General features: G+C 34.5%; 36 protein-coding genes (2 of these 36 running past the window's edge). 10 read left to right on the forward strand and 26 right to left on the reverse strand.

Annotated elements, in window-relative coordinates; all coding sequences use genetic code 11:
• From OLM54_RS07205 to OLM54_RS07255, 11 genes are all read right to left on the reverse strand, one after another.
• Positions 1-841: the 5' portion of a GntR family transcriptional regulator gene (locus OLM54_RS07205; protein WP_264537914.1), read on the reverse strand. The gene continues 170 nt to the left of window position 1, outside the view; 841 of the gene's 1,011 nt are visible here — the first part of the coding sequence; it begins with the start codon at positions 839-841; its stop codon lies beyond the left edge, outside the window.
• Between the two features lie 274 nt (positions 842-1,115).
• Positions 1,116-1,823, reverse strand: coding sequence for an NUDIX hydrolase (locus tag OLM54_RS07210; RefSeq protein WP_264537915.1), 708 nt, complete (start codon positions 1,821-1,823; stop codon positions 1,116-1,118).
• Between the two features lie 45 nt (positions 1,824-1,868).
• Positions 1,869-2,903: a glycoside hydrolase family 43 protein gene (locus tag OLM54_RS07215; RefSeq protein WP_264537916.1), complete on the reverse strand. Its 1,035-nt coding sequence runs from the start codon at positions 2,901-2,903 to the stop codon at positions 1,869-1,871.
• A 28-nt stretch (positions 2,904-2,931) separates the two neighbouring features.
• A complete protein-coding gene (locus OLM54_RS07220) occupies positions 2,932-4,365 on the reverse strand; it encodes an MFS transporter (RefSeq protein ID WP_264537917.1) in 1,434 nt (477 codons plus the stop codon).
• Positions 4,366-4,636: 271 nt separating this feature from the next.
• Complete coding sequence (locus OLM54_RS07225) at positions 4,637-5,746, reverse strand: endo-1,4-beta-xylanase (RefSeq protein WP_264537918.1); 1,110 nt, start codon at positions 5,744-5,746, stop codon at positions 4,637-4,639.
• A 169-nt stretch (positions 5,747-5,915) separates the two neighbouring features.
• Positions 5,916-8,525: a glycosyl hydrolase 115 family protein gene (locus OLM54_RS07230; protein WP_264537919.1), complete on the reverse strand. Its 2,610-nt coding sequence runs from the start codon at positions 8,523-8,525 to the stop codon at positions 5,916-5,918.
• Between the two features lie 45 nt (positions 8,526-8,570).
• A complete protein-coding gene (gene uxuA / locus OLM54_RS07235) occupies positions 8,571-9,734 on the reverse strand; it encodes a mannonate dehydratase (RefSeq protein ID WP_264538548.1) in 1,164 nt (387 codons plus the stop codon).
• 222 nt (positions 9,735-9,956) lie between these two features.
• Entirely contained in the window at positions 9,957-10,694 is a 738-nt protein-coding gene (locus tag OLM54_RS07240) for an SDR family NAD(P)-dependent oxidoreductase (RefSeq protein WP_264537920.1), read from the reverse strand.
• Between the two features lie 18 nt (positions 10,695-10,712).
• Positions 10,713-12,860 carry an alpha-glucuronidase family glycosyl hydrolase gene (locus OLM54_RS07245; RefSeq protein ID WP_264537921.1) on the reverse strand — a complete coding sequence of 716 codons (2,148 nt, stop codon included), beginning with the start codon at positions 12,858-12,860 and terminating at the stop codon, positions 10,713-10,715.
• Between the two features lie 280 nt (positions 12,861-13,140).
• On the reverse strand, positions 13,141-14,181 hold the full coding sequence (locus tag OLM54_RS07250) for a LacI family DNA-binding transcriptional regulator (RefSeq protein WP_264537922.1): 1,041 nt from the start codon (positions 14,179-14,181) through the stop codon (positions 13,141-13,143).
• Between the two features lie 136 nt (positions 14,182-14,317).
• Positions 14,318-16,771: a TonB-dependent receptor gene (locus OLM54_RS07255; protein WP_264537923.1), complete on the reverse strand. Its 2,454-nt coding sequence runs from the start codon at positions 16,769-16,771 to the stop codon at positions 14,318-14,320.
• 201 nt (positions 16,772-16,972) lie between these two features.
• Between OLM54_RS07255 and OLM54_RS07260 the strand changes: the two genes are divergently transcribed.
• The 6 genes from OLM54_RS07260 to OLM54_RS07285 all read left to right on the forward strand — a co-directional run bounded on the left by OLM54_RS07260 (position 16,973) and on the right by OLM54_RS07285 (position 20,556).
• Positions 16,973-17,614 carry a hypothetical protein gene (locus OLM54_RS07260; protein WP_264537924.1) on the forward strand — a complete coding sequence of 214 codons (642 nt, stop codon included), beginning with the start codon at positions 16,973-16,975 and terminating at the stop codon, positions 17,612-17,614.
• Between the two features lie 112 nt (positions 17,615-17,726).
• A complete protein-coding gene (locus OLM54_RS07265) occupies positions 17,727-18,053 on the forward strand; it encodes an ArsR/SmtB family transcription factor (RefSeq protein WP_264537925.1) in 327 nt (108 codons plus the stop codon).
• Between the two features lie 57 nt (positions 18,054-18,110).
• On the forward strand, positions 18,111-18,581 hold the full coding sequence (locus tag OLM54_RS07270; RefSeq protein WP_264537926.1) for a DUF6428 family protein: 471 nt from the start codon (positions 18,111-18,113) through the stop codon (positions 18,579-18,581).
• Between the two features lie 131 nt (positions 18,582-18,712).
• The gene (locus OLM54_RS07275) at positions 18,713-19,120 is read left to right on the forward strand and encodes an arsenate reductase ArsC (RefSeq protein ID WP_264537927.1); all 408 of its coding nucleotides are present in this window, start codon (positions 18,713-18,715) and stop codon (positions 19,118-19,120) included.
• Positions 19,121-19,418: 298 nt separating this feature from the next.
• Entirely contained in the window at positions 19,419-20,036 is a 618-nt protein-coding gene (locus tag OLM54_RS07280) for an OmpA family protein (RefSeq protein ID WP_264537928.1), read from the forward strand.
• Between the two features lie 49 nt (positions 20,037-20,085).
• Entirely contained in the window at positions 20,086-20,556 is a 471-nt protein-coding gene (locus OLM54_RS07285; protein ID WP_264537929.1) for a hypothetical protein, read from the forward strand.
• 102 nt (positions 20,557-20,658) lie between these two features.
• On the opposite strand, the gene OLM54_RS07290 is transcribed toward OLM54_RS07285, so the two are convergent.
• From OLM54_RS07290 to OLM54_RS07355, 14 genes are all read right to left on the reverse strand, one after another.
• On the reverse strand, positions 20,659-24,714 hold the full coding sequence (locus OLM54_RS07290) for a carbohydrate-binding protein (protein WP_264537930.1): 4,056 nt from the start codon (positions 24,712-24,714) through the stop codon (positions 20,659-20,661).
• A gap of 262 nt (positions 24,715-24,976) precedes the next feature.
• Positions 24,977-29,017 (reverse strand): carbohydrate-binding protein, encoded by a 4,041-nt coding sequence (locus OLM54_RS07295; RefSeq protein ID WP_264537931.1) that lies wholly within the window; start codon positions 29,015-29,017, stop codon positions 24,977-24,979.
• Positions 29,018-29,280: 263 nt separating this feature from the next.
• Complete coding sequence (locus tag OLM54_RS07300; protein WP_264537932.1) at positions 29,281-32,151, reverse strand: RICIN domain-containing protein; 2,871 nt, start codon at positions 32,149-32,151, stop codon at positions 29,281-29,283.
• Positions 32,152-32,513: 362 nt separating this feature from the next.
• A complete protein-coding gene (locus OLM54_RS07305; protein ID WP_264537933.1) occupies positions 32,514-34,151 on the reverse strand; it encodes a glycosyl hydrolase family 18 protein in 1,638 nt (545 codons plus the stop codon).
• Positions 34,152-34,280: 129 nt separating this feature from the next.
• Positions 34,281-36,944, reverse strand: a complete 2,664-nt coding sequence (locus tag OLM54_RS07310; protein WP_264537934.1) for a beta-1,3-glucanase family protein — start codon at positions 36,942-36,944, stop codon at positions 34,281-34,283.
• A gap of 171 nt (positions 36,945-37,115) precedes the next feature.
• Positions 37,116-41,075 (reverse strand): family 16 glycosylhydrolase, encoded by a 3,960-nt coding sequence (locus OLM54_RS07315; protein WP_264537935.1) that lies wholly within the window; start codon positions 41,073-41,075, stop codon positions 37,116-37,118.
• Between the two features lie 544 nt (positions 41,076-41,619).
• Positions 41,620-44,502: a triple tyrosine motif-containing protein gene (locus OLM54_RS07320; protein ID WP_264537936.1), complete on the reverse strand. Its 2,883-nt coding sequence runs from the start codon at positions 44,500-44,502 to the stop codon at positions 41,620-41,622.
• Between the two features lie 737 nt (positions 44,503-45,239).
• Positions 45,240-45,872: an HAD family hydrolase gene (locus tag OLM54_RS07325; protein WP_264537937.1), complete on the reverse strand. Its 633-nt coding sequence runs from the start codon at positions 45,870-45,872 to the stop codon at positions 45,240-45,242.
• Between the two features lie 75 nt (positions 45,873-45,947).
• A complete protein-coding gene (locus OLM54_RS07330; protein ID WP_264537938.1) occupies positions 45,948-46,412 on the reverse strand; it encodes an NUDIX domain-containing protein in 465 nt (154 codons plus the stop codon).
• Between the two features lie 46 nt (positions 46,413-46,458).
• On the reverse strand, positions 46,459-47,358 hold the full coding sequence (locus OLM54_RS07335; protein WP_264537939.1) for a DEAD/DEAH box helicase: 900 nt from the start codon (positions 47,356-47,358) through the stop codon (positions 46,459-46,461).
• Between the two features lie 5 nt (positions 47,359-47,363).
• Positions 47,364-49,457 carry an AAA domain-containing protein gene (locus OLM54_RS07340; RefSeq protein WP_264537940.1) on the reverse strand — a complete coding sequence of 698 codons (2,094 nt, stop codon included), beginning with the start codon at positions 49,455-49,457 and terminating at the stop codon, positions 47,364-47,366.
• Positions 49,458-49,511: 54 nt separating this feature from the next.
• On the reverse strand, positions 49,512-50,588 hold the full coding sequence (locus OLM54_RS07345) for a hypothetical protein (RefSeq protein ID WP_264537941.1): 1,077 nt from the start codon (positions 50,586-50,588) through the stop codon (positions 49,512-49,514).
• Positions 50,589-50,591: 3 nt separating this feature from the next.
• On the reverse strand, positions 50,592-51,527 hold the full coding sequence (locus OLM54_RS07350) for a tetratricopeptide repeat protein (RefSeq protein WP_264537942.1): 936 nt from the start codon (positions 51,525-51,527) through the stop codon (positions 50,592-50,594).
• A gap of 115 nt (positions 51,528-51,642) precedes the next feature.
• The gene (locus tag OLM54_RS07355) at positions 51,643-52,572 is read right to left on the reverse strand and encodes a nuclear transport factor 2 family protein (protein ID WP_264537943.1); all 930 of its coding nucleotides are present in this window, start codon (positions 52,570-52,572) and stop codon (positions 51,643-51,645) included.
• A 203-nt stretch (positions 52,573-52,775) separates the two neighbouring features.
• On the opposite strand from OLM54_RS07355, the gene OLM54_RS07360 reads away from it, so the two are divergent.
• Entirely contained in the window at positions 52,776-53,945 is a 1,170-nt protein-coding gene (locus OLM54_RS07360) for a DUF4861 domain-containing protein (RefSeq protein ID WP_264537944.1), read from the forward strand.
• A gap of 198 nt (positions 53,946-54,143) precedes the next feature.
• Here the strand turns inward: OLM54_RS07360 and OLM54_RS07365 are convergent, their stop codons facing one another.
• Positions 54,144-55,220, reverse strand: coding sequence for a substrate-binding domain-containing protein (locus OLM54_RS07365; protein ID WP_319802321.1), 1,077 nt, complete (start codon positions 55,218-55,220; stop codon positions 54,144-54,146).
• A 160-nt stretch (positions 55,221-55,380) separates the two neighbouring features.
• Between OLM54_RS07365 and OLM54_RS07370 the strand changes: the two genes are divergently transcribed.
• From OLM54_RS07370 to uxuA (OLM54_RS07380), 3 genes are all read left to right on the forward strand, one after another.
• Positions 55,381-55,830: a YhcH/YjgK/YiaL family protein gene (locus OLM54_RS07370; RefSeq protein ID WP_264537945.1), complete on the forward strand. Its 450-nt coding sequence runs from the start codon at positions 55,381-55,383 to the stop codon at positions 55,828-55,830.
• A gap of 175 nt (positions 55,831-56,005) precedes the next feature.
• Complete coding sequence (locus OLM54_RS07375) at positions 56,006-56,818, forward strand: SDR family oxidoreductase (protein WP_264537946.1); 813 nt, start codon at positions 56,006-56,008, stop codon at positions 56,816-56,818.
• Between the two features lie 135 nt (positions 56,819-56,953).
• A protein-coding gene (gene uxuA, locus OLM54_RS07380) for a mannonate dehydratase (protein ID WP_264537947.1) crosses the window boundary here: on the forward strand, positions 56,954-57,671 show its 5' portion. The gene runs 467 nt beyond the window's last position; 718 of the gene's 1,185 nt are visible here — the first part of the coding sequence; its start codon is at positions 56,954-56,956; its stop codon lies beyond the right edge, outside the window.

The raw sequence follows: 57,671 nt of genomic DNA on the forward strand, positions 1-57,671 counted from the left end.
CAACGTCTTTTCCAGGCTCCAAATCCCTCTCTTTGCATTGCTCCAAAAAATGACCTAAAATCCTGTCACTAATGCTGATATAAGCAATTCCTTTTTCAATATTAAACTTTTTTGCATCCGTAATAATTTCCTTTTTAAAATTAAAATCAGCACAAAACTTTTTAAAATAGTCCAGCGTTTCCTTGGGATGATTCGTATAATCTGGATAAACAAATTGTATGCTTTTATACTTTTTAAACAAATCAACCGCATCTTTCAATGAACTGTAAAACGCTTTTCCAAAATCCTGAAAAACATAATTATTCTCTTTTTTCGAATGAATATTCCAATCGATCAAAAGCAGTTTATCATTCGAAATCGCTGCTAATGTTGGCGATACCTCCTTATGATCGAAATTCATAACCACATATTTATAATATTTGCCAACACTATTATTAATGATTGTTTTAAAAACATCAATATTATAATGATGAAACTGCACATCCGTAATCATATTATCCGGCAAATTATTCACAAACGAATGATACAAAACCTCCTTATACGCCTTAAAAGTATCCAAAACCAAAAGCACTTTTCTCGTTTCTCCAGATACATAATATCCTTTATTTGGCACAGAATCAATTGTTTGCTGATCCTTTAAAATCGAATACGCCTTAAAAACCGTATCTCTCGATAGCTGATTCGTTTTGCAAATACTATTTACAGACGGAAGCAAATCTCCCTTTTGCAAAATATTCTCGGCAATGGCATTATTTATCCCGTTTACCAACTGCTGGTATTTCGGGATATCACTATCGTGATTTATAACAAATACAAATTTTTCCTGTTCTTCGTTTAGCATACTGTTCCGTTCTGTTCTGGTATGCTAAAATAGCTATTTGACTTTTATAAAAAAATCATTTCTAAACAAATTATGTGCAATTTATAACGCAATTAAACACATAGAAACATAGATTTTATGAATACAAAAAGAGCATAAAAATAAACACGTTTCTTACACATAGCAAGCTATGTTTGTTCAAAATAAGTGAAACGCCTTTTTTAAAGCACCTAAAAACTATGTTTCTATGTGTTAAAAAATGATCTCAGACAAAACATTGTTTTTCATAACTTCTTTAAAAATTAAAGTTGATTTCCCTGTGCGATAACATTTCATGACTTTGCAAATTCAAACTGTAAAACCTTGCCGCTCTGTGCGAAACATCTTCTTCTTTTTCGTTAGAATCATGTACAATTCCCGTTTGCAATAACTTTCTTCTAAAATTCGATTTGTTGATTTCAATTCCCAAAATCTCCTCATAAAGATTTATAACCTGCAACAAAGTAAATTTCTCCGGCAATAAATTAAAACCAATGGCGCTTTTGCAAATATTGCTGCGTAATTCTTTCAGGCTAAAGTCTAATATTACCTTATGCTTGTCGTTTAAATCTGCAATTTCATGAATAGAAATCCACTTTACATCCGCATTAAATAAATCATTTTTATTGTGATCCCGTTTTACCAAAGCATAATAAGCAATCGAAATATCCTCCTGCAGCGACGATGAAGACTGATAACTAAACGCTTTTAACTGCTCGAGGAAAAAGTTATCGCCGCCCGTATAATTTTTCAGAATATTATGCGCTGTGCTCCAAATCGTTTCGCCTTTTTTAATATAATCATTGGCTAATCCCCAAGTTATAACTCCTTCATTATCTTGCTGTTTTACCAACAAAACTTTAAGGCTATTGTTTTCAAAATTGAATATTACACAATCAATTTCTATTTTATTTGTAATATATTGTCTGGCAACATTCCTAACTTTTTCATCTCCCTTTTCCATAGAAAAATAAATTTAAACATATTACTTATTCCTTCCATAACAAACTTAATCTGCCAATCTTCTGATGCCGTAAGGATCTATTGTAATGATAGAACCATCTTCCAGATAATCAATTTTGGTCACTTTCATGCTTCGCAAATGCGTTACCCCTTTTGACAAACTCGAATCGTGATAAAACAAATACCATTCATCATCAACTTTGCAAATAGAATGATGCGATGTCCAGCCCACAACAGGATTCAAAATTCGCCCCTGATATGTAAATGGTCCATACGGATTATCGCCAATTGCGTAGCAAATAAAATGTGTATCGCCCGTAGAATACGAGAAATAATATTTTCCGTTGTATTTATGAACCCATGAAGCTTCAAAAAAACGACGGTCATTATCTCCGGCAAGCAAAACCGCTCCGTTTTCATCCAGAATTTTGATCTCTTTCGGATCTTCTGCAAACTCTAGCATATCATCGCGAAGCAAAGCTACGATGGGTCCTAAAGCAGGTTCGCTGCCAAATGGTTCTTCATGATCTTCATCAAATTTATTATTTCTGTATTTTTGAAGCTGTCCGCCCCAAATTCCGCCAAAATAAATATAATGCTTTCCATCTGTGTCTTCAAAAACGGCAGGATCAATACTATAACTTCCTTTAATCGCTTCGGGTTGTGGTAAAAAAGGACCAATTGGAGAATCACTTACAGCAACCCCAATCTGGAAAATTCCGTTGGCACGTTTCGCCGGAAAATACAAATAAAACTTTCCGTTTTTGCACGCTGCATCCGGCGCCCACATTTGCTTTTCTGCCCAAGCTACATCGTCAACATGCAAGGCAACACCATTGTCAACTGTTTCAGCGTTAATATTTTCCATCGAAAACACATGATAATCTTCCATACCAAAATGATCTCCATTGTCGTTAAACGGAATCCCGGCATCAATGTCATGTGAGGGATAAATATAAATTTTACCATTAAAAACATGCGCCGACGGATCTGCCGTATAAATATGTGAAACCAACGGTTGTGAAATGGCTTTTTTATTAATTTGCTCGAAATTAATTTCTTCAATACTATCTTCAGGCATAGTGGTATTTTTGTTTTATAATAAATAATTAAACTCGTCTTTCTTTTAAATCAGCCTCGATTTGCACTTCCATTTTTTTATTGATTTTGTAGAAAAACAATAAAGCAACTCCAATTAAAAAAGGTATCGCAGGAAAAATGCTTACCAATAACTTGATTCCGTTTATAGCAACATCGGTTTGATGTCCCGCATTTGGCACATAATGAAAATAACCTAAAAATGAAGTGGTTAAAGCGCCGCCAATACTTAAACCGGCTTTTAAACCAACCATCATGGCAGAAAAAATAATGGCGGTTGCACGGCGATTATTCAACCATTCCGAATAATCTGCAACATCTGCAATCATCGCCCACAAAAGCGGAATCGTTATTCCGTAGAAAAATCCATGCAGAATTTGCGAAAAGAATATAAAACTGATTGCGTTTGCCGGAAAGAAATAAAAGGCGATAATAAACAACGTGGAAATGAATAAAAACAAGGCGAATATATTTCGTTTTCCGTATTTATCAGCCAGACTTTTAGACAACGTAATTCCAACAATCATAAAGATAATTCCGCCCGCATTAAACAATCCGAAACCTGCAGAAACAGGATCATTTCCAAAATAATTCAATTTTAAAGCAGACAATACTTCTAGAATAGGCTGTATAAAAATGGTCAATTGTTCTTTGTCTACATAATTTTCAAAATAATACACATAAGAGCCACCTTTCATTGCCAACGTAATGAATACCAGCGTAGTAAGACTCAGCATAATTACCCAGGGTTTGTTTTTCATCAAATCGGTTAAATCTTCTTTAATGCTCGATTTTTGTTCCGGTTTTGGAATAATACGCTCTTTTGTCGTCAAAAATGTGATTAATAGCATGATGGTTCCAATGATTGCCAAAACAGTCATAACCTTTTCGATACCAATAGCTTTATCGCCATTTCCGGCACTTTTAATGATGCCAAGCATAAATACCTGAACAAAAAACTGCGCAAACATAACAGCCACAAAACGATAAGCCGACATACTGTTTCGCTCGCGCATATCGCCCGTAATCACTCCGCTTAAAGCAGAATATGGCAAATTATTACTGGCATAAAAAAGCAACAATAAAGTATAGGTTACTACGGCATAAATTACTTTTCCGTGATAAGAGAAATTTGGCGTTGTAAAGGCTAATAAAGCAATCGCGCCCAATGGTATTGCAGTAATTAATATCCACGGTCTGAATTTTCCCCATTTTGTAATCGTTCTGTCTGCCAAAACACCAATAATTGGATTAAAAACAAAAGCAGCAATTAAGCCCACAACAAGCATAATGATAGATGAATCCGTGGGAGACAATCCATAAATATCAGTGTAAAAATAAGCCAGATACGTCATTAATGTCTGGAAAACCAAATTTGCCGCCAAATCGCCAAGACTGTAGCCTATTTTTTCCTTAATGGATAATTTTTGTGAAATGTAATTCATTCTTTGTGTGGTTATTTTTTGGTTAGTTAGTTTTCCTGCAAGGTTTTCAAAACCTTGTAGGTTTTAATTCGCGTATTATATATTCTAATTTCTAACGTATTTTTAATTTTAAAAGTCATACCTACAAGGTTATAAAAACCTTGCAGGAAAGCAAAACAATCGGTTGTGTAAAATTAAATAAAAAAAGATATTATGCAAATTTACTTTGCTTTATTTCAATAATAAATTTAAAAACAACCGATTGCAAGTATTTACTGAATATCAAAATAAATTACTCTTTTGATTCTTTTAAATTAAGCACGGCATCATATGCTTTTTTATGCGCTAATTTAGCATCAAACAATAACGGATAATTAGTTCTGCCTTTTATTGGCCAGTCATTTAGCCAAGATTGTCCATCATAAACGCCCCAAAAAGTGACGCGGCTTATTTTGTCTTTATGTTTCAATAATAATTTAAAAATGTCTGCATAACGCTGCGCCAGTTTATCCTGAATAGAATCCGGAAGTTTCTCAGGATACGGATTCATTTTAGGATTTCCCTCAAACTTTTGGTTTACATCTGCACCTTTCAAATCCCATGGATTTGGTAAAACGGTAATATCCAATTCGGTAAAAGCAACCTTAACGCCAAGCGCAGAAAAATCCAGAATTGTTTTTTCTATTTCTTCTAAACTTGGACTATTCAATTTCCAATGTGCCTGACTTCCAATACCGTCCACTTTTCCTCCGGCTGCTTTAATTTTTTTAACCAAATTAATAGCGCCTTCTCTTTTTGCAGGATCTTCGAGATTATAATCGTTATAATATAAATCTACTTTTGGGTCTGCCGCTGCCGCTAATTTAAATGCATCAACCAGAAAATTCTCGCCAAGTGTATTTGAAAAAACGGATTTCCTTAACGTTCCGTCATCGTTTAAAGCCTCATTTACAACATCCCACGAATTAATTCTGCCTTTGTATTTTGAAACAATTGTCGTGATATGATCTTTCATAAAAGCTTTCATTTCAGTACTGTCTTTAATTTGCTCCATCCAAGGCGCTAATTGGCTGTGCCAGATCAAAGTATGACCGTGAATAAGCATTTTATTTTTTTCGCCATAAGCCACATATTTATCACTTAGCGTAAAATCATATTTGTCTTTTTGAGGATGAATAAACATCGACTTCATGATGTTTTCAGATGTAATTGCATTAAATTCTTTTCGTATCAACGAATCAACTTTTGCATCTTTTTCTTCAATTTGATCCGCGCTTAAAGCCGTTCCTATATAAAAATCGTTTTTATAAGAATCCTTCAGCGAAGAAACTTCTTTTTTTGAAGTGCAGCTCATAACAAACATTGTTGTTATGGCAAGCAAATAAGGGTTAATTAATTTCATTTTTTTTAGTTTTTTGGTTAATAGTCAATAGTTTTTATTATCTAATCACACCGTTTGTCATTTCGACCGAAGGGAGAAATCACACCAGAAACTCCGCATGCAAAATCGCCAATCTTTGTCGAATCCCAAATGTGATTCCTCGTCCCTCGGAATGACAAAACAATACGAATTATTCTTTTCTAAAACTCTCCGGCGGACCTAAATAAGTTTTTAATATTTTACCGTCTTGCGCTTCAATTACAATTTTTTGAAGCACCAAAGCAGCATCAATTCCGTAAATTTTAAGAACATGATTTCCTGTATTTTCGATAATGTGCGAAGAAGTTATAATTTTGATATTATTAGCAACTGAATCTTCCCAGTTTTTCTCTGAATTATCCTGATTGAAATTGATTATTTGAGACTTTTCGTTATCAAAACCAATACCGTATTTTAAGCCGTCACGAACAGTGAAATTAATCGTTGGCGAAAAATAAGCATGAACTTTTACATTTCCCTTACTAAAAAAATGAACGTTATATTCTAATCTTGGTGAATTTTTAGTAATGTTAATGGGCTGAATGTTTGATGGTTTTAATGTTACTCCCGATCCTGTTCGTCCTAAATTCGAAATCGTTGTCCATTTTACTGAATCAGAGTTTCTTGCTTTGGAATAATTTTGAGCTTCGATAGAAATATAACCGTTATTTTCAACAAATCCCTGAATTTTACTCTCATCAACATTATCTATTTTTAATGCCACTTTATACTCTTCAGAGCCTTCAATAGCAATTCTGGCTTCTGATTTATTGGGTAATTCGATCGTTTTCGTTTCCGGAATTACATTGTTTTTTGGTTCCTGCCAAGATGTATAACCAATGTGTGTTTGCGCCATCATATGATTCCATTTGCCTTTTGCCATTTTTGTATGGAAATAATTTGTCAGCAAACTGTCTTTCAGAAATAACGCTTTTACTTCTTTTGCATAATCATTTGCAGAAGCTCTTCCCTGTTTTGCATACAACTGATTTTTTGCCGTTGCCACATACAATTCATTTAAGTTTGCACTTGCCAAAACCGGAAATAAAACCAATTGATAAAAAGCATCTTTGTATTCCGGTTTCAGTTTTTTATTAATAGAATTGGCTTTTTCAACCAGTTTTTTATAATCACTTACAACATTTTCAGCTTCGTTATAATTGGTAATGCTGTAGGTTTTAGAATCTAATAATTCGGGTTTTCTTCTTGAATTGTATTTGGTGTATAATTTTAAAATTTCGCCAATTTCTTCAATGTTTTGATTTCCAAAATTTTCCTTTGCCCATTGTGTATAATATTCGTCTAAATTTCCGGCATTGAATTTTTCAGGATTCCACGCCATGTCAAGAAAAAACTCAGTTGGAAATTCCATTGGTTTTATGTCACCCACATTTACAATCCAAATTTTGTCAACGCCATATTGATACGCCAAATCCATTTGTTCCCAGGTTCTTTCGATTTGGTTGGTGTTAATCCATTTATAATTTCGAGGTCCGCCAACATAATCAAAATGGTAATAAATGCCGTAACCGCCCTTTCTGGGCTTCGCGCCGAGTTCCGGCAATTTCCTGATATTGCCCCAATTATCATCGCATAATAAAAGTGTAATATCATCAGGAACACGCATTCCTTTATCATAATAATCCTGAACTTCTTTGTAAAGTGCCCACATTTGCGGCGTTTCTTCAATTGGTTTTTTGGTTGTTTCTGCAATGATTTCTCTTTGCTTTTTTACAATGTTTTCCAGTAAATCAATCGCCGTTCCCTGCGTCATTGGTTCGTCGCCATCGCCGCGCATTCCAACAGTTACAATGGTTTCGGTATTTCCCATTCGTTTCATTCCTTCTTTCCAAAACGAAATCAGGTTTTCAGAATTGGTATTAAAATCCCATTTTCCGTTTGATTTACCCCATTCTGCATGCGCGCGCGTTAAAGGTTCGTGATGCGAAGTTCCCATCACAATTCCGTATTCATCCGCCAAAACAGCATTTTGGGGATCATCCACATAAAACATTCTTCCCCACATTGATGGCCATAAATAATTACCTTTCATTCGCAAAATCAATTCAAAAACTTTATCGTAGAATTTTGCGTTAAATCCGCCATAATTCTCAAAAGCCCAGCCCGATAACGCCGGAGCTTCATCGTTTATAAATATGCCTCTGTATTTTACTTTTGGTTCACCATTAGAATGAATTCCGGGTAAAACATGTAATTCAGCTTGTTTTTGAACGGGAACATCTGCCCAAAAATACCACGGAGAAATCCCTATTTGGTTTGATAAATCATACATTCCGTAAATGGTTCCTCTTTTATCAGAACCGGCAATGACCAACGCTTTTTTAATTCCTTTTGCAGGATTATCAACAATTTGAGTAATGAATTTCTCCCATTTTCCTTGTAACTGATTCGCATCAATTTTTCCTTCTTTTACGAATTGATCTATAATTTCGCTTTTTCCAAGTGTTCCAATAATTACAACATAATCAGTGGCTTCGGAGATTTTATTTATTCTTTTCGGATGTAAATTTGTGACTTTAAAAAGGTCATTTTCTAAATGTCCCGCAACGCGTAAAACTCCCGCAAAATCATTTTCACTTATTAAAATTGAAGCGATTTTTCCTTTTGAAGCCAAAGGGAAATTTTCGGCAGAAGCCTTATTTACTATATATTTTTCTCCATTTATTGCATAGGATTTTGTGCTTAATCCGAGAAGAAAAAGCGATAAAATCAAATACGATATTTTTATTTTTAAATACATAGAATTATAGTTAACCGAGACCAGGTCTAATCAAATCATCTCAATTTACTGACTCAATTTATAAGCAATTCCCATTTCCAAACCTCTTAATTCTGCAAGACCTTTTAATCTTCCCACTAAAGAATAACCCGGATATGTTTCTGTTTTTTCATCAACGGCATGCAAAAAACCATGATCCGGACGCATTGGCAAACTCACTTTTCTTTTATTCATTAACAACAGTAATTTTTCTACAATAACTTCCATTTTTGTGTCGCCGTTTAAATGTTCTGATTCTCTGAAAATAGTTTCGCTTTCGCGGAAAGTATTTCTAAGGTGTAAAAAGTGAATTCTTTCTCCGAAATCATCAATAATTCGTTCCAGATTATTTTCAGGATTTGCACCCAAAGAACCTGTGCAATAACACAATCCGTTTGAGTTGAAAGGCACGGCATCAAAAATCGCTTTGATATCATTTTCTGTCGAAACAATTCTGGGCAATCCTAAAACCGAAAACGGCGGATCGTCAGGATGAATCGCTAATTTCACATCATTTTTTTCAGCAACCGGAGCGACTTCTGATAAAAAACAAATCAGGTTTTCTCTTAATTTTTCATTATCAATATTGGCGTAATTATCTAATAATGAAAGAATTTGTTCTGCCGTAAAATTGATTTTACTTCCCGGTAATCCTAAAAGAACATTTTTAAATAGTAAGGCTTTTTCATCTTCATTTAGTTTGCTGCCAAATCGCAAAGCATTTTCTTTTTCTGCTTCAGAATAATCGTTTTCTGCATTTGGTCGTTTTAGCAGGAAAACATCAAAATAAGTAAACGCTTCCTGATTGTATAATAAAGCTTTACTTCCGTCTTCATTAATAAAATTATGATTGGTTCGAACCCAATCCAAAATGGGCATAAAATTATACGTGATGATTTTAATACCACAATCAGCAAGGTTTTTAATGCTGATTTTATAGTTTTCAATGTATTGCAAATAGTTTCCCGAAGCTCTTTTTATTTCTTCATGAACGGGCAAACTTTCTACGACCGTCCATTCCAAACCGTAATTTCGAATAATTTCCTGTCTTTCTTTTATGTCTGTAATTGTCCAGATTTCTCCAACAGGAATTTGATGCAAAGCGGTTACAATTGCGGTTGCGCCGGCTTGTTTTATATCGATCAGACTTACAGTATCATTTGGTCCGAACCAACGCATGGTTTGCTGCATTTTTATCATAATACTAACTGTTTATAGCTAAATCTGTGTCATTATTTCTCGCAGATTGAGCAGATTGAGCAGATTTTTTAATCTTTGAAACTTTGAATCTTTGAAACTTTGAATCTTTGAAACTTTGAAACTTTGAATCTTTGAATCTTTGAAACTTTGAAACTTTGAATCTTTGAAACTTTGAAACTTTGAATCTTTGAAACTACTCTAACCTTTCGTTGATTAAAACCCAATACTATTTCCGCCATCAACGGGTAAAACGGTTCCGGTTGTATATTTCGATTCGTTTAAAGCGAAATAATAAACAGCATCTGCAATGTCTGATGGTTCGCCTAAAAAGCCCATTGGTGTTCTTCCTAAGACTTTATTTTTTCGTTCAGGATCATTATCAAGTGCCGCAGACGACATTTTTGTTTTAATAAATCCGGGCGCAATACAGTTTACACGAATGCCAAACGGCGCCAATTCTGTCGCCATGGCTCTGGTCATTGATTCGATCGCGCCTTTACTTGCTGAATAGGCAATTACTTTTGGGATTCCGTATTGCGATGCCATCGAACTGATGTTTACAATACTTCCGCCGGCATTTGTTTTCATGTTTTTAACAACTTCTCTGCTCACGGCAAAAACGCTTAAAAGATTGGTATGAATTACAGATAAAAAATCTTCATCGGTTACGTCTGCAAACTCTTTTTTTAGATTGATTCCGGCATTGTTGACTAAAATATCGATTGGATTATTTTTTACAATATTTTCAATCATTGCGGGAATTCCTGCAATATCATTCAGGTCATATAAAACCGGAATTGCATTTGGTCCAATTTCTTTGCAGGCGTCTTCTGTTTTTTCTTTTGATCTTCCAATTATATAGGTTTTGATGCCGTTATCGCATAGTTTTTTTGCTGTTGCAAAACCTAATCCCGAATTTCCTCCGGTTACAATTGCTGTTTTTGTGCTCATATTTTCTTAATTTGAATATTAATTTCCCGGTGCAAAAGGAAATTTTAATGATTTAAAATAGTCTAAAGACTGTGTTGATTTTTCAACGCCTAAAGGTAATTCCTTTTCTGAATATTGCTGAAAATATAGCAAACATGCATCCCGCCACCATTTTGCTTCTTTATACTGAATTTCTAATAACATCTGAACTTCTTTAAAACGCTCATCATCAACATACTTATGGGTTTTATTCCAAATGTTTTGCATTGCTGCAACCTGATTTACGCCTTCCTGATATTTCAATGCCAGACCATTCCAAAGCGTTTGCCCATTTTTTAATTTATAATCCCATGAAACGTGATGAAACCATAATAATTCATTTTCCGGACAGGTTTCTAAATTGTCAAAAGTTTTTTCTATTTCCGGAGCATATTGCGCTGTGGCATTTGTTCCGGTTTTTGATCGGTCGAAACCTATTCCGTTTTTATCCGCTTTATGATAATACACGGGATTCCATTCCGGTCTTGATAAATTTGAAACCCACGGACCCGGACCATAATGATGACCTGTATCCATAATATGATGTAATCCCAAAGGCGTCATATAGTTAACAACGGCTTCTCGCGATTCAATCATCATTGCTGCCACTGGTTTCACAAAATTTTCATTGTTCGAAAATGTACATCGCAGCCATTCATCGGCAATTGTTTCTGCATCTAAATAAGGATTCCACGCCAATCTTCCAAAGCCGTACCAATTTGCCTGTGCAAAAGGATGTCCTGTCCAGTTTAAATCATTTCCTATATTCGAAACACCTGCAATTCCGGTAAGTTTTGTTTTGTTTAAAGTACCGTCGATAACTTTGGCAACCGTTGTACCTTCTCCTTTTTGATAGGTATCTGATGCTAAAACTTCCTGAAATAATTTGGGCAGAAAAACCAAATGTGTACTAAAACCCAAATATTCCTGTGTGATTTGAAATTCTATCATTAAAGGCGTTTTTGGCATTGCTCCAAACATGGGATGAAACGGTTCGCGAGGCTGAAAATCAATCGCTCCGTTTTTTACCTGAACGATTACATTTTCTTTAAATTTTCCGTCGTAAGGCACAAATTCGGCGTAAGCCTGTTTTGCCCTGTCGTTTGCATCGTGTTCTGAATACACAAAAGCACGCCACATAATTACGCCTCCAAATGGTGCAACGGCATCGGCCAGCATATTGGCGCCATCAACATGATCTCTGCCGTAATTTTGTGGTCCGGGCTGTCCTTCAGAATTTGCTTTTACAAGAAATCCTCCAAAATCTGGAATTCGTTTGTAAATTTCTGCTGCTTTATTTTTCCACCAATTCATGACTTCTGCATCTTTTGGATCGGCGGTTTTTAAACCTCCAATTTCTATTGGTGCCGAAAAACGAGCGGTTAAATACACTTTGATTCCGTACGGTCTGAAAACATTGGCCAGAGCTTCGACTTTTTCTAAATATTGCGGCGTCAGGATTAGGGCATTTGCATTTACATTCGTTAAAACTGTTCCGTTAATTCCAATTGATGCATTGGCGCGGGCATAATCGATATAACGCTGATCGATAAAATCCGGCAGTTTTTGCCAATTCCATAACGAAAATCCGGCGTAACCACGTTCGACAGTTCGGTCTAAATTATCCCAATGATTTAAGATTCTGATATTTGTTTTTGGAGCATCAGCAATATTTAGATTTTTGATGGATTTATCACTTTGAACCAATCTCAAAAAACTATAAATTCCGTATAAAACACCAATATCTTTTTTTCCTGTAATGACAATTTGTTTTTTATTTTTTATCAAAATAGATTTAATAATAAAACCTTCATCGTTTATCTGATCAATATTTCCAATTTCCTTTTGAATTTCTAAACTCAGCGATTCTTTTGAGCCAATTATGATATTCTTATCTCCTTCTAATTTTGACTTCATTGAGATTTTATTCCCAAGCATATTATTTAAACCTAAGTCTAATTCATTTAAACCAATTTTTAAAGTTTCTGAATTTCCAAAAGCCACTATTCCCTGAATATCCTGAAGGTAATTTGTTACCAATTTCGCGTTTATTTTCTTCTCATATTGAAGCCATAATTTATAATCTTTTTGAGCTGAAGCAGAAAATGAAATAAAACAAAACGAGATTACCAGCCTTAAAAAAGACATTTTTATACAGGTTAATTTACAGGCAGATAATTCCATATTTTTATTTTACGCATTAATCATGTATTTAGACACAAACAGAAACATTTGATAAAATTATATCTTAAAAAATACATTATTAAAAATATTACAACAATTGCAATCGGTTGCGTAAAAATATAGTTTTGTTATTTAAGAAAAAAATTTTGGACGATTTTTTTTCAAAATTAAATATAAACATCTCGTAGAAAACCACGAAAGTGCTTCTATACGGTTAAATTCGGTAAGAAATTGAGATTGATCTTTACAAAAATTTCTTTTTATCGGAAGATTCACGCGCCAAAACCTCTGTATTTAAAAATGTTATTTCTTTAACATCTTCATCAGTAACTGATTTCAGGTTTTTTATAATAATCTCTGCGGCGGCTTTTCCCATTTTTTCTGCAGGATGCGTTATGGTAGATATATTTGGGTCAATTATTTCAGAAATCGGGTCATTATTAAAACCTATAACGGCCATTTCTTCGGGTACTTTTATACCTCTTTTTTTGGCTGTCTGAACGGCGCTTACGGCAATAATATCTCCCGGAGCAAAAAGACCGTCGGGAATTGGTTTCATATCAAATAATTTATTGCTGGCTTTTACGCCTTCTTCATACGTTACCGATTTCAGGCTAATGATTAAATCTTCGTCTATTGGTAAATTATGATCTTTTAAGGCTTCGATATAGCCTCTTTTTCTTTCATTATAAAGATTTCCAAATTCTGATCCGGCAGTTAAATGTGCAATACGAATACAACCTTGTTCTATAAGGTGTTTTGTTGCTTTATAACCGGCTGAATAGTTATCGATTACGACTCTAAAGGTGTTGTAATCTTTAGGAACCCTGTCTACAAATACCAACGGAATATTATTATTCGAGAATTGCTGAAAATGTGCCGTATCCTGAGTTTCCATAGCCAATGAACAAATAACGCCGCTTACACGATTGCTATACAATGACTTAGCCATATTTACTTCTTCATGGTATGAATCGTGAGATTGCATAATGATTACTGTATAATCTGATTTTTGGGCTGTAATTTCGATCCCGCTAATTAAGGATGACAAAAACGGCTGTGTAACGGTTGGAATTAAAACTCCAATTGTTTTGGTTTTATTGCCACGTAAACCTGCGGCTAAAGTATTGGGAACAAAGCCCATTTCTTCAGCAGTTTTTTTAACTTTCTTTATCGTTTTATCACTTATTGTATGATGATCCTTTAAAGCCCTTGAAATTGTTGATGTAGCAAGATTTAATCTCTCAGCAATATCATAGATCGTTACGTGTTTATTCTCTTCCATAAAATAAAAAATATGAAATGTAAATATAATCTATTTTCTAACAAGATGTTCTTCTGCTGCAATATTCGCAATAGTACAAAAATAAAAAGCATGCGAAACCGCATGCTTTTTTATAGATTAAATTAAAGAAATATTCTTAGAATTTATACGTAACGCCAACTCTGAAATTTCTTGGCTGTTCTGTTTGCCAGTAGTATGCATTTACATTTGTAGAAGCATAATAAGAACCGCTGTATAAATATTTATCAAGGATATTAAATACGTTTGCTGTAAATTTTATTTTTCCTGTTTCGTATGATAATCCACCGTCTAATTTAAAGTAGCTTGGTAATTTTTCCAATCCTTCGCTCCAGGTATCAGTTTGTCTGCCGTCCATAAAAGTTCCGCCAACAGAAGCGCCAAAACCTTTAATTTTTCCGTTTACAACCGTATAATTCAGCCACGCATTTGCAACGTGTTTTGCATAACCGGGCACAATATCGCCTTTTTCAATTCCTAATCCGGCAAGCAAAGGGTTTACTTCTGTAACAACAGATTCTGTAAAAGCATAATTGGCGATTAGATTTAATCCGTCAACTATTTTTCCTCTAAGATCAAATTCTAAACCCTGTGATCTTTTTTCTCCTAAAACAACTACATATTGCTGTGCATTTGGAATATTTCTTGGATCTGATGTTGTTTCATTTTTCTTTATAATTCGATATGCGGATAATGAAGTGCTCCAGGATCCGTCAAACCAGTCTTTTTTAATACCGCCTTCGATATTATGACCTGTTAACGGAAGTACTGAACCGCCATCATTTATGATACCGCCTTGTGGTGTAAAAGCCTGATCGTACAGCCCGTAAACAGCGGTACTTTCGTTGATAGAAAAACTAAGTCCTGCACGAGGCGAAACATGATTTGCCGATACCGCAGGATCTCCCCAACTAGCCTGATTTATCCATGTAAAACGTCCGGCCAAAGTAAGTCTAAGTCTGTTTTCGATAAAACCAATTTCGTCCTGAACATATACGGCTGCATATTCAGAATTTACAATTCCGCCAGCAATTGCAGCTCTGTCTTTTAATGGCGTATCATGATCAAAAACAGGCATTCCGTTTACCGGCGCACCATAGTTTGGATTAAGCACATTAAACGGTGTATCGAATGTATCTAAATCGTGAGACTGAAGCCAGTCTGCCAAATAATCTTTACTTCCTAAATCAACGCCGGTTAAAATTTTATGAGATATTGGTCCCGTATCAAATTTTCCGTTTACAAATATTTGTCCTAAATACATATTACTTTCTGCATCCCAAATCGCAACATTTCGAATTACTTCGTTTACACCAAGACTTCCGTCGATTACATCATCATAATCTAAATCAATATCGCCGGGACCTACTGCGCTTGGCCACGAACTGTATCCTTTTTGAATGTATTTAAAGTACGAAGTCTGCGCTGTAAGTTTCCATTTACTGTTAAAATTATGCTCGAACATTAAATATCCGCTGTGATCCTGGATATTGGTATCCGGAATTCCCGGTTGTGTCATTGTAAAATCTACAGGCAATGAACCGTAACCGCCGCCGTTTGCACCAAATACATAATACGAACCAATTTCGGTCATGTTAGCATATTGAAAATTATATTCGGCAGTTAATTTTGTTTTATCATCAATTTGATACGAAATTACCGGAGCAATTACATAACGGTCATTGTGTTCAAAAGGTCTGTGAGAACCTTTCTTTTGCGCAGCGCCGTTAAATCTGTACAATAATTTTCCTTTTTTATCCAGTTTTCCATCAAGATCAAGGCTAACTCTGTAAAAATCATAACTTCCTACTAGGGCAGAAACTTCCCCTTTTGTAATTCCGGTTGGTTTTTTAGTAACCACATTATAAAGTCCGCTTGGATCGCCGCTCGAAAGCATAAAACCAGCCGGTCCTTTTACAAATTCAATATGATCTACAAAACTCATATCTTCCGTAAGAGGTCCCCAAAAGGATGAAACTACGTTGAAACCGTTACGAAAAGCCTGAATTTGAGAACCGCGCATCGTGATATTCGTATACAAATCTCCCCAGTGTTCTAAACGTACAGCGCCACTCACATTGCGAATAACACCATCGCTCATACTTGTAATTTGCTGGTCTTTTAAGGTTTGACCACTTACAATTTGAATATTTTGCGGAATTTCAAGCACCGGAGTCTGCAATCTTAACGATAACGAAGGTTTGTCTTGTTTGTACTTGTTTTTTGTAATTACAACTTCGTCAAGATCTTCCTGACTTTCTAAAAGAGAGAAATTTTTTGTTGTAGTTTGATTAGCGCTTACAACAATATTTTCTTCTAAAGCTTTTACACCAACTGATTTGACAGTAACGGTATAACTGGCGGGCTTTACGTTTTTAATTTCGTATTGACCTTTTTCATTAGTAACAGCATTATATTTTGTTCCTTTAAGACGAACAGTAATATTTTCTGCAGGAGTATTTCCGCTTAATACAATTTTTCCGGATACTTTTCCCGTTTCCTGACCAATCACGGTTAATGATGTCAGAAACAACAAACAAAACAGAAACTTTTTAATGGTTATCATATTCATTTTGGTTTGGTTTTAAATTTTGAGCAAAAGTAACTGCTAAAATCTGTTTATGCAAACTATTTTTAATTAATCTAAATAAATATAGTTGTTTTAAGTTGATATTGCATGATGAACAAGCTTTCTTAGCCGCAAAACAAACCCAGCTCATACAAAAACTTTGCGTACTTTGCAGTTAAATTCTCTATCACACAAATTCAATAAATGAAAAAAATAATCTTCATAACTTTAATTGTTATCGCGGTTTTCTATCTTTTAAAACAATTCGTTTACAAACCTTATGCGTGGAAAAAAGCCATAAACAGTCCGGAACAAAAACTACAATTGGGCAGTTTTATTTTTAGTAGAGAAAGAGGCTCAAACGGGAGCCAAAGCATGCAGAATTATTATTTTGTTTTTAAAGTAATTGAAATAAACGGCGATTTAGTGCGGCTTTCAGTAATTAGACAATTATCAGATAAAGAAAATCGTTTGCAATCTGATTTTTCGACTACAAAAAAGGCGTATCAAAACTTAAAACAAAACATTAAAAACGTCACAATTACCGGAATACTTGTCGAAGATTTATACAAAGTTGATGGCGCAACCTATACCATAAATGATTATTTGATAAGCAAATATCCTGATTTAAAAAAGTCACGATATTATTATGAAGAGATTCCACAGAATAAAAAAAATACCGCTGTACCAACAGATCCTAATGATTTGATTACGTATTATGATTTAGTTTATTCGAAAGAAGAAATCATTAAAAACGGCAGACTTGCTCCGTATACAATGGTTAACAGAGATAAAGGCGAAATTGATAACGGATTATCCAAAGATATAGATTTGATTAAAAACTAATATGAAAGCCCAGTGTAATAAATTGGGCTTTTTTATTTATGACCAATAAAATAAATAATAACTTTTGTTTTTAAAATTTATATCGTAATATTGCGATATTAAAATATAAAACATGGGAGCAACTAAAACAGAACATTTTACAGATAAACAAAATCAAATTGCCACCATTGCCAAAGCATTAGGACATCCTGCAAGAATTGCCATTATTGAATATCTTTTAAAAGTAAACGAATGTATTTGCGGTGACATTGTAAATGAGTTGCCATTGGCACAACCCACTGTTTCGCAACATTTAAAGGAATTAAAAAACGCTGGTCTTATAAAAGGAAATATTGAAGGAAATGCAATTTGTTATTGCATCGACGAAAATACTTTTGCTATTTTAAAGGACTATTTTTCGAATATTATTTCAGTTGTAAAAGATCAAAAATGTTGCTAAAACATTTTTTTATCCAACTATATCGCAATATTGCATTATAACTATAAACATAAGATCATGAAATTATCAGAAATTAAAACAATACTTCCAAATTTAGAAAACGTAGCATTTCAATTGGAAAACGGGAATTTTGTTCCTGAACATTTTCACGTTACAGAAGTGGGAATTATTACTAAAAACTTTATTGATTGCGGCGGCGTAATTCGTAACGAAAAAGTGGTCAATTTTCAATTATGGAATGCTGACGATTATGAACATCGTTTAAAACCGGGCAAACTTTTACATATCATTACACTATCTGAAGAAAAATTACAAATTGAAGATTTTGAGATTGAAGTCGAATATCAAAACGAAACAATTGGTCGATATGATTTGGAATTTAATGGTTTAAACTTTGTTCTAAAAAATAAAACTACGGCTTGTCTGGCACAAGACGCTTGCGGAATACCGTCAAAACCAAAAATACAGTTAACCCAATTACAAGGCGATGCTGCAAATTCTTGTTCACCAAATTCCGGATGTTGTTAATCATGAAGAACACATTTCTAAAATATAAAAAACCAATTATCATTACAACAGCTGTTATTGTATTGCAGGTTATTTTTGGCTTTGAGCCGAAGTTTTGCATCATCAATATCATTTGGTTACTTGTTTAAATTATGACACAAAAAATTTTAGTGCTTTGCACAGGAAATAGCTGCAGAAGCCAAATTGCAGAAGGTTATTTAAAACACTTTTTAGGCAATAATGCCGAAGTTTACAGTGCCGGTGTTGAAACTCACGGCGTAAATCCAAGAGCAATTGCAACAATGAAAGAAGACGGGATTGATATTGCAAATCATACTTCAAATCATATTGATGAATATTCAAATATCGATTTTGATATTGTAGTTACGGTTTGCGATAATGCCAAAGAAAGATGTCCGTTTTTGCCAACGAAAGCTCAAAAGTTTCATCAAAATTTTTCTGATCCGGCAAAAGCAACCGGAACCGAGGAAGAAATTTTAGAAGAGTTTAGAAAAGTTAGAGAAACTATAAAAGAATATTGCCGCAATTTTAAAATATAAAACCGGAGCAAATTCAAATTTAGATTAATGAAAATACGTTCGATTTAAGTTTCTAAATACAAGTATTAAAAGTGTATCAAAAAAACCAGAAGCCTGTTTCTATAAACGAAACGGGCTTTTTTTGTTCATTTCTGAGCGAATTTCATTACAATGTTGTTTCATTTTCTAAAGTGAAACCAAGTTACCGTGATTAAATATTTTTTATAAAGAAGTAAAATTAATTTTGGTTTATAATTTCAAAAAGCCAGATAAACCACTTGCTTTAAACTAATTACAAATCAAAATTAAAACTAAAATCATGAAAAAGTATCTTCTGTTAATCGTTGTTTTTTTATTTTCATTTTTTGCGAAAGCGCAAACTTCAAACTCTTTTCTGCTTAATTTATATGGCGGTTATGTTTTTCAGGATAAAGTTGAATACGATAATAGTTATGGTTATGTAGAAGACGGTTTTGAATATGGAGCCGGATTAGAGTATTTTTTTATAGATAATAGTTCTATCGAATTAAAATACAACAGACTAGATACTAAATTGCCTTTATATGGTCCGCTTGGAACTCAACTTAATGCCGGAGATGACAAAGGTGCCATAAATTATATTTTACTGGATTATGCGCATTATTTTGATATTGGTTCTAATGTAATGCCTTATCTGGGAGCCGGTGCCGGTATCGCTATTCTTGAAACACCTCAAAGCGGAAGCGAAACTTATTTTGCATGGGAAGCAAAAGCCGGAATAAAAATTAAAACTTCTTCGCCTTTATCAATCAATTTAAATGCTTATTTGCAATCTATGGCCGCCGCAGTTGGTAATAGTTATTACTGGACTTATTACGGTCCGGTTGGTGTAACAGATTATGTAGCAACATATCAATTTGGACTTGGTGCTACAATAAGTTACGATTTCAGCAAATAAAAAATACAATAGTATAAAATATACCTCAACTAAATAAACATCAAAAATCATGAAAAAATTATTTCTATTCTTAGCTATTATAGCTTCTACGGGTTTATTTGCGCAATCTGATGATTTGACGCTTGTTCAAAATCTTTACGGAAAATCTAAAGGAGATATTATAAAAGATTATCTCAATTTGGCAGAGCCGCAAGCAACCGCATTTCAGGCAGTTTATGACAATTATGAAGCTGAACGTAAGGCTTTGGGTCAGAAAAAATTAGAAATTATAAACGACTACGCCACCAACTACAATAATATTACAGATGTAAAAGCAGATGAACTGGCAAAAAATAATTTAAAAAATAATGTTGATTTTGAAAAGCTTTTATCTAAAACGTATGGCAAAGCAAAAAAAGCTGTCGGACCAATAAATGCTGCAAAATTTATTCAATTAGAACAATATTTTCAAATCACCATAAGATCTGTAGTTCAGGATGAAATTCCGTTTATTGGAGAACTTGATAAAACAAAAAAATAATATAACTTTTTCGAATTCTTTTTTATAACAAAAGGCTGTCAATTACGACAGCCTTTTAATTTTCAAGCTATAATTTATAACTCAAAACTCATAACCAACCTTTTATTTCTTAATAAAACGTTTAACCGTTCTCGTTCCGTCTTTCTCAAAAACAATCAGATAAATTCCGGTTCTTAAACCAGAAACATTCAAATTATTATCATTGATTTTTTGCGATACAACTAAGCTTCCTGTTTGAGAATCAAATACACTTACATTTCCTCCTGTTTGATCTGTAGTAAAGAAAAGCACATCTGAAACCGGATTTGGATAAATATTTAATGCAACAGAATCTACCTCATCTTCTGTAATAGCAGCAGAAACTACAGAATTTGAAGCGTTGGCGGCCGCTGCTCCTTCAATTCTGGTGATTCTGATCCAGTTAATATTTACAGAATTACTCTGAATGTATACAAAAAGATTAGTGGTTCCGCTATCAACATTTACAGTTTGTGTAACCGTTTGCCAGTTTTGCCATCCTCTTGTATTAGGAATATCAACATGTCCTAAAAAAGATTTTTGATTATTTAAATAAGTAAGTATTTTAGCTTCTCCGGTGCTTGCTACTCTGTATTCAATTAAATAAGTACCTGATGTTGGAAAATTGACATTATTATACATCAACGAGTCTCCCATTTTTGTATCTGTAACGTTTAAACCTCCCCCAACATCTGTTGTTGTTTCGGTTTTAATTCCGCTCATAGTCGAGTAATCTTCTGCCTGGATCAAAGCCGTGGTTTCCGATTCGATTTTAGAAATTCTAATCCAGTTGATGTTAAACTTTACATTTTGAATGTGGATTGTTAAATTATAGGTTCCCGGTTTTATGTTTATAATTTGTTTAACAGTCTGCCAGTTTTGCGATCCTCCGGTATTGGGTACGGTAACTTTTTCAAGAAAATTTCCTCCATCATTTAATTCAGGAAATATTTGACCTCCATTTGCAGCACTCGCTACTCTGTATTCTATTAAATAAGAACCAGCCGTTGGAAAACTAATATTACTATAACCTAACCAGTTAGAAGCATCTGTGTTTGTAACACTTAAACCTCCGCCAACATCTGCCGTTACTTCGTTTTTTGTTCCACTCATAGCAGAGAAGTCTTCTGCCTGAATTAAAGTAGATGCCTGAGAAGTTATTTTAGTAATCCTAATCCAGTTGATGTTGACGTTTTCATTTTTAAACTGAATTGTAAGATTATAGGTTCCGGCATTCACATTTACAGTTTGTTCAACGGTTTGCCACTTTTGCATTTTTCCTGTGTAAGGTATATTAACATTCCCTATAACATTGGCTGCATTATTTAAGTCAACAAATATTTGTGCTCCATTTGCAACACTCGCTACTCTGTATTCTATTAAATAAGAACCTGATGTTGGAAAATTGATATTAGCATATTTCAACCAATCACCTGCATGTATATCGGTAACATTTAAACCTCCACCAGCGTCTGTCGTTGTTTCAGTTTTAATTCCGCTCATAGCTGTGTAATCTTCCGCCTGAATTAAAGTCGAAGGTTGGGTTTCGATTGGGGAAATTCTAATCCAGTTGATGTTCATACTTTTATTTTGAACATATATTTCAAAATTATAAGTTCCCGCATTTACGTTTACTGTTTGGGTAACAGTCTGCCAGTTTTGCCATCCTCCGGTATTGGTTATATTAACATTTCCTAAAAAAACGGACTCTTTGTTTAGGTAAGTAAATATTTGGGCTCCATTTACCGCACAAGCTATCCGGTATTCTATTAAATAAGTACCTGTAGTTGGAAAATTGATGTTGTTATACGTCATCGAGTCACCAAGATCAGTCCCTGTAACGTTTAAACCTCCACCAACATCTGTTGTTGCTTCGGTTATAACTCCGCTCATAGCAGAGTAATCTTCGGCCTGAATTAAAATTGCTTTATCCGGTACAATTGTAGAAATTAATTTCCAGTGTCCATAAGTCTGGTTAACATTCTCCCACTGCTGAATTTTAGCGCCACTCACCTTACTTGCTCCTGCAACCACAACTAATTTTCCACTGTGTCTGGCAATAAATTTATAAAACCCATCGCCTGTATCAATTACAACAAACTGTTGATTGGCATTTCCAATATAGGGATGATGTTCTACATTGGCACCATTGGCTTTATCACCTTCCTTTACACTAAGGATAGCTCCTGTAGCCATGGAATTGATTAAATACAGTCCATCACCTAAATGGGTAAATTTATATTTTTGATTATCTTTATTTGTATTTCCCTGTATTATACCATAGTCTGCATTCTGGATATCCACCTCCATGTTAAGTTCGCTGTTTCTGTTTTGCAAAAAGAACGTCTGATTGTCTAAAGTCGTGACTCCGTTTGCCAGAATTCGAATAGAACTTATCTGGTCATTCCAGGTTGTGTTTAAGGCTGCATTATCAGAATTCATAACTATTGAAGCTCCGGTAAAATTATCATTCTGATACAGAATCGCCTGAAATCCCTGAGCGATTTTAAGCGAAGAAATATCATCATTTAAAACGCCTAAAGAATTTAAACGCTCCAAATTATAATCTCCAATAGTCAATCCGCCGGAAAATCCGCTATAATAAAAATCTTTATAAACCGTAACTACGTCTGTAGAAGGACTTACATTTAAACTTGGTGAAATTGTTCCTGTAATTGAGTAACTTCCGATAGAACCATAAGCCGAATATCCTCCAGAGGCAGGATTTCCAGCTCCGGTACCATTAACACTTATAAAATATTTACCGGCCGGTAAATTTATATTCATAGCAGCATTTAAAGCAAAAGGATCAGGGTTCGAATACGTTCTCATCTCAACTCCTGCTGCGTTATACAATCTTATTAAAAGGTGCAGATTTCCGTCTCTTGCAACGGTATTGGCATTGATAGAAACATTTCCTCCGACTGTTGTAAACGTAAAGAAATCACGATCAGCTTCACTTGAAATGATGCCATTTTTTTGATTAATTACTCCATTGGCATTATAGTCTAAATTTGCTGCAGTAGCTGTTGTATTTCCATAATCGTCTGCGCGATATCCTATACCAAATTTGGCGCCTGCGATAATCGCTACATCATCCTGCTTGTTGTTTGCATTATTATATTCTCCTTTACTCCATTGTACGATTGGCCTGCTACCTGTTCCCATAATTGGCGCCCACGAAGTATTAGGAAGGCCAACATAATATTCTTCACCAGAATTTAAGCCATCATGAGTAAGATCAAAAGTATGTCCAATCTCATGAGAAGATGTTTCTCCTCCTTTCCCTGAAGTATCAAATACCCAACACGGCACATCATTATCCCAATTGAAAGAACCAACATACGCCACACCTCCAATTCCTCCTGAATATACTGCATTTGTTGGCGTTATCACCGTACGCATTCTTCTGTTTTTTGGATATGAATTATAAACGGCTTCGTTGGTCGTAATGTTTAAATTAAAAGGTCTGAAATCTTCTGCAACTATTTCCCAATGTCTTTGTATTTCTGCATCACTCATACCAGACGGTGCTGCATCTATAGGGTTACCATTGTTCCATGCGTTTCCGGCAGGCATATAATATCCATCAAAATCTAATAAAACACAACCTGCTGCACCCGGCAAACTCTGTAAATTCAATAATTCCGGAGCAATTTTAGCAGCTGCAACTTTATTGGTTGTTTTAGTTGCATTTTCAGAAACGTTTTTAGAAACATTTTTGTAATCAATACAAATCAAAGTATTAATATCAACTTTAGCAACAAATGCATTTCCCTGTGCATCTGAATAATACTTATAAGCTTCTTTTGTTTTGCTTAAAATAATATGCCCTTCCAAAGCGTTGTCTTTTACTTTAATGTAAAAAGAAGATTCTGCTGTGTTTTTAATTTCTCCAATTAAAATCTCACTTGAAGCATTAGATTCTTTATAATTAATTGTTCCATTAAAGCTTTTCGAATTTTCTACCTCAAGTGAAAATGTTTTTGAAGCAGATTTTGAATTAGCAGAAGTTGCCAGCTGCTTCTTTAAATTGTTCATAAACGACTTACTTGATCCTAAAGAAGTTTGTGCGATTGCAAAATTGCTAAAAGCAATAATTAAGAGTAAACTTAACTTAAACCTGTAATTTTTTTTCATATCTATTAATTTATTTTGGACCATATATAATCCGTTGTTACAATTAATTCAAAAACAAACATAAATCATTTTTCTTACAATAAGTAATATTTTACTTATAAAAAAATAATATTTAGTTAATTTTATGAAAGAATAAACTTTATTTTATGCGTTTATGCAATTTATAAACTATAGATGTGAATTGTTGTTATAAAAAAAGGCACTACCATTCTTTCTGTAAAAAGAAGTGATAGTACCTTTAGAAAAGTTATTTTTTTAAAAGCTATTTTTTAATAAAACGTTTAACCGTTCTCGTTCCGTCTTTCTCAAAAACAATCAGATAAATTCCGGTTCTTAAACCAGAAACATTCAAATTATTCTCATTGATTTTTTGCGATACAACTAAACTTCCTGTTTGAGAATCGAACACGCTTACATTTCCTCCTGTTTGATCTGTAGTAAAGAAAAGTACATCTGAAACCGGATTTGGATATACAGCTAATCCTGCATCTTTAATTTCATTGTTAATTGATGAAGCTTCAGAAGCATTTATTGCGGCAACTCCGACTGCTCCTTCAATTCTGGTGATTCTGATCCAGTTAATATTTACAGAATTACTCTGAATGTATACAAAAAGATTAGTAGTTCCGCTATCAACATTTACAGTTTGTGTAACCGTTTGCCAATTTTGCCATCCTCTTGTATTAGGAATATCAATATGTCCTAAAAAATATTTTTCGTTGTTTAAATAAGGAAGAATTTTAGCTTCTCCGGTGCTTGCTACTCTGTATTCAATTAAATAAGTACCAGATGTTGGAAAATTGACATTATTATACATCAACCAGTCGCCCACTTTTGTATCTGTAACGTTTAAACCTCTGCCGACATCAGTTGTTACTTCGGTTTTAATTCCGCTCATAGTCGAGTAATCTTCTGCCTGGATCAAAGCCGTGGTTTCCGATTCGATTTTAGAAATTCTAATCCAGTTGATGTTAAACTTTACATTTTGAATGTGGATTGTTAAATTATAGGTTCCTGGTTTTATGTTTATAATTTGTTTAACAGTCTGCCAGTTTTGCGATCCTCCGGTATTGGGTACGGTAACTTTTTCAAGAAAATTTCCTCCATCATTTAATTCAGGAAATATTTGACCTCCATTTGCAGCACTCGCTACTCTGTATTCTATTAAATAGGAACCAGCCGTTGGAAAACTAATATTACTATAACCTAACCAATTAGAAGCCTCTGTATTTATAACGGATAAACCTCCGCCAACATCTGTTGTTACTTCGGTTGTAATTCCGCTCATATCTGCGAAATCTTCTGCCTGAATTAAAGTTGATTCCTGAGATGTTATTTTGGTAATCCTGATCCAGTTGATGTTTACGTTTTCATTTTTAAACTGAATTGTAAGATTATAGGTTCCGGCATTCACATTTACAGTTTGTTCAACGGTTTGCCACTTTTGCATTTTTCCTGTGTAAGGTATATTAACATTCCCTATAACATTGGCTGCATTGTTTAAGTCAACAAATATTTGTGCTCCATTTGCAACACTCGCTACTCTGTATTCTATTAAATAAGAACCTGATGTTGGAAAATTAATATTACCATATTTCAACCAATCACCTGCATGTGTATCTGTAACATTTAAACCTGCACCAGCATCTGTCGTTGTTTCAGTTTTAATTCCGCTCATAGCTGTGTAATCTTCCGCCTGAATTAAAGTCGAAGGTTGGGTTTCGATTGGGGAAATTCTAATCCAGTTGATGTTCATACTTTTATTTTGAACATATATTTCAAAATTATAAGTTCCCGCATTTACGTTTACTGTTTGGGTAACAGTCTGCCAGTTTTGCCATCCTCCGGTATTGGTTATATTAACATTTCCTAAAAAAACAGACTCTTTGTTTAAGTACGTAAATATTTGGGCTCCATTTACCGCACAAGCTATCCTGTATTCTATTAAATAAGTACCGGTAGTTGGAAAATTGATGTTGTTATACGTCATCGAGTCACCAAGATCAGTCCCTGTAACGTTTAAACCTCCACCAACATCTGTTGTTGCTTCGGTTATAACTCCGCTCATAGCAGAGTAATCTTCGGCCTGAATTAAAATTGCTTTATCCGGTACAATTGTAGAAATTAATTTCCATTGTCCGTTAGTCTGGTTAACATTCTCCCACTGCTGAATTTTAGCGCCAGTCTCTTTACTTGCTCCTGCAACCTCAACTAATTTTCCGCTGTGTCTGGCAATAAATTTATAAAATCCATCACCCGTAGCAACTACAACAAATTCTTGATTTGCATTTCCAATATAATCACTTTGTTCAATACTGACACTATTGGTCTTATTCGAATCTTTTACACTAAGAACTTTTCCTGCAGAGTTGGAATAGATTGTATATAATCCGTTACCTAAATGGGTAAATTTATATTTTTGATAATCTTTATTTATATTTCCCTGTAGTATACCATTTCCGTAGTTTCCATTCTGGCTTTCTATGTTAAGTCCGCTGTTTTTGTTTTGCAAAAAGAACATCTGATTGTCTAAAGTCGTGACTCCGTTTGCCAGAATTCGAATAGAACTTACCTGGTCATTCCAGGTTGTGTTTAAGGCTGCATTATCAGAATTCATAACTATTGAAGCTCCGGTAAAATTATCATTCTGATACAGAATCGCCTGAAATCCCTGAGCGATTTTAAGCGAAGAAATATCATCATTTAAAACGCCTAAAGAATTTAAACGCTCCAAATTATAATCTCCAATAGTCAATCCGCCGGAAAATCCGCTATAATAAAAATCTTTATAAACCGTAACTACGTCTGTAGAAGGACTTATAGCTGCATTTGGTAAAATCGTTCCTGTAATAGAATAACTTCCGATAGAACCATAAGCCGAATATCCCCCAGAGCGTACATTTCCTGCTCCGGTACCGCTAATGCTAATAAAATATTTACCGGCCGGTAAGTTTGTATGCATTGCAGCATTTAAAGTAAACGGATCAGGGTTCCAATACGTTTCTATTTGTGTTCCGGCTGAATTAAATAATCTGATTAAAATATGCAGATTTCCGCTTCTAGAAACTGTATGGGCGTTGATAGATACATTTCCACCGGCTGTTGTAAACGTAAAGAAATCAGTATCGGCTTCACTTGTAATGACACCGTTTTTTTGATTAATTACTCCGTTAACATTATAATCTAAGTTTGCCGCAGTAGCTATCGTATTTCCATAATCGTCTGCGCGATATCCTAAACCAAATTGATCGCTTGCAATAATCGCTACATCATCCTGCTTGTTGTTTGCATAATCGTATTCTCCTTTACTCCACTGTGTAATAGGATTATAATACCCCACGCCCATAATAGGAGCCCACGAAGCATTAGGTTCACCGGCATAATATCCTTCGGCAGGATTTGTACGACCATCATGAGAAAGACCTAAAGTATGTCCAATTTCATGCGAAGTCGCTTGTGCTCCTGAAACTGAAGTATCAAATACCCAAGACGGTACATCATCAAAATTGAAAGAACCAACATAAGCCACACCACTTGCTCCCGGATATATTGAACCTGTTGGCGTTATCACCGTACGCATTCTTTTCTTTTTTGGATATGAATTATAAACAGCTTCGCTGGTCGTAATATTTAAATTAAAAGGTCTGAAATCTTCTGCAACTATTTCCCAATGACCTTGTATGTCTTCATCGCTCATACCAGAAGGTGCTGCATCTATTGCATTACCATTGTTCCAAAGACTTCCTGCGGACAGAGAGTAACCATCAAAATCTAATAAAACACAACCTGCTGCACCCGGTAAACTTTCTAAACTCAATACTGCAGGAGAAATTTTAGCAACTGCAACTTTATTGGTTGTTTTAGCTGCATTTTTAGAAACGTTTTCGTACTCAATACAAATCAAACTATTAATATCAACTTTAGCAACAAATGCATTTCCCTGTGCATCTGAATAATACTTATAAGCTTCTTTTGTTTTTCTTAAAATAATATGCCCTTCCAGAGCGTTGTCTTTTACTTTAATGTAAAAAGAAGATTCTGCTGTATTTTTAATTTCTCCAATTAAAATCTCACTTGAAGCATTAGATTCTTTATAATTAATTGTTCCATTAAAGCTTTTCGAATTTTCTACCTCAAGTGAAAATGTTTTTGAAGCAGATTTTGAATTAGCAGAAGTTGCCAGCTGCTTCTTTAAATTGTTCATAAACGACTTACTTGATCCTAAAGAAGTTTGTGCGATTGCAAAATTGCTAAAAGCAATAATTAAGAGTAAACTTAACTTAAACCTGTAATTTTTTTTCATATCTATTAATTTATTTTGGACCATATATAATCCGTTGTTACAATTAATTCAAAAACAAACATAAATCATTTTTCTTACAATAAGTAATATTTTACTTATAAAAAAATAATATTTAGTCAATTTTATGAAAGAATAAACTTTATTTTATGCGTTTATGCAATTTATAAACTATAGAGGTGAATTGTTGTTATAAAAAAAAGGCACTACCATTCTTTCTGTAAAAAGAAGTGATAGTACCTTTAGAAAAGTTATTTTTTTTAAAGCTATTTCTTAATAAAACGTTTAACCGTTCTCGTTCCGTCTTTCTCAAAAACAATCAGATAAATTCCGGTTCTTAAACCAGAAACATTCAAACTATTATCATTGATTTTTTGAGATATAACTAAACTTCCTGTTTGAGAATCGAATACGCTTACATTCCCTCCTGTTTGATCTGTAGTAAAGAAAAGCACATCTGAAACCGGATTTGGATAAATATTTAATGCAACAGAATCTACCTCATCTTCTGTAATAGCAGCAGAAGCTACAGGATTTGAAGCGGCGCCAATTTTGGTAATTCTGAACCAATTGATGTTTACAGCGCTGGTTTGAATATAAATTCCGAAACTGTACGTTCCTGCATTTACATTAACCGTTTGAGTTACTGTTTGCCAATTTTGCCATCCTCCGGTATTCGGAATATCAACATTTCCTAAAATGATCGTTCCGCCGTTTAAATCAGATGATATTCTGGCTCCGGCAACCGCACTTGCGATTCTGTATTCGATTAAATAAGAACCCGTTGTTGGAAAATTAATATTGTTATACGCCATCCAGTCGCCTGTATCTGTGTATGCAACATTTAAACCTCCGCCAGCATCTGTAGTCGCTTCCGTTTGAATTCCGTTCATGGCAGCATAATCTTCCGCCTGAATTAAAGTAGAAGTCTGCGCAGCCGTTGTCGAAATTAATTTCCATTGCCCGCACGTTTGGTTGTTATTGTCCCATTGCTGCACATTGGCACCATTTACCGTACTTGCTCCTGCAACCTCAACAATTCTACCACTGTGTCTGGCAATAATTTTATAAAATCCGTCGCCTGTATCTACTAAAACAAACTGCTGATTCGTTGTTCCGTTATACGGATATTGCTCTACATTGGCGCCATTTGCTTTATTAAAATTATTTACGTCTAATGACTGACCGCTGTGATTGGCAATAATTTTATACAAACCGTCGCCTAAATGTGTTAATGTAAACTTTTGATTATTTCCTGTATTTACAGTTCCCTGAGCAATATTGGCACCGTTGGATAAACTCGCATTCCAGACATCCATATTTAAACCGCTGTTTCTGTTTTGCAAAAAGAAAGTTTGATTTCCTAAAGTGGTAACTCCGTTGGCAAGAATTCGAATAGAAGTTACCTTATCATTCCATGTCGTATTTAAACAGGCATTATCAGAATTAATTACCGTTGAAGCTCCCGTAAAATTATCATCCTGATACAAAATTGCCTGAAATCCCTGTGTGATTCTCAACGACGAAATATCATCATTTAAAACTCCCAAAGAATTTAAACGCGCCATATTATAATCACCAATAGTTAAACCGCCAGAAAATCCGGTGTAATTGCAATCTTTATAAACCGTAATCACATCTGTCGAAGCCGCGATATTGCCTCCCGGCGGAATTGTTCCTGTAATCGAATAACTTCCGATAGAACCGTATGCAGAATATCCGCCATAACCCGCACTTCCGGCGCCATTGCCATCAACACCAATAAAGTATTTTCCGGCAGGCAAATTCACATTCATAGCAGCATTCAAAGCAAACGGATCAGAGTTCCAATACGTTCCCATTTCTGCACCTGCCGAATTGTATAATCGAATTAAAAGATGCAGGTTTCCGTCTCTTGAAACCGTGTTTGCGTTGATTGAAACATTTCCTCCGCCAGTTGTAAACGTAAAGAAATCATAATCAGCTTCGCTTGAAATAATTCCGTTTTTTTGATTGATACCGCCGCTTGCGTTATAGTCTAAAGTTGTGGCAGAAGCAGTTGTATTTCCGTAATCATCGCCTCTGTAACCAACTCCAAATTTAGTTCCGGCAATAGTTGCAACATCATCTTGTTTGTTATTGGCATAATCGTATTCGCCTTTGCTCCATTGCACCACAGGTCTGTAATATCCGGCTCCCATAATTGGCGCCCACGAAGTATTGTTTATACCTACAAAATAATCTTCGGCAGGATTTGTACGTCCATCGTGACCAAGATCAAAAGTATGACCAACTTCATGCGCAGAGGCATCTCCACCAGATTTACCCGAAGTAATAAATACCCAGCAAGGTACATCATTGTCCCAATTGAAGGAACCAATATACGCAACACCCCCCGCCCCCGGGGCCGCAGTATTGGTTGGAGTCACCACCACACGCATTCTTCTGTTTCTTGGGTATGAATTAAAAACAGCTTCATTTGTTGTAACATTTACATTAAAAGGTCGGTAATCTTCAGAAACCACCTCCCAATGTTGTTGCACATCGGCATCGCTCATTCCTGATGGCGCCGCATTAATAGCGTTTCCGTTATTCCAAAGATTTCCTGCCGGCATATTATACCCGTCAAAATCTAACATAACGCAGCCTGCAGCACCCGGTAAACTTTGTAAATTCAACAAAGCCGGAGCAATTGCGGCAGCACTTACAGCAGCTGTTTTTGCTGTGTTTTGAGGAACATTTCTATAATCCAGACAAATTAGCGTATTAATATCTACTTTAGACACAAAAGCGTTTCCTTGTGCATCAGAATAATATTTATAAGCTTCTTTTGTTTTCTTTAGAATAATGTGCCCTTCAAGCGATTTATCTTTTAATTTAATGTAAAAAGAAGATTCTTCGACATTTTTGATTTCTCCAATCAAAAACTCACTTGAAGCATTTGATTCCTTGTAATTGATTTTTCCGTTGAAGTTTTTATTCTCCGCCTGAAGCAAAACAGTTTTTTCGGCAGTACTTTTTGAAGTCGCACTTGCAAGTCCGTTTTTTAAATTATTCATGAACGTTTTACTCGAGCCCAAAGAAGTCTGCGCAATGGCAAAACTGCTAAAAGCAATAAACAGGAGTAAACTTAACTGAATTCTGTAATTGTTTTTCATATACTATTTAAGATTGGGGGTTACTTTTTAAAGTGGTGCATGCATTTAAAACACATAGAAACATAGATTCTGTATGCTCAAAAAAGGCGTTTCACTTAATTATAATGCACATAGCTATGTGTTTTATTTTTCACGCAGATTTGGCAGATTGAGCAGATTAAATTTGAATAATTATCTGCATGTATCTGCTTAAATCTTTTTAAAATCTGCGTGAAAAAATATTAAAGAATAAAAAAATAAAATCTGCTCAATCTGCCAAATCTGCGGGAGACATTTTTTTTAAATTCTTCAATTTGTGGCAAATAAAAAAGCACCATTCCTTCTTTCAATAAAAAAGAAGAAACAGTGCTTTTAACGAAAACTTATTTTTTAATAAAACGTCTCACTGTTTGTGTACCATTTTTTTCAAAAACAGCGATATAAACTCCTTTTTCTAAACGCGAAACGTCTATAGAATTAGAATTAATTGTTTGTTTTGAAACTACAGCTCCTGTTTGAGAATCTACAATACTTGCATTTGCTCCGCTAACATCCGAAGTGATAAAAAGCGTACTTTCTACAAGACTTGGATATACATTTAAAGCCACAAATTCTTCTGCAACAACTTCTGGGGCTGCTGATTTTGCTGCCAAACCTGAAGCCGCTTTTGTGATTCTGAACCAGTTTAGATTAAAACCGGTATTTTGAACATAGATTCCAAAGTTGTATGTTCCGGCATTTACATTTACGGTTTGTGTTACCGTTTGCCAATTTTGCCAGCCTCCGGTATTTGGGATATTTACAGCTCCTAATTGAATTGTTCCTGCCGTTAAATCAGAAGATAATCTTCCGCCTGTAACAGCACTTGCCACTCTGTATTCAATTACATAATTTCCTGAAGTTGGAAAATTAACATTGTAATACGCCAGCCAATCGCCTGTATCTGCGTAACCTACATTCAAACCTCCGCCTGTATCTGTAGTGGCTTCAGTCTGGATTCCGCTCATTGTTGAGTAGCTTTCTGCCTGAATTAAAGTCCCCGTACCTGTAGGCGGATTACTTCCTGTAATAACCTGATTTACGGCTGTTAATAATGATTTTGCTCCGGTAGCATCCTGAGATAATTCCCAGATCATAACTCCTCCCGCATTTTGAATTGCAAAAGTTGTTTTTGCTTTGATAGTTGGAATTCCGTTATAATAAATCGTGTTTCCTACCTGATCCAGATTTTCAGCTCCCGGATATTGCGCTACGATATTAGCATAAGAAATTCCCTGATTTGCCGAAGCTCCAAAACCGTAACCATAAAACGGAAGACCAATAATGGCTTTGCTTGCCGGTAAACCACGTCCTGTCCAGTAATTAAACTGATTTACAGCCATACTATACGGAGAATGTTGTCCCGGACTTCCCGGAGCCCAAGGTCCTGTTGCATCATACGCCATAATATTGATCCAGTCATAAGCGGCAAAAGTAGACGAAGGTACATTTGCACCACCGTAACCTTCTGAAAGCGCAGCAGAGATTAATTTACCGTTTGCATGCAATTTAGCCGCAAGCGCAATTACAAATCCGCCGTAATCACCATTAATTGCCGGACCTTCTAAATCTACATCGATACCGTCAAAATTATGCGCTACAACGTAATCATATAATTTTTGAATGAACGCTGTTCTGTTTCCAGGCGTAATCAAATTAAAGTAATTGTCGCGAATGGCGCCTCCTTCAGAAACAGAACCTCCTCCAAGAGAAACAAAAACTTTTACATTTTGTGCATGCGCGGCATTGATAATGGTATTCGATCCTGAATTGAAAGTTAGATAACCATTCGCATCGGGATTTTCGAACGCAATATTAATATGCGTTAATTTACTGTACTGAACACTGCTTGAAAATGAATTCAGATCAATCCAGTTTGGAATGTAAGCGATTACTTTTTTTTGGGCCATTGACAGGTTAACAATACCCAGAACCATAATTAAGACCCATTTTAGCTGGATCACTTTGTAATTGTTTTTCATAGTAACATTTTTAATAGATTAATAGATATGTGATTTTCGGGGGAGAAAATAATTTTAGGTTTCAGACTTAAATTTCAGATTGAGCTGAAATCCAAAATCCAAGTCTTACATCTAAAATCTCTTTTAAAACTATTTTTTAAGAAAACGTTTTACCGTTCTTTGACCATCTTTATCTAAAACAATCAGATAAATTCCTTTTTGCAAGTGAGAAACATCTACACTATTATTGTTTACTTTTAGTTTAGAAACCGTAGCTCCGCTTTGAGCATCTACAATACTCACGTTTTCTGAACTTACAGGCGTTGTAAAATAAAGTGTGTTTTCTGCCGGACTCGGATAAACGTTAAAGGCAACATTTGGTTCATCTTCAACTTCTGTAGCAACAGTTTTTGCCGCTAAACCAGCGCCTGTTTTCGTAATTTTAATCCAGTTGATGTTCATTCCTGTATTTTGAATATAAATTCCAAAATTGTACGTTCCCGCATTTACATTTACCGATTGAGAAACTGTTTGCCAATTTTGCCATCCGCCTGTATTTGGAATATCAACATTGCCTAAAACGATAGTTCCGCCATTTAAATCAGAAGATAATCTTCCGCCGGCAACCGCGCTCGCTACTCTGTATTCGATTAAATACGAACCTGTTGTTGGAAAATTAATGCTGTTATACGCCAGCCAGTCGCCTGTTTCTGTATAACCAACATTCGAACCGCCTCCGGTATCTGTTGTGGCTTCAACCTGAATACCGCTCATTGCTGAATAATCTTCGGCCTGAATTAAAACAGAAGTTTGAGAACTTGTCACAGGAACTAATTTCCATTGTCCGCACGTTTGATTATTATTATCCCATTGTTGTACAACAGCTCCTGAAGCTGTACTTGCACCAGCAACTTCAACGATTCTGCCGCTGTGTCTTGCTACAATTTTATAAAATCCGTCGCCTGTAGAAACCAATACAAATTGCTGATTTGTTGTTGCATTGTATGGATATTGCTCTACATGCGCACCATTTGCCTTATTGAAATTGTTTACATCTAAAGACTGACCGCTATGATTTGCAATGATTTTATACAAACCGTCGCCTAAATGCGTGAATGTAAACTTTTGATTGTTTCCGGAATTTAGCGCACCCTGATTTATAGCTGCACCATTCGCTGCACTCGCGTTCCAGACATCCATGTATAAATTACTGTTTCTGTTTTGAAGATAAAAAGTCTGATTTCCTAAAGTCGTCGTTCCGTTTGCCAGAATTCTGATAGAGGTCACTTTATCATTCCAGGTTGTATTTAAACAGGCATTATCAGAATTAATTACTGTTGAAGCTCCCGTAAAATTATCATCCTGATATAAAATTGCCTGAAATCCCTGCGTAATTTTAAGTGACGAAATATCATCGTTTAAAACGCCTAAAGTATTCAAACGAGCCAAGTTATAATCACCAATTGTTAATCCGCCGGAAAATCCCGTGTAATTACAATCTTTATAAACCGTAATCACATCCGTAGTTGCAGGAACCGAAGGCACCGTTCCGGCATATCCGCCAAAAACCGCAATTACTTTTGTTGGCTGTGGCGTATGAAGCGATGGCGACTGATCGGCAACATCATCATAAGCAAAACCGTAAGCCAGATTATCGATGCTTATTCCAGGCAAATGCCAAAATTTAGAATAATGATTCGTTGGGTTTACCTGATAGAATTTTGAGGCATCGTACCAGTTTTGCTGACCCGGATTTGGCGTTGTCGTATTGACAACATGTCTGTTAATCGCCGCCGTTAATTGCGCCTGAATAACAAGATCTAAATCCCCGTCAACCAGTCTTCTGTCCAAAACACCTTTTCCTTCAAGAGCTTCCTGAGTTGTCGGGCGGTTTTGAACGCGTCCTGTGCGACCAACAAAACCACCGGATTGTCCGACCATTTCTAGCTGTTCGCCAATAACCCTTCCTTTAAAAACTCCCGCATCTCCGGCGTAGAATATTAAATCTTCATTTTTATATTTGTTCCAAATGGCATCAATATACGATTTCAAATAATTCGCCTGAGGTCCTACAGAAGTTCCTCCGCTTCCATCTGCAAAAGCAGGCGTTTTTGACGGTGCCGTAATTTCGCCCGTTGCATCATTGACACAACCTTGAAATTCTGACGGAACATTTGCTTTAAATGCAGCCACAATATCAGCGTGTTTTTTAAGTTCACCTACTTTTTTCTGATATCCGTTTGCGCCAAATAACTCCAATCCCATTGGGTATTTATACGAATCGACTCTCGAAGGATTTCCAAAAAAACCGTATTGGTTATTCGTCAATTCGATTATTTCATATAAAATTCCCTGATTTGGATCTGTTACATTCAAAGGATTTGGCGAAGTATATCCTGACGGAGCGCCATTTGCACCAAAAAAGTAAAAATACAATTGCTGTCCTTTGGCAATAAACACTCTACATCCCGCAATTAATGGCAAAGTAAAAGTTTTGTTTGGAATCTCGCTCAGCTTGGTAAAACAAGCCGCATATTTTGAGTTTTGTCCCGGTCCGGTATTTCCGCCAATTGTTGGTCCCGTAACCGTATTATAAGACGGACTCATTGGCAAAACCTGACTCGTTTTGGCATTTACCCAAACGTGGTTTCCGGTTGTATAATCGATACCTACAATGGCAACATACAATTCGCTGTCGTTAAATGTAGAACTATTTGTAATCGTAAAAGGTATGGCGCCCTGGCCGTACGTAAGGTTCGAGAGCACAAGAAAAAGTGCTGTCAGAAAAGAAATTCTAAGTTTAATTTTATTCATATCTAAATTATTTTGGGGTTGCTTAATTAGTTAAATCAAAAGCTTTTACTGAAATAAGAAACAATACATCCGTCAGGTGTAATTGTTTGGTGCTATCCTTTTAAATTTAAATTTCAGTTGATCATTACAGAAATATTATTTTTAAAACCTATTACACCCAACGGATTATAATTATTGCTTAATCAATTTTTTAGTCCAGCTTTTTTGATCTGATTTAAAATTCAAAATATAAATTCCTCTCGACAATCTGCTAATATCAATTACGCTTTCCTGTACATCAGCCGCTACTTTTGTTTGTAGTATCGCTGTTCCTGCATTATCATAAATCGTAATTACTTTATTGTCTAGTTTTTCCGGTAATGAAACCTGAATATAATTGCTCGCAGGATTCGGATACATTACAAAATCTGTCGTAACAGCTTGGGTTTCTTCCACAACATTGGCTTTTTTAGCCGTTGATGCAGATCCATACGCTTCAATTTCAAATAATGAATATCCGTACGGAGCCAAAGCTTTTGTGGTACATAAAATTCTAATATATCTTCCAGATCCGCTTACCGTTAAATCATCTGTTCCTCCGTCACTTGCCGTTTGCGTGTTTACGGTTTCATTTTCTGTAAAAACATTATCGGTAGAAACCTGTATTTTATATTGCGTTGCAAAAGCAGCTTCCCATTTTAAAACCACACGATTAATGTTGTAATTACTTCCTAAATCAACATAAATCCATTCGCTTGCATTGGCAAAACTACTCGCCCATCTTGTTCCCATGGCATCGCCGTCTGTGGCTTTCGCCGAAGAATAAGTTGCGTTTTCTTCTGTAGAAGCTGTGGCTGTTTTGCCCAAAGCCAGATTAACATTTGGGTTTGCAGTAATATTTCGAACAATAACATCGCTAAAAACTCCCGTTGTTAACGTTCCGTTTGCATGCGACGTAACCGCCATTCCAACATAAACATTACTTGCCATTGCAATTGTTTTTGGAGCACCAAGCTGTGTCCACGTTGTACCATTATCAGAAGTATACGATGTAAACACATTTCCTGATCTTACAATACGAATCCATTTTGGAGCCGTTCCGGCCGCTACCGTAGCAGTTGTAATTCCTGAAACAGCGTCTCTCGTTAAAAATTCGACACCCGCTGCGGCGCTTACATCTGTCATGGCATGTTTAGAAGTTGGCGTAAGCGTTTCTCTAAACATCACGCCCGCTTTTGCGTATGTATTGGTATTTGTTAATGAATTTACTTTCGCAATAATTTCGGCATCGCCAGTAATAGGCTGATTTACAAATTGAAATTGATCGCTGGATTCCCAAATATCATTTCCTGAACCTTTTATGGTAAAAGTTCCGTTGGCGTGAGTTGCTTCTCCCGCAGGAGTTACAGCACCTAAATCTGTACTAACCCACGGCGCAGGTAAAGTTGCCGGAGGATTTTCTGTAGAAACTAAATTTACAGCCCTTAAATTGTCAAAATAATACGTGTTTCCGGAACTCGTTCCCGGTTCAAACAAGAATACAAAACGATTTACTTCGCTGTCTAAAGTTGAAGCGTCAGGAGCACTTGCATACGTAAAAGTAACCGTATGCCACGTATTGGTTTGTTTTACAACACCTTGATAAATACTGTGTCTTCCCGCCGGATAATTTGACGGAATTGATGCACTGCTTTCTGCTTGCCAGGAAATTATAGATCCAACCGGAGCCGAAGTATAAACATCCATTGCAAACTTTTTAGTGCCAGATTTGAATTCTCCAATATTGGTTAAAGTCGTATTGAATGAAAAATTATCATACAATTCAGTTGATTTTCTAATATATTTTCCAACGTTTGAAGATGTATTGATTCCCGTCGTACTTGGATTTGCAGTGTTTGGTGTATAAGTTCCAATGGCGTCTCTAAATGTGATATTGTGAACCGTTTGATAATCTTCGTACACAATGCCCGGCGTAAAAGTATCCGGCAATTTTGTCGAACCAATTCTGATATTATCAAAATAATACGTATCGCTGGTGTAAGAACCTGAATTTGCCAATATAACCATTTGGTTGATTGCCAGATTTGAAGTTCCTTCGTCAGGACTTGAATTATAATAGAAAGTCAGCGTTTCCCATTGATTTTGTTTCGTTGTAATCGCTACATAATTACTGTTTCTTCCCGTTGGAAAATTCGCAGGAAGCGACGTGGCACTATTCTCTAAATTCAAACTTACAACCGTACCAATTGGCGCCGAAGTATACACATCAATCATGATTTTATTCGTCTGATTTTTTAATAAACCCGCATCTTCAATTGTACTTTGTGTGTTAAAAAATAACACATCGTATTGCTCTGTTACATTTCGAACATACTTCGCCACATTTGCAGAATTATTAACCGAATTTGTTCCCGGATTTGCAACCACAGAATAAGTTCCGGTTGTAGTTCCTTTGATAATTTTATTGATTCCGTCGTAGTTTTGCAAAACATCCGTAGCAATAATTGGCTTTTCCGGCGCTGCTTTTGTCAATAAATTATCAAAATAATACGTCGCTCCTGAATTTGAATTTGATTCAAAAAGAAAAACTACATTATTGATTGTCAAAGCACTTGTATTGGGATCGATTACTTTTTCGAATTCAAACTCAATCGTTTCCCATTTGTTTTGCACCGTTGTTGTTGCTTTGTAACCGCTGTGTCTTCCTGACGGAAAATTAGTAGCCGTTGTTACCAGACTATTTTCTAACTGCATGGAGATTTTTGTTCCAACAGGCGCCGAAGTATAAATATCAAAAGAAATCCTTTTTCTTCCGTACACATAATCGTTAGCGTTGCTGATTGTTACATTTTTGATATTCAAAACATCATATAATTCAGATGCATTACGAACATATTTCCCCACCAAAGCAGACGTATTTACTCCCGTCGCCGATGGATTTGCTGTTGCTTCTGTTAAAACTCCCGTTTTCAAACCATAAACTATATTGCGATTTGACTGAAAATCTTCGTGAATTTTTTCTACCGGTAAAGCCGGTTCTGTAACTACAGCCAGTTTATAGGTATTTGCAGTACAGCCGGAAACTGTTGTAGCAACGGAAACATCTCCTCCCGAAGTTCCCCAGTTAACCGTAATCGTATTGGTTCCTTGTCCCGAAGTAATTGTTGCGCCAGCAGGAACTGTCCAGTTATAAGTGGCTCCGGCAATAGCGTTTATAGAATATGTTTTGTTGGATTCATTGTTATAGACTTTTGCATCGCCAAGAACACCATAAGTAAAACTTCCGCTGTAAACACGAACATAATCAACCTGCAATTTTGCCGGAAAATCAGCCGGAATTGGCTCAACTCCCGCTCCGTTTACACTTGTATAAGGCGTTCCTAAACTACCAACCGCAAGATTTAAAATAATATAAAACTGCTGATCGTTAAACGGCCATCCGCCATTTACGGTCGTTTGTGGCGTCGCTGTGTGAAATAAATTACCGTCAATAAACCATTTGATAATATTTGGTCCCCATTCTACCGCATAAACGTGAAATTCTGAAGATAAATCTGTTGGCGACGTATAACTTCTGCCTGTATAATGATAACCGCCGCCGTCATAATGAATTGTTCCGTCTACAGATTTTGGATTTCTGTGTTTGGCTTCCATAATATCGATTTCACCCGTAAACGGCCAGTTTGAAGTTCCTGCAGGCAGCATCCAAAAAGCAGGCCACGCACCCATTCCGTTAGATAACTTCATGCGCGCTTCGATTCTTCCGTACTTAATGGCGTATTTCCCTTCAGTCGTTAATTTTGCCGATGCATAAGGCTGTTGCGGAAATGATGCATTTGGCTCATATTTCGCCTGAATATTTAGATAACTATTCGTTCCTTCCTTTACAATTGTCGCCTGATTAGGATCATAACGCTGCGCCTCTGCATTTCCAAAACCGCAAAGCGAAGGACAGCCGTTTCCGGAAACACTCTGCCATTTTGTTGCATCTACCGTTGTTCCGTTAAATTCATCAGACCAAATTAAAGTGTTGCATTGAGCATGAAGTTTTAATAAAGGAGATAATAAAAGTAGAATTAGGATAATACACCTCTTTAAAAAATAGTAATTACTTCTCGGTGGTCGGCCGAAAGAAAAGTCTTTTTGTTTCATTTTTTTTAGTTTTTTGTTAGTAAAGCGTATTAACACAACAAATCTTCTATTTTAAGAAAAACAGAACGATATTGTATTAATAAGATGACAATATTAACAAATAAACTACCCAAGATGTTAATTTTGGGGTACGGTTTGACTACGGTGTTTATAAAAAAATGTAATAAACAGCTTTCAAAATGCGTAAAACTACTTAGGATTTTACTGATGATAAAACCCCGCTGTTTATAGGGTTTTAAAGAGATTGAATGTGAATTTTATACAATCATTTGCGTACATCTGCTTAAATTTTTATAAAATCTGCGTGAAAAATATTAGCTACAGATTAATTGATTAAAAAGATTTTTAATTCTCGCAGATTTGGCAGATTGCTTCGCCTGTTCGCTATCGCTCGGGTGAGCAGATTTTCTCATTTTGCTTGCGTCTGGTTTGTCCTTTCGACGGAGGAGAAATCGCACCAGAAACTCGACAAAGATTGGCGATTTTGTTTGAGGAGTTTCTAGTGTGATCCTTCCTCCGTCAGGATGACAAAAACGAGTGAAACTTAAAAATTCAAAATAAACTCCGTAATATTCGCATCTGACGGAAGCTGCAATTTCTTGCGAATACGATATCTCGTGTCTTCAACACCTCTTACTGAAATTCCTAAAAGCGGCGCAATTTCTTTAGTATTAAAATTCATTCGCAAATAAGCACACAAACGCATATCTCGCGGAGTCAGTTCCGGAAAACTTGTTTTTAAACGCTGCATAAAATTATCATGAAGCTGATTGAAGATTTCTTCAAACTCGTTCCAATGCTGATCTCCCTGCAATTCATGATCGATTATTCGGTTTATTTTGGTCAATAAACTAAAGTTTACATTGGTATCATTCTTTTTATCTATTTGCCCGATAAGTTCTTTTATAGAAAGCAAAATTTCATTTAAATGAATAAGATTGACGGTATTCGAAGCTACTTTTGCGTTTTTAAGATTAATAGTGGCTTCGAGATTTTCCCGCATAATTGTCATATTTTCCTGTTCTAATGCCAATTTCTGCTCGTTTAATTCAGCACGATTACGCAACAGCTCTTTTTCCTGATTAAGGATTAACTGCTCGCGATCGCGTTCAGCAAGATTTTTTTGATATTTGATAATCGCGTAAATCAAAACACCAAAAAGCAATAAATACAAAATATAAGCCCAGCTCGTTTTGTACCACGGCGGTGAAATCTCAAATTTAAAAACAGCTTCCTGACTTACTACATCATAAATATTTTTTGCCCTTACGTGAAAAATATATTCGTTTCCAGGCAAATTGGTATATTCTTTTTCAGTTTGCAAACCCCAATCTGACCATTTTTCTTCAAAACCTTCGAGCCAATATTCGTATTTTGTAGCATCGGCTTCGTCATAACAAAGTGAAGCAAACGAAAAATGCAGTGCATTATTAGCATACGATAAAACCGGAAAAAGTTCCTCTTTATCTAATTTTATAGTAGTCGGAAGTACATCATATCGGCTGGAAAACAACAAACTGTCTTTTGGCAAAATACATTTTACTTCAGAAATAACAGCTTTATATTTAGATTGGTAACTTTTATTTTTTGTTACATTATAATGAATCAAACCGTCTTGTGTGCCAAAAAATACATCTCCGCTTGTCGTGGTTTGAATATTTTCGAAACCCGGAACATATAAATAGCGCAGTTTTCTAAAAGGTAATTCTTCGACAGTAAAATTTCCGTTTGCCTGTCGCGTCATTTTTCCGGTGTTTTCTCCTGAAACGTACCAGATATTGTTTTGATTATCGGCTTTAAGCAAACGAATGTGATTTTCCAGTCCGAGGTATTTTTTAAAAACTGCTTCGGGAATCATTTTTTTCGAAGTTTGATCTTGTTTGTAAACGCCTTTTGTAGTTCCAAAAAGAATTTCATTGTTTATTTTGAAGGTATTCAAAAACAAACTCGACGGAAAACCGCTGTCTTTATTATAAAACTGAAGATTTGAAACGGCATCAAATGTTTTATTGAATCTTATTTTATAAATTCCTTTATAACCGTGCGCAAGCCAAATATCGTCGTTATCTGTTACCAATATTCTGCTGCTTTCCTCAAAACCTTTAATTTTATGCTGATAAGCCCAGGAATCATTTATTCTTTTTAGCAAATGCATTCCGTTATAACCGCCAACCAACAATAAATCAGGATGGTTTGGAATATTTATTCCTTGCCACGCGCCATCTATTTTTGCTAATAATTGAGCTGAGTTTCCTTTTATTTCGTAGATTCCGTTTTTCTCAAAAGCCAAAAGCGATTTCCCAAAAACACCCACATTCCACACATTTTCAGTCATTCCTGAAATATGCTGAAAGTGCGCATTTTCTCGTTTTCCGTTTTTATAAGCCTCCCAATCCATCCAAAATAAACCATTATCTGTAGCGATATATAATTTATTCTGATAAATCTGACTGCAATATATTTTAGTTTCAGAATTTGAGGTATCCAATATTCTCGATAAAGGCGAAGAAATCTGAATCAGCGAAATGCCTTCTTTTAAAGTTACCCACAAATTGCCTTCTTTATCTGTTTTAAGATTCGTTACATATTCGTTTTGCAAACCCATTTGTTTGTTGATATGCTGAATCAGATTTCCAATACTATCTATAACTATCAAGCCGGTTTGGCGCGTTCCGATCCCTAAATATCCATCAGAAAATAAAATTGCTGTCGTAATTTGATTTTGTTTCAGCAGATAATCGGCTTCGGTTACAAAAGGCTTAATCTCATCATTTTTATAAATAAAAAGTCCGTTTTTTTGTGTCAGAAGCATCAAACCATTTTTAGTTTCAAAAGCTTTCCGAATCTTCATTCCTGCAAACTTTTGTCCGTTTTGAACAGGCGTTAAAACATCATTTTTTAATTGCAATAAACCTTTTGCATTATCCAGAATGTAAATTCCGCTTTTGACATTAAAAAATTCATCAAAATTAGAATTCGATTGTATTACTTTGATTTTGTTGTTTTTATAAACAAATATCTTCTCATTCGAGAAAAAAATCACTTCGTTATTTAAAACTACAGTGTGCAAAACATCGCCAAAATTTCTAGCCGAAAGCGGCAGTAATTTTACTAAAGAAGTATATTTATATTGTCCGTTTGGTAACTGAACCGCATAACCAAAATCGCACTGCGCGCCCACATAAATTTTATCATTTTTATCGATGGCAAGCGACCGAACCATGCTTTTGTTTTCGGGCTGCGTCACAATATTCCACCGCACGCCATCAAACTGCATGATTCCGAAATGATTGGCAAAAAACATCATTCCCTTAGAATCCTGCAACACGTCCCAGTTTTCTGAAGCGGCCTTATATGTTTTCGGATTATAATTAGTGATAAACGGAACCCCGATTTTTTTAATTTGGGCACTAATAAGATGGGGCAAAAAAAAGAGCGATAAAACTAAAATTCTACTGATACATTTCGTCATTTTGTTTCTGTCTGTAGGTTATTTCGCGGTTTAACAAGAAATCGCAATACTAAAAATAACAGTTTGGGAATGCTATTTTCAGGTAAAACAAATCGCTTTATTTGGCTTGATAAAATTATAATTTGATAATTTTCAGGACTATAAAAAACGAATATCTATAATCAAATATATAAAAATTTATTTTATTGTAACAAATTACATTTAAATTAGATAATTTGATAATGAGAAAATAATTAGATAATTAGGGAATTTGAAAATTAGATAATTATAACAATAAACCCGACAGGTTTTAAAAACCTGTCGGGTTTGTCGCAATTCTGTCATTTTGAGGAATGACAAATATTGGGGTTCCTTTGCGTTTTCAAGGGATTAAAATCTCTTGCTACAAAATAAATCATTCTTCCGGAATTTTAAATTAGTGTTCCAGAGGAACGAAACATATTGTGGGGATGGATTTTAATCCATCATTCGCAGTTAATCCGTCTAGTTTGTCATTTAGTTCGTCGTTTAGTTTGTCATTTTGAGGAACGAAGAATCTTCGCGACAATTTTCGCCAACAGTTTGCTTTTCTTTGTCGAGTTACTTGCGGGGATTCTTCGTTCCTCAGAATGACAAAACAACCAAAAAACCTCAAACTTGAAACCTGAAACTTGAAACAAAAAACTTAAAACAAAAAAACCTGAAACAAAAACTCAAATAATCCCACTCAATTCTTCATAACTATTAAACAGAATCGCGCCTTCGTTTTCTAAGTCTTCGTTGTTGTAACCGTTGGCAAAACCGTAAACTTTAAATCCGCCGCTTTTTCCTGCCATTACGCCGGCTTTGCTGTCTTCGATTACGACGCAGTCTTTTACATCAAAGCCCATTTCTTTTGCAGCATGCAAAAAGATTCCCGGTTCTGGTTTCCAGCTTTTAATTTGGTACGAACTAAATATTTTATTTTCGAATTTATCCAGTAATCCTGCGACTTCAAGATTCAGTCTGATTTTATCAACCGGACCGCTAGAAGCGACGCAATACGGAATTTCTAGTTTTTCTATAAACTCAATTACGCCTTCCATTGGTTTTACCTGCGTTTTAAAGGCTTCAAAACTTTTTTCGCGGTATTCATTTTCAAAAGTATCAGGGAGTTTTTTGGCAATCGCAGTTTCTATATGCTGAAAACATTCTTTTAAGTTACGTCCGTTAAAATCGCGATACGCATCTTCGAGTTTCATTTCGAAACCGTGTTCTGCAGCCATGGAAAGCAAAATTCCGTTGCCAATTTTTTCAGTATCTACAAGAACGCCATCGCAATCAAAAATTATACATTTAGTATTCATAGGTTTTATTTACATTTTATTATCAAATTTGATAAGAATGTAAATTACAAAATAATTTTATAAAAGCTCTTGAAATTATAGCGAACCGGATATTTTTGACACAATCTGAATTATAAAATCGGCCTGTGCAGGATTTATTTTTTTTAAGGCTTCGTCTGTTTGAAACCATTCTGCTCTGTCAATTTCAGGAAAACTCTTGAAACTTCCGGATTTTGGCGGCCATTCTATTTCGAATTCATTACTTTTTATCAAAGCAACATCAATATCAAAATCTACTGCCCACGCAAAAACTTTTTTACCCGATTTTAGTTTTACAGGTTCTAGTTTTATAAAGTCACCTTCTATTTCAAAACCGGTTTCTTCCTGAAACTCACGTTTTGCAGCCCCAAGAGAATCTTCATCATCTGTAAATTCGCCTTTTGGAATCGACCAGCTTTCTAAATCCTTGTTTTTCCAAAATGGCCCGCCGGGATGAACTAATAAAAAATAAATAGTTACATCGATGAATTTGTAAAGTAATATGCCAGCGCTTTGTTTCATCTGAAAATGCTTTAATTTAGATATTTAAATATACATAATTATTCTACTAATTATTATAAATTAGATGATTAGCCAATATTCCTGATGGTGTTTTTGCTTCTTTGTCTAATATTTCAGTATTTGCAAAAACAATAAAGTTATCCTTTGCCCTTGAAACTGCAACATTTAACATATTAGGTTTATTATCTCTGTCAAAAAACATTGTTCCCGAATCTCCTTTTCCGTACACCATCGAAAATAAAACAATCGATCTTTCTGCCCCTTGTAAAGCATGAACGGTTCCTAGTTTGAAAAGGTTAACATCAAAACCGGCATTTTTTAATGCATTTCTTAATATATTTTTCTGACCGGTAAATGGTGTAATGATACCCACTATATTTTCAATTTTCTCATCAAGTCCATTATATCCATATTTAGTTTCAATTGCTGTTTTATTTGTAATCAGCCAATTTACAATAGCATTTACTTCATTTTGATTGTATCTACTGGAATTTAAGGATGTTGAACCTCCATCTACATGAATACAATACATAGGGGGAAACAATAAATCCTCTGGAGCTTCTCCTTTAAGTGCTTTTAATTTACCGTTATATGCTAAAACATTGCAATACTCTATGATTTCATTATAACAGCGTCTGTGTTCTAACAATGTCACGCCTTTTTCATCAATATCATCAGATTTTATATTACATGCATTTTGAGCCATTTTCATAATACTTCCTGTAGAAGATAAAAATCCTTTTGAGTCAAATTCTTTCTCATAAATTACATCATCGTAGGTTTTTATTATCTCAGATTTTTTAAGATTTCCTACATCTACTTTATTTGACACGTTCCATATTGGTTCAATTTGCTTTACATCTCCAACAATCACAACTTGCTTTGCCAATGCAAAAGTGGCAATACCAACTTCTGGCGTAACTTGTCCGGCTTCATCAACAAGCAATAAATCTATAAAATTATATAGTGGTGGAGTGTCAAAGAGATTTGCTCCATCTTCAGATTTTTTAAAAATTTATATGAACTAAAGAATTTTGGAGCCATGTAAAATGTGCTAACAAAACAAGGTGTTAACATGGCTTGTCGCTTCCATCTGTTTCTAACAGCATCATTCCCTTTTTTTAAAAAATTAGGATCTGCTAAATCTGTTTCCAACTTCATAAGCCATTGTCCTTCCCAATAATGCAGTGCAAGTTGAAAGGCTTTATGACGAATTGTAACATCGAGTTCATCATAAAAACAATTTGGCTCTGTTTTATTTTCTATTTTAAAATATTCAAAATCCCAATATTCATCTTCGTTTTTTGGTGGATTTCCAACAATTGAATTTTCAGTTTTCCAATGTTTCCATTTTTCTACAACATTAATAATTGAACTGGCAAATTTAATTTTATTATCTATTTGCTCCAGAATATCATTTTTTACATAATTAAACTCTTTAGTTTCTTTAATTAATGAATCGCGTAATATAATTTTAACTTCAGATGCCCTACTATTTAAAGAAGATTTTATTCCGAAAAAACAAAACAGCTTTCTAAAGAATGATTCATTATTAAAATAAGAAATTATTTTAATTTCCAACTCTTTTAAACTAGTAATGTCAAACTGAAAATTGGATTCATTTAAAAGTGTATTGAGATAATATTTTTCCTGAAGATCTTTAGAATTTATATATTCGTTTATAAATAAACTTTCTATTCTCAAGTATTCGTTCCAGAGATTCGATGCTTCTTTTAAACTAGCTTTAATATTAATTATTTCATCTCTTAGAGATGCTGTAACTGTTTTAATGTTGAAAGTTTTCTTTTTTAAATAGACGGAACTCTTCTCTGTAAAATATTTTTTAGCCTCATTGAGGTACTTGTGATTCTCTAATTTGTCAAATATTCCTTCGCCTCCTTCTTTTTTATAATTTATTCCGTTTAATTCTTCAATTGTTTTTCTTTTTGATGACAAATAAGTTGCATATCCATCAACGTCAGGAAGCCATCTTCCCTCAAGATTTCCTTTTCTGGTATTTGATTTTGAAAAACTATCTATAATATTCGTTACGGCTTGATTATTTGTTGAACAGGCCAGAATAATTGGCGCATCATTTCCGTTAATAACTGCATCAACAATTTTGTTTGCCACTATACTTTGCAACAATGTGGTTTTACCTGTTCCTGGTGGACCATTAACGGCAAATACTTTATCATTTTGCTCTAAAAAAGAATATAGACTTATTCGCTGAGATATAGAAATAGGATAATCGTAACCCATTTGTCCTAAATGCAAAAAATTTGAATTCATTAGTTGAGATACTTCTAATGGACGCTTTACATTTTCATTTTTTAATGTAATAAAGTTCTTTAACAGCTCAGGAATTTGATTTTCCTTTAATATTTTTTCATATAGTTGTATTATACCAATCGCAGCGTTAATATCTTCATTTGGCAGTAGAACAATTCCACTTTTGAATGTTTCGTAACCAAAAGTTGTATAACTATCAAATTCTTGTTCAATTGCCAGTTTAAAAACATCTTTCAAGTATTCTATATATTCAGAATACTTATGATATTTTTCTTTTCCGATGGCAGTAGCTTTATCAACATTTTCAAGCGATCCAAAAATAAATTCTGTCCGTTCATCTGCAAGCGGTTCTAAAAATTTCCTCTGAAAAAGCGGAAATGTTTCGTCCGGAATATCCAAATTGCCTGATCTATCTAATTTTGCAAAATACCAAAAAGGAAATTTGGGATTTTTATCTTTTAAATAAACCAGATTTTCAGTTGCGGGTTTAATTTTAAACGGAGAAATTAAAACGTGTATATCCTTTATAGAAACCCAATTTTTACTTTTCCTGTCTGTAATGCCTCTTTTCTTGTTTACATTTTGTTCTTCAATATCAATTAATTGATTCACTTTATCAAGGTCTTCAATCATTTTACTTTCTATATCGAAAAAATCAATCTCAAAATGCTTTAGATTTCTAAGATCAATATCATTTTTCAAAGAATCTGATAGATTTTTTTTCCAATAGGTCAGCCATTTTTTATATTCCATAATTAATTTATCAATAACGTTTGATATACATTTTTTAAAGAGAAACTGAACTTATTATTCTCGTTCTCTTATTAATTTATCTAAAATGAAACAAAATTCATCTGCCTTGTCTGAGAACTGAATAAATGCAGACTTAATTGTTTCCTTATCTATTTCTACTCCATCTGATTGTGGACTTAATCTTAAAATTTTCTCAAATCTTATATTTATATCTTTCTGTCTTCCTGTAAAAATAATTCTTTTATTAGTCAAATATAAACTGCCAGAATCGATATATTTATAAGTATAACTATCTCTCTTTTGAGAAATTGATTTTAGATAAAATGATTTTAATTCTCTAATATTTGAATTATAATGCGATGGTTTTTGCAGTAAACTTTTTACTTCGTACCACTTTGCTGAATCAATTTTGAAATAACATTGTTCTGATTTCTGAATTACAATATCGGAAGTGATTGTCGATAAAGGAAAGTGTTCTAATTTCCAATATAACTTTAGTTTTTTTAACTGTTCTGTTATCTCGTGGCTAAAAAGCAAATCTACATTTAAACTTTCTGCAATATTATTTATTTCCCGCTCTATATCTGGTGAAAGTTCTAGGTTCCTAATAACATTTTCAACATAATTTAGACCAAAATTATGCTTAGTTTCATTAGAAATATTATTTATAAGTGATTTAGGAAGCTGAAGATCTTTTTCTATTTTTTCTAAAAAGTCTTCTTCTCTTTTTATCAGTCTTCCATTAGAAATTGCTTTTTCAAAAAATCTTCTGTAAACTATCTCTCCAATTTTATGAGTCAGCTTTTCTATCGAATCATTTTTTAGTGATAAAATTAATTTTAAATGATTTAAATTTTCAAAATTCAAATCATTTAAAACGCCATCATTTAGGCAATGATTTAAATATACAGCATAAAACTCTTCCAGATTAAGTTTGAATTCCTGTTCAAGACTAATTTGATAACGTTGTTTTATTTCATAAATATTTTCTTTTGAAATTTCATTTATTTGATATGAAGCAAGCAAATTATTTACTTCAATAACACTATTTTCGATTGGCAATTGTTTAAATAATTTCTGAAAGAAACTTGCATTTACCAATGGTACAACTTGAAAAATATTCTGTTTCATAATTTATTCGTATTTTCTATATTCTTCATAAACTGGTTCCCTCCAATTACAAACCCCTCCATGATGCGAACAAGTTCCCCGCCCTGATGAACCTGATGTTGAACCATCGCAGCAACGGGTAACATAATAAGCAACCCGCTTTTTTATTGGATTGATACTATTATATAATTTGTCTGCTTTTTTGTCTCCAAGCTGCATTGCTTGTAAACAATCGTCAACTGCTTCTTTAATTTTACCGGTTTTACTAAAACAAAATGCTCTGTTGTAAAATAAATTTGGATTATTTCCTTCTTTTGAAATTAACGTATCCAATTGAGGAATTGCAAGTTTGTATTTCCCTGCTTTAACAAGATCAAATGTTTTAATTGCTGAAATTTTATTTTCTTCGAGTGTAATTCTGTCTGCATCTGCAGGGAGTTTTGAAAATAAACCAGCTATTTTAAGCTCTTTTAGTGCTTTATCTGTTTGATGTTTATCTGCAAACTGAGAGCTTGCAGTTATGTAATAAGTTAAACTATCATTTCTGATTTTTTCGAAACGTTCAAATTCAGCCCTTTCCTTCCCTTCTTTTTCTAATTTTAATTTTAATAAATACGCCTCTTTCTTATCTACAGAATTATAATGGCCTAAAAGAGGGAGAAAGAATAATAAAACAACACATACAAAAACAGATTTGATTTTTGTTGTTAAACTAAACCGAAATTTCTTCTCTAACCAATTATGTCCAAATGGTAAGATTATAAAACCTATAAACCCAAATATTAAACTAATTATGGGATGCTTCAAATATAGTAATGCAAACAATAAAAAAAGTATGCCTATAAACCACTTTAGAAAAAACAAAAAAGGATTTGACTTTTTCTTTAAAATAATGTTTTCTATAAAATAGTGAGGTAAAACTTTTGATTTTTCTGGAATTAAGTTTGGAATATATCTCATTTTATTAGCTCTATTGTAATTACATCAAACCTATAAAATGCTTTTATCTTCATTTTACTGTTTTCCGTAATATTAGAACAAATTTCATAAAAACAAAGAAAAAGATTACAAAGTGTTAATCATGATTCACCATTTGACGATAAAGCATCCAAACACCGTTTTTATCTCTTTTCCACAAATTGGTGCTTTTTCCGGTTACGGTTGCTTTTCCTTTTTTATTATCCCACGAAACTTCAACATAATAATAGCCGTATTCTATCACAAAATTATCGAGGTTAATCATTGTACTAGGTTTAATTTCCAGAAAATCTATAGATACATCGTTGGGTTTTTCGTGTTCAGTAAAATAAGGCTTTATATTATCCATTCCTATCAGCATTGGCGTATCATAAGTCATATAAATGGCATCTTTTGTAAATAACTCTGTGGCATGTTTCTCGCCTTGTCTTTTCTTTACAAGTTTGGCAATAAGATCATTACGTTTACCAATTTCATCTGATATGGTTTTACTAACCCTAAGTTTTGGCATAACGCTGGCCTGTTGCTCTATAAACGAAAAATTAGACTTATCAACAGCAGTATTAGCGCCCCAGATTTCTGAAATTAATGTTAGATTTCCATTTTTTTCAATTCTCCAGACATTCATATATTTTCCCTCATAATTGAATAAAATATTATTAGGTTTCATGAAATTGTTTACAAAAGTTCCAATTTCAACCAAATGATTTTTGATTCGCTGAACTTCATAAATAGCTCGTTTATACGATTTGATTTCAACACTATTAAACCATTGCTGATAATAATATTGTATGCCATGCTTTGTATACAGCGCCTTATGATACTCCGGCATACAGGTAGGTTCTTTGTCATCATAATATTTCATGACAACATCGATATTCTCATTTACAAAGGCATCTGCTAATTCATTATTTATAGATTTTAACTTTTCTATATAGGGATCAGCATTTTTAATTGTTTTTTCCTGAGAAAACGATTTTGCAAAAAACAGAAGCAGAACGGTAATCAATACATATTTATTTTTCATTTTCTACTGTTTGAATTGATAATTAAAAGTAACAAATAAGTCCTAAACAATTACAATACAACATATTAAATATAAAAAGTAATCTCTGTAAATTAAATTTCTGTACATTTTTATACCTAAAATGTATTTGTAACTAAAATTTGATTTGTAATTTTAGAAAGTCATAAATACACTTTCTAACGAAAAATTAAACCACAAAAACTTTGAAAAAATATCTTTTCCTCACCGCAATTCTCACGATGAATTTTGCCCTTTATTCTCAAAATAAAATTATAACAGTTACCAATTCTCTTGCTGTCGACAGGGAATTTGAGACTGTGGAACTCACCAAAAAAGAACTCGGATTTTCGAATGCAGTAAAACTGGAAGAATTTGCCGTGAAAGAAATTAACAGCAATTTATTTCTAGAAAGTCAAACCGTAGATAACGACGGCGACGGAATAATGGATGTTTTATTGTTTCAGCCAAAAATAAATGCTTCATCTCAAAAAAATTTCGAGATTGTTCCGGCTGCAAATACATCGGCAACAAAAAACATAAATTGTTATTCGAGATTTGTCCCAGAAAGAACAGATGATTATGCCTGGGAAAACAACAAAGTTGCTTTTAGAACTTACGGTCCTGTGGCGCAGCAAATGGTCGAAAAAAAGATTTCCGGCGGAACTCTAACCAGCGGAATTGACGCCTGGCTAAAAAGAGTTGATTATCCGATAATCAATAAATGGTACGAAAAAACCATTTCTGGAACCGGATCGTATCATAAAGATACGGGCGAAGGTTTAGATAATTTTCAGGTTGGTGACAGTCGCGGAATTGGTGGAATTGCCGTAAATGCGGATGGGAAATATTATTTCTCTAAAAATTTCATCAGCTGGAAAACCATTACAACGGGACCAATCAGAACAAGTTTTATTTTAACCTACGCCGATTGGGATGCAAAAGGAAATAAAATAACGGAATCGAAACTGATTAGCCTCGATTACGGAAGTTATTTGTCTCGTTTTGAAATCAATATAAAAGGAACAAAAACAATTGCTGCCGGATTAACGCTTCACGATAAAAAAGGAACTATTGGAACTAATATCAAAGAAGGCTGGCTAAGTTATTGGGAACCAATCGACGATTCTGAAATTGGAATGGGTTTAGTTGCTCCAAAAAATACTTTAACGAGTTTTGATAATTATATTACAAACGATAAAGATTTGAGTAATTTGTACGGAAATTTAAAGGTAAAAGACAATAAAGCCGTTTATTTTGCCGGTTTTGGATGGAAAAAAGGAAGCCCGTTTCAAACGAAAGCAGAATGGGAAACGTATTTGAGCTCGTTTGCGAAAAAAGTGAATAATCCGCTTGTTGTTAAGGTGAAGAAGTAAAAGTCATTGCGAGGAACGAAGCAATCTCATTTGCTAAATCTACAACGGTTATACACAATCTTGTCATCCTGAGGAACGAAGGATCTCCGTAAGTAACTCGATAAAAGTGAGCCAATCTTTATAGATTATTATCGCGGAGATTCTTCGTTCCTCAGAATGACAAACTGAATGCAAAAACTTGTCGGGTTTAAAAAAACATTACAATTTCTTGGCAGGAAAATAGTTCTCTTTTAAAATAATTTCTAACGGAATATAATGTGTGTCTTCTACCGTTTCCTGTAAAACCAGTTTTTTATACAAATGATTAACTGCCATATAACCTTGTTCTTCAGGTCTTTGATTGATTAAAAAATCAATTATTCCTTTGTTTAAGTATTCTATATTTTCTTCTAATAAATCATAACCAATAATACGAACACCTTTAATATTGTTTTGTTCTAAAAATCTGGCGACAATATACGCTCTTGAATTTGGAACAAAAACACTGTTTATTCCTGAAAACATGTCGAGACATAATTGGTCAATTCCGGAATCTTTGATGGTAACTTCTGAAAATTTAAAGTTTGTAAGTTCGTTATGATCTTTAAAAAAGGAGTAAAAACCATCAATACGCTGCAAATAAACCGATGTACTTTCTATTTCTCTGGTGATTTTAAAAATCAGTATTTGGCGCTCATTATTTACGGCAAAACTGATTAGTCTCCCTGCCAGATAACCACTTTGAAAAGCATCCTGACCTACATAAGCATGCTCTTGATTGCTCGAAATATTCGAATCGATCATAACAACCGGAATGTCTTTCTTTTCGTAATCTTTTAAAAACTGAACCGATTCTTCATAAAAAATAGGCGCAAATAACAGTCCGTCGCATTCAAAATTTAAAACCTTATCAATTTCTTTTTTGAAAGAAGCTGCATTAAAATCATAGAAAAAATAATCCAACACAATGCCAAACTTGCTAAACTCTATAGCTGCTTTTTCTATTCCGATGATTTGACTTTTCCAATATTCGATATTTTCATATTTGGGCAGGAAAACAGCAAAACGAAATTTTTTATTTAATGCCAGATTACTCGCCAGAATATTTCGCTTATAACCATATTGTTCGATTATAGCATTTACTTTATCCACATTATCCTGCGTAACCTGCCCGCGGTTATGGATTATTCTGTCAACCGTTCCCGGAGAAACATTGGCTAATTCTGCTATTTTTTTAATTGTTATAATGACGTTTCCTTTTAAGTTTGAACAATTTTTTAAGCACGTAAAATTTATTTTTTTTAGTAAAGATAAGTTGTTTTAGTTAACTTTTTATATACATTTGTAAAGTCCGTGTGCGTACACGCAAAATTACATAATTTACATACAAAACAATATTTTTTTTATGTATCGAGAATATTTTCGGCATAAAAAAACAAAATAAAAAATTTAAACAATGATTATAGATATTTTAAGTAATGCTTCAAAATATTGCGGCTTACATTCAAATTTCAAAAAAGCATTTGATTATTTAAGTCAAAATGATTTGAATAATCTCGAAGTTGGTTCGTTTGAAATTGCCGAAGGATTAAAAGTAATTGTGATTTCTGGAGAAGGATCAACCAAAGAAGAAAGCATTAAAGGTTTTGAATGTCACGATCAAAATATTGACATACAATATTCGATAAAAGGTCCTGAAACTTTTGCATGGAAACCCAGAGAAAAATGTGTGAATCCAAACGGTGAATATAGCGACGAAAGAGATGTTCGTTTTTTTCATGATAAACCGGATACCTTTTTTGATTTACAGGAAGGGCAATTTTGCATTTTATTTCCGGAGGATGTTCATGCAGCGATGATTGGCGAAGGAATTATTAAAAAAATTGTTATTAAAGTTAAGATTTAAAAACTCAAAATATTTAAACACATAGAAACATAGGCTTTTGTCTATTTTTCACGCAGATTTGGCAGATTAAGCAGATTTTTAAATCATTTTAATCTTTTAATCTGTGGCAAAACATTAAATCATATCGTTATGTTCCTATCTGTTTAAAAAAAAATACTCATAAATAAATTTAAAAATGAATTCAATATTTAATCTTGAAGGAAAAGTGGCTCTTATAACCGGTGGCGCCGGCGTATTGGGAAGCAACTTTGCAAACGTTTTGGCAAAACAGGGCGTAATTGTTGGAATTGTATCTCAATCTATTGAAAAAGCCAATAACACTGTGACTTCTATAGAAAGTAACGGCGGAAAAGGATTTGCGATACAAGCCAATGTTTTAAACAAGGAAGAACTGGAAAAAGCCAGAGATTTTATTGTAGAAAAATACGGTCGCCTTGATATTTTGATAAATGCTGCAGGCGGAAACATGCCGGGCGCAACAATACGTCCCGATCAGGCAATTTATGATTTGCAGGTTGAAGATTTGCAAAAAGTAGTTGATTTAAATATTATCGGAACAATGCTTCCGTCTCAGGTATTTGCAGAGCTTTTTGCCAAACAAAAACAGGGAATTATCATTAATATTTCATCAGCATCGGCACAAAGACCTTTGACGAGAGTGGTTGGATATTCGGCTTCAAAAGCGGCGATTGACAATTTCACACAATGGATGTCGGTTGAACTGGCTTCAAAATATGGCGAAGGAATTCGTGTAAATGCTATTTCACCGGGATTTTTTATCGGAGAACAAAATCGAGCTTTATTGCTTACTCCGGAAGGAAAATTAACGCCAAGAGGCGAAAAAATTATCGAACATACACCAATGGGAAGATTTGGAACTCCGGAAGATATTGATGGTGCGCTTTTATTTTTATGCAGCGACATGTCAAAATTTGTAACGGGAACGATTATAAAAGTAGACGGCGGTTTTGCCGCAACAAGTATTTAAACATTCTGTTATGATTCCTGCAAGGTTTTCAAAACCTTGCAGGAATGATTTTAAGACCTGCAAATTAAATCTTTATAAATATTAAGACCTACAAGGTTTTGAAAACCTTGCAGGAATAACAAAAATAAATCAAAAATGGAACAAACGTTAAGATGGTTCGGCCCAAACGATCCGGTTTCTTTACAAGATATTAAGCAAACCGGCGCAACCGGAATCGTTACCGCATTACACCATATTCCGAACGGGCAAGTATGGGAAATTGAAGAAATTATTAAAAGAAAAGTCGAAATCGAACATGAAAACGGCGATCCTAAAAAAGGCGCTTCGGGTTTAACATGGTCGGTTGTAGAAAGTATTCCGGTTCACGAAGACATTAAAAAACAAACGGGAAATTATCTTCAATATATTGAAAATTATAAAGAAAGTATTCGAAATCTGGCTTTGTGCGGTATCAAATGCATTTGCTATAATTTCATGCCGGTTCTGGATTGGTCAAGAACTGATTTATCGTATGAAGTTGCAGATGGTTCAAAAGCTTTACGTTTTGATATTAACGCATTTGCGGCTTTTGAATTGTTTATTTTGAAAAGACCGGGTGCTGAAAAAGAATATTCTCCGGCACAAATCGAAAAAGCAACAAAATACTTTGAAGCCATGACAGCTGCTGATAAAATCAAACTACAGCAAAATATTTTGGCGGGACTTCCGGGTGCCGAAGAAGCATATTCTGTAGAAGATTTTCTGGTAACTTTAAGTGCATACAATCATATTGACAGACAGGCTTTGAAGGAAAATTTATTTTTCTTTTTAAAGGAAATTATTCCGGTTGCAGAAAGTAAAGGCGTTTTGATGG

The organism is Flavobacterium sp. N1736 (assembly GCF_025947065.1).
Classification (GTDB): Bacteria; Bacteroidota; Bacteroidia; order Flavobacteriales; family Flavobacteriaceae; genus Flavobacterium.

Bases quoted from the DNA above. Each gene is read 5' to 3' on its own strand.
- OLM54_RS07210 (WP_264537915.1), bottom strand. From the start codon at position 1,823: ATGGAAAAGGGAGATGAAAAAGTTAGGAATGTTGCCAGACAATATATT.
- OLM54_RS07215 (WP_264537916.1), bottom strand. From the start codon at position 2,903: ATGCCTGAAGATAGTATTGAAGAAATTAATTTCGAGCAAATTAATAAA.
- OLM54_RS07220 (WP_264537917.1), bottom strand. From the start codon at position 4,365: ATGAATTACATTTCACAAAAATTATCCATTAAGGAAAAAATAGGCTAC.
- OLM54_RS07225 (WP_264537918.1), bottom strand. From the start codon at position 5,746: ATGAAATTAATTAACCCTTATTTGCTTGCCATAACAACAATGTTTGTT.
- OLM54_RS07230 (WP_264537919.1), bottom strand. From the start codon at position 8,525: ATGTATTTAAAAATAAAAATATCGTATTTGATTTTATCGCTTTTTCTT.
- uxuA (WP_264538548.1), bottom strand. From the start codon at position 9,734: ATGCAGCAAACCATGCGTTGGTTCGGACCAAATGATACTGTAAGTCTG.
- OLM54_RS07240 (WP_264537920.1), bottom strand. From the start codon at position 10,694: ATGAGCACAAAAACAGCAATTGTAACCGGAGGAAATTCGGGATTAGGT.
- OLM54_RS07245 (WP_264537921.1), bottom strand. From the start codon at position 12,860: ATGTCTTTTTTAAGGCTGGTAATCTCGTTTTGTTTTATTTCATTTTCT.
- OLM54_RS07250 (WP_264537922.1), bottom strand. From the start codon at position 14,181: ATGGAAGAGAATAAACACGTAACGATCTATGATATTGCTGAGAGATTA.
- OLM54_RS07255 (WP_264537923.1), bottom strand. From the start codon at position 16,771: ATGAATATGATAACCATTAAAAAGTTTCTGTTTTGTTTGTTGTTTCTG.
- OLM54_RS07260 (WP_264537924.1), top strand. From the start codon at position 16,973: ATGAAAAAAATAATCTTCATAACTTTAATTGTTATCGCGGTTTTCTAT.
- OLM54_RS07265 (WP_264537925.1), top strand. From the start codon at position 17,727: ATGGGAGCAACTAAAACAGAACATTTTACAGATAAACAAAATCAAATT.
- OLM54_RS07270 (WP_264537926.1), top strand. From the start codon at position 18,111: ATGAAATTATCAGAAATTAAAACAATACTTCCAAATTTAGAAAACGTA.
- OLM54_RS07275 (WP_264537927.1), top strand. From the start codon at position 18,713: ATGACACAAAAAATTTTAGTGCTTTGCACAGGAAATAGCTGCAGAAGC.
- OLM54_RS07280 (WP_264537928.1), top strand. From the start codon at position 19,419: ATGAAAAAGTATCTTCTGTTAATCGTTGTTTTTTTATTTTCATTTTTT.
- OLM54_RS07285 (WP_264537929.1), top strand. From the start codon at position 20,086: ATGAAAAAATTATTTCTATTCTTAGCTATTATAGCTTCTACGGGTTTA.
- OLM54_RS07290 (WP_264537930.1), bottom strand. From the start codon at position 24,714: ATGAAAAAAAATTACAGGTTTAAGTTAAGTTTACTCTTAATTATTGCT.
- OLM54_RS07295 (WP_264537931.1), bottom strand. From the start codon at position 29,017: ATGAAAAAAAATTACAGGTTTAAGTTAAGTTTACTCTTAATTATTGCT.
- OLM54_RS07300 (WP_264537932.1), bottom strand. From the start codon at position 32,151: ATGAAAAACAATTACAGAATTCAGTTAAGTTTACTCCTGTTTATTGCT.
- OLM54_RS07305 (WP_264537933.1), bottom strand. From the start codon at position 34,151: ATGAAAAACAATTACAAAGTGATCCAGCTAAAATGGGTCTTAATTATG.
- OLM54_RS07310 (WP_264537934.1), bottom strand. From the start codon at position 36,944: ATGAATAAAATTAAACTTAGAATTTCTTTTCTGACAGCACTTTTTCTT.
- OLM54_RS07315 (WP_264537935.1), bottom strand. From the start codon at position 41,075: ATGAAACAAAAAGACTTTTCTTTCGGCCGACCACCGAGAAGTAATTAC.
- OLM54_RS07325 (WP_264537937.1), bottom strand. From the start codon at position 45,872: ATGAATACTAAATGTATAATTTTTGATTGCGATGGCGTTCTTGTAGAT.
- OLM54_RS07330 (WP_264537938.1), bottom strand. From the start codon at position 46,412: ATGAAACAAAGCGCTGGCATATTACTTTACAAATTCATCGATGTAACT.
- OLM54_RS07340 (WP_264537940.1), bottom strand. From the start codon at position 49,457: ATGGAATATAAAAAATGGCTGACCTATTGGAAAAAAAATCTATCAGAT.
- OLM54_RS07345 (WP_264537941.1), bottom strand. From the start codon at position 50,588: ATGAAACAGAATATTTTTCAAGTTGTACCATTGGTAAATGCAAGTTTC.
- OLM54_RS07350 (WP_264537942.1), bottom strand. From the start codon at position 51,527: ATGAGATATATTCCAAACTTAATTCCAGAAAAATCAAAAGTTTTACCT.
- OLM54_RS07355 (WP_264537943.1), bottom strand. From the start codon at position 52,572: ATGAAAAATAAATATGTATTGATTACCGTTCTGCTTCTGTTTTTTGCA.
- OLM54_RS07370 (WP_264537945.1), top strand. From the start codon at position 55,381: ATGATTATAGATATTTTAAGTAATGCTTCAAAATATTGCGGCTTACAT.
- OLM54_RS07375 (WP_264537946.1), top strand. From the start codon at position 56,006: ATGAATTCAATATTTAATCTTGAAGGAAAAGTGGCTCTTATAACCGGT.